The organism is Brevibacterium sp. Marseille-P9724 (assembly GCF_902500275.1).
Taxonomy (GTDB): domain Bacteria; phylum Actinomycetota; class Actinomycetes; order Actinomycetales; family Brevibacteriaceae; genus Brevibacterium.
Window position 1 is genome coordinate 115,344 of the sequence record NZ_LR722991.1, and the last position, 57,375, is coordinate 172,718.

Consider the following 57,375-nt stretch of genomic DNA (forward strand, 5'->3'; position numbering starts at 1 on the left):
GCTTCAGCGTCTGCAGAATGCGCAGTCGCCCAGTCGAGCACTCAGCCACATCCTTCATGGGTGGAACCTGCCGCCCTTGGGCACGGTGAGGTTCAGGAATGGAGGGCAAACGCGGGTCGTTTCCGACTGAGCAAATGGAGCGTCCCGTCAGGAAAGACGGGACGCTCCGCATCGTCAGCTTCTAGGGCCAGCCCAGCCTCGTCCACAACAGACTCACGTCCACTCGCTTCGGCAGCAACGAATAGAAGACGCGATACATTGGCTCGAAGCACCTATTGACGTCCTCGAATTCTGACATCGGGCGCTCTTCCCCTACCGAACAGTTTCGGCTCAGCTGCCACTCATTACCGTCTCAGCGTCTCGAGCAGGCCATCTGCTCCGCTTGCTGCTGCAAAACCGGTGAAGTAGGTGCTGTGCGTTGCCTTCACTGTTTCAAGGGAATCTGACCCGACCAAAACAATGTCAGTAGACACCGAGTTGCGGTATTCCGTCTCGAGCTTTGCGTATTCCTCCATTGCCCGCTCCGCATCGGTTCCGAACGACTCCTGCATGATGAGCTTGTCCTGGGCATGGTCAAACACAAGCAGGAAATGATTGATGTTGTTCATGACGCGCCCTCCTGCTTTTCAATGCTCGCGGTGAGCAGCTTGTTCACTTCAGCGATCTGGTCGTTTGCGATGGTGATCAAGTCTAGCGGAACGTGCTTCTGCTCTTCTTCGAGGCGGTATATTTCGGCCAAGTTTCGCGCCAGAATCTGAACAGGGTGGTCACCGGTGTCCGCGACCTGGACTCCCCAGGCGTCGAGGATCGCGGCTTCTACAGTCCGCACCTCCGCGATGTCGCTGACCAGGATTCTGCATCCTCCGATGTCCTGCATGCGGGACAGGTCCAGCCCCTTCTCACGATCGCCTAGCTTTTCTACGATCGTCTGCTCCCGCTTAAGCCGCTGCGTCACCTGGGCATCAATTCCAGATCCCGATGCAATGCCACTCACACTGTTGGTGACCCTCAGAAGCGGGCCGGCAAACTGAGAGCGAAAGACTCGCACAGTTTCGAGAGCTTCCTCAAATTCCGCTTGACTAGCCTCACCGCTGCGGAACTTCCGGATCTTCGACCCTGCTTTCCGGACGCTGGTCTTAGACGGTCTTTCATGCGATGCCACGTTGCCAGCTTATTCGACAGCCTTCGCTCTGCTCGAGCTTTCAAGCACTGCCGTAACAGGAGCGTTTTACGTGCAAAAGCTCCACGAGACGCCCGCCATGTCTGCGCACCCGAGAGCTCTCGGGAAGACGCGACCAGTGATTCAAAAGATTAGGTAAACGCGGGACAAGCGACCCGGCAACCGAGCATCAAAAGGCCCTGACCTGCATTTCTACTGGTCAGGGCCGTGTTTTCGTACACCCCCCGGGACTCGAACCCGGAACCCACTGATTAAGAGTCAGTTGCTCTACCAATTGAGCTAGAGGTGCGCAACGAGAGTTAACTATACACACATCTTCTGGCGGTGGGAAATTGAGATTCGCCCGCATACGGGCTTTGTGACTAACCGCACAGAACTTGGCCGACGGGCGCATCGTGCGCTGTGCGTGGGAGGCAAGCAGGCAGCTGCCCCAAGCTACCGCTTGACCGGCTGGCAACTTGGGCAGTTGGCCAGCCAAGCCCGCGGTCACAGGTACAGGCCGGTGCTGTCCTCACCCACGGTCTGCGAGATCGCGTGAATATCGCGTTCGCGCAGAAGTGTGTACAGCAAACCGTCGAGTTCGACCTCAGCACGATCTTCTGGATCGAACAGAATTGTGTCGTGCAGGCTGACTTGCCGCACATTCGGGCCCGTAGCCACAACCGTTCCCCACGCCAACCGCTTGCCCATCGCCGCTGTGGCGGGAATGACAATACCGGCGGAGGATTTGCGCTCCCCCGCCTCTTTGTCAGGTTCCACCAGCAGGCGGTCGTGGAGCATGCGGATGGGAAGCTCGCCAGCGGTTTCTGCCGCCGGCCGAGCTTGCGACGTATCAGACATACAGTTTGTGCTTGCCGATCAGTACTTGCGCTGGCTGCGGACGATGCCCAGAGCAATGATCGACGCAGCACTCAACACCAACCCGCCGACAAGTGCCGCGGTGTCAGCGCGGACCGAACCATCCGAGTTGACGGCAGCGCCCTTGACTCGGTTGCTGGCACGAGCCGCAATGGCTTTGGGGTGGACTTCGCCCACCAGGGTGTCGATATTGGCGGCCAAGCGCTGTTCGCGCAGCCGGATGGATTCTTCGAGCTGTGCCTTCGAAGCGTTGTCGACAGTGATGTCCGAGGTGTAGACGTTGCTCACGCGCATTCCTTTTCTTCGGAAGTCTGCTTACCCACCCGAGCTTACCGTGACCGACTGACACTGAGCGGCAGGTGGCAGAATGAGACGCAGAACTTACGCCCCGTAACGAAGGGAAGGCCATGACCCGACTGGAGATCGGCGACACCGCACCGGATTTCACCCTGACCGACCACACGGGTAAGGACGTAACCCTCTCGGATCTGCGCGGCACGCCCGTCATCGTCTACTTCTACCCGCGAGCGATGACTCCCGGCTGCACCACGCAGGCGTGTGACTTCCGCGACAGCCTGTCATCACTGAAATCAGCCGGCTACACAGTGCTTGGGGTTTCGCCGGACAAACCGGAAAAACTCGCCCAGTTCGTGGAAAAGGAAGGCCTGAACTTCCAGCTGCTGTCCGACCCGGACAAGCAGGTCATGACCGAATGGGGTGCGTTCGGCGAAAAGAAGAACTACGGCAAGATCGTCCAGGGTGTTATCCGCTCCACGATCGTGCTGGATGAAGAAGGCACCGTGAAAGTCGCGCAGTACAACGTGCGCGCCAAGGGACACGTGGAACGTCTGCGCCGCGAGCTCGGCATCGACTGACCGGCGGCAACACCCGAGCCGCTTCCCCACCTCAGTGGCTCGCCTAAGACGCCAGCTCGTCACGGCGAACACACCTCGAGCCCGTCGATGCTGGATCGCGGTCTTGTATGCTGGGCTCGCCCGCGCGAGTGGCGGAATTGGCAGACGCGCTGGATTTAGGTTCCAGTGTCTTCGGACGTAGGGGTTCAAGTCCCCTCTCGCGCACCAAGTCCCGGGACATCGTTCACTCGATGTCCCGGGACTTTTTGTTGGGGTTTAGTTGGTTGACTAGACGCCGCCCGCCTCCTAGTGCCGCTCAGTTCGCACGGCTCACCTCGTGCGCACTGCCCGAGCCAGATCGGCACCTCCACCGGCCCAGACCCTACGGTCGGATTCCGCGAATGAAGGCTTCAACCAGCCACTCGTGCAGATCCGGGATCTGCTCCTCAACGAACGACGGAAGGGGGCGGGTAGCCGTAGCGATTCCAGCAACAAGACGCATTGCATCGATATCGCCGATCAAGCCCGCTTCTCGGGCCCGCACGAGAATCGGGTCAAATTGCGCCAGTCGTTCAGCGCGAACCGCCGCTACCCGCTCCGATTCGGCGAACTCCTGATCAGCTTCGGCTACGGACACCAGCTGGGCGCTCACCTGGGTGCGAGCCACGTCGGTAATGAAGCCGCGCCAGGCCGCTTCCGGGTCAGCATCCCAACGCTCCAGCGCACGGTCCATCGCGGCGAGCGCTTCGGCGCTCATCTCCAGACCAAGGGCGAGGAGGAGGTCACCTCGCGCAGGAAAGTGCCGGTACAGGGTTGCGATCCCAACGCCCGCCTGGACCGCGATGGAGCGCAAGGACACGTTTGCACCCTGTTCTGCGAAAAGTGTGCGCGCAACACCCAGAATCACTTCGCGATTCTGCTGAGCATCTGACCTCCTAAGTTTGCAATCATTATAACCGGAGCAGTATGATCCGATTATATACGGATCGCTCCGCTCCGCTTAGTTATGAGAAGTCATGCCAGACACCGCACAGAACAAGGAGGGCCGTCGTAAGCTCGGCCCCACCGCCATCACCGGACTGGTGAGCACCGTCATCGCACTCATGCTGTTGGCGCTCCTCACCCCGGCCATCAATTCGGGCGCCCACGACATTCCCCTAGCCGTGTCTGCGCCAGAACCCGTCAAGGCCGCCATGACGCAGAAGATCGAGAAGTCCGGCGCGTTCACAGTTGTCGACGCTTCGAGCCCAGAAGATGCCGAAGACAGAGTGAAGAACCGTGAGACCGTCGGCGCAGTCGCCGCCAGCCCAACCGGCACGACCATCACGATTGCCAGCGGTGCTGGAGCTCCCTATGCCGCAGCACTGAATGGCATGGCTACCCAGCTGAAGGCAGAAGGCCAAGAGGTCACCGTTAACGATGTTGCGCCCATGACATCGGAGGACCCGCAGGGCGTGGGACTGTCTTCAGCACTGCTTCCGCTCATCTTCGGCGGTATGGCTTCGGCAGTTCTGTTGGCCACTCAGCTGAAGTCGGCCGGTAAGCGCACCTTGGGTGCAGTCGGCGTGGCTGTCCTCGGCGGGCTTGTTGCCGCCGCGATTCTGCAGCCGTGGTTCCACGCGGTCGACGGCAGCTTCTGGCTGCTGTGGTCGGGCCTGACGCTCGGCATCCTCGCGATATCCAGCACTGTGCTCGGCCTGTTCTCTGTCCTGGGCTTTGCGGGACTGGGAATCGGTGCTGTACTCATGCTGTTCGTGTCGAACCCGCTGTCCGGTTTCGCTGCCGGGCCGCAGTGGTTGCCGGCCGGCTGGGGCACTTTCGGACAGCTCATGCCTGTGGGGGCTGCAGGCACATTCCTCCGCTCAGCCGCGTATTTCGACGGCAGCGGCCTGGGAATGTCCCCGTGGGTGCTCATGGCGTGGATTGTCGCAGGGCTTGCCCTGACTGCAATTGGCGCACGCCGCCAGAAGGCCTAAGCAGACTCCCCCGCCGTGGCCACGAAGGTCGATACGAGGTATCGGTTGATGTCGCTGCGGTTGACCGTGATGACCGACGTGGTCGCAATCGAGGAAACGGGCCGGTCGAGCGCCTCGGCGACGTCGGCTGATGACGTCAAAGGCAACACCATCTTGAACAAATACCTCGGCTGACCTCGTACTGCCGCACTTCCTACCCAACTTCCCGCAATCTTCCCACTTAACTTCCCACGGTGTTATGCTGAGTGGGAAGTTAAGTGGGAAGTTAGCGAGCACTCGATGGACACCGAACGCTTAGAGTCAATCGTCCACGCACTGCGGCTGGTAGGAACGGACAACCAGCCCACCGAAGTCAAGAGCAATGCAGGCAAGTCGATTCGCGAAACTCTCAGCGCGTTCGCGAATGCCAACGGCGGCCTCATCATCTTGGGGCTCGATGAGTCAAACGGCTTCTTGCCCCTGGAGGGCTTCGATGCAGCGAAAGCTCAGGACGCACTGGAAACTCGATGTGCCCAAACCACACCCCCAGTACGGCCACTCATCAACATAGTCCCCTTTGAGGACTCCTTAGTTGTTGTAGCGGAAGTCAATGAAATGACGTCCGAAGACAAACCCTGCTACGTGACTGACCAGGGGAAATATGGCGGCAGCTATATTCGAGTTGGCGACGGTGACGTCCGACTTACGCAATACGAAGTCGACCGCCTCATCGAGGAGCGGACCCAACCCAAATGGGACGAACAGTCAGTGACAGAAGCACGGCTTGAAGATCTGCACTCAGACACCGTGAATGCCTACATGACCGTTCAGCACGAACGCCGCCCCAAAACCTTTAACGACGGCACCGAAACCGCGATGAAACGTCTGCGCATCCTTAAGGACGGACACCCGACCCTAGCGTCGCTGCTTGTCATGGGTGAGTATCCGCAGGAATTCTATCCGCGCCTCACAGTGACATTTGCCAACTTCCCGGGGACAACCAAGGGTTCCGTTACCGAAGGGGTTCGACTCCTAGACAGTAAAACCCTCACCGGAACCATCCCGGAGCTCGTTGACGAAGGAATCGAAACCGTCAAGAACAACATGCGCACTGCCGCGCTTATCGGCGAAAAGTACCGCTCAGACCTGCCGGACTATCCCCCTATCGCAGTACGCGAAGCGCTTGTGAATGCCCTCATGCACCGCGATTACTCACCGCACGCGCAAGGCAGCCAGGTGCAGATCAACATGTTCGCTGATCGTCTTGAAATCACGAGCCCGGGAGGACTGTATGGAGGTGTCACCGTACGGAACCTCGGGAAGCCAGGCGTGAGCTCAACCCGAAACCAACGCCTCTCTTCGTTTCTTGAGGACGTGAAGTTTCACGATGATGGAGGCGGAGCAGGCGTCGTCGCTGAAAACAGGGGCACAGGCATCGCTGTCATCCAACGCTCGCTCGCCGACGCCCTCATGCCACCACCTGAATACATCAACCGGCTGGACAGCTTCACCATTGTCTTTCACCGGCGAAGGGTGGCAGAAAAAGAACGTTACGCAAGCGCCTTTGACCAAGTACTCACCGCGCTGAAAGGCCAGGCCTCTGCTTCCACATCAGAACTTGTGCAAGAAACACGACTAAGCCGTACAGCAGTGCAAAAAGCAGTAAACGAACTCATCGCCGAAGGCGTCGCCGAGCGCACTGAACCACTGAGAAGCCCTCGGCAGCGCTACCGCATCAAGACATAGCCGCTCTGCGGAAGAAGCCCTGGCCTACCGGACCACCACAAGCTTCCCACTTAACTTCCCACTCGGCTTCCCACAGTGTTATGTTGAGCGGGAAGTTAAGTGGGAAGCTGCTGGGGACGCTTCAAGGCAGGCTTCAGACCTGCGCCTTGGGTGGAAAGCCTGGTGAGGGAACACGTACTGCCCGACGGCTGGCAGAAGCTCCAAGCAACCAAGAACGGCGCAGGGCCTCAGACTTCCGATACCTGTGCTGTCAGTCGCCTAAATATTTGATGAACACCTGACAGGGGTTCCATTCATCCCACAGAGTGGGGAACACTTCGAGTTCTTTATAGCCCACCGATTTATAGAACTTGTTCGTCACGTCATACTCGTCATAGTGGCCCGACTGAACAGTCTTGACCTGCGAGTATGAGTAGCCCAAACCTTTCGCCAGCTTTTCGTACTCGTCGTTCAGCTGTGTGGCCACACCACTGCGATGGAACTTCTTCTTAACTCCCATCACAAATATGTCTGCGCAGTCCGGACTGGTTGCATTGAGAACCAGGAACCCAGCCACTTCGTCCTGATGGAAGGACGCCAAGAGCGGCTTATCCTGCGAATCAGTTATGTATTCCTCAGTGCTTTCAGGCATACCGAACCACTCAGGAAGGTCGTTCAGCACTTCCCTGGCAATTTCAGCCTTCTGTTCTTTGTCCTTTATTTCTTTGACAAGAAACTCCATACCGATCCCCAGCTGTCAAGCCTTCTAGGCCACTGGGCAGACGCCGGCGTCCACCGTGACCAGTTACGTTTTCGCAATCATGACATAAGGCAGGCAGGTTGTGCCCCTCAACGAATCCACAGGCGCGATGACGCACCACCCCGCCTCTTCGGGCACCACAAGCAGTCCGTAACCGTCGTGGACTACACCTCGGCTAGAAAAGTGGAGCGCGGTTCTGCGATGTTCGTTCACAGCTACGCGAATAACCGCCACACCCCTATGTCCGGAACCTGCACCCGCCCTCTAGCCCAATAGAAGCACACCTCTGTAGGGTGGCATCATGATTCGCCACGCAATGTTTGATTCCGCCTATCCCCCATCGGATTCGCTGTCTGTTATGGAAACGGTCGAAAGCGACATCTCGATGATGCTATGCCGCGGCCAAACCTACGAAAAGATCCTCTGGTACTACAACGAGTTCCTCGACCCTGACGAGTGGCAGGAACAGGCCTCGAATATCAACCCTCGCCCGGAGAGGATCGAGGACTACATCAAGCTGGTCAGCGACGAATACCGGCGCCTGGTCCCAAAATCCTCTGCGCATGCAAAATCGATCTATGACGTTGGCTGGTTTCTCGAGGAGGCCGGTATCGCGTGGTCCTTCGATGAGGGCTTCGACCAGAGCGAAGCCGCCTACTATGCACAACGGAAGGCCCGCGCCTACGACTCCAATGACTACGCTTGCTGCACCATACAAGACGTGGACCGCCTGATCAGCACCGGTGTGCTCTACGTGGGCTTCTCATCCATGATCGCAAGCAAGGAAGAACACGAGAAAACTGGGCGGTGGGTATACAACGAGCTCACCGAACGTGGCCTCAACCCCGAATGGGACGGAGACGCATCCGCCCGCATCAAATGCAGCAACCTGCTCTACGAAGTAAAACTCGCACCAGACTTCCCGTAAACGGGAGGTTCTCCCGTCCGGTTCCGACATCTCCACAAGGGTGCGGACCACCGAGCGCGGCGCTGATCCGCACTGTCACTGGTGCAGTTGTGTGGCTTCTGCAGTTATTCGGCCGAAAGTGAGCCGCAAAGAAACACAGCCCACCCCTCACGCCCATGACAAATGTCATGGGCATGTGGTGACAGAAGATATGCCTGCCTTTCGCGCTGACTTTCTAGCGTGAAAGACATGACTACGGCACACATATCTGCTCAGCAGAAACCTCCAGCCATAGAGCTCAGCGGAATAAGCAAAACGTTCAACGCCCGCTCCACCAATCCCGTGCACGCGGTGAAGGGCACCAACCTCACCGTGCATCCGGGCGAAATCATCGCGCTTCTCGGCACCAACGGGGCGGGCAAGACCACGCTGATCGACCTGATCCTGGGGCTGACCACACCGAGCTCCGGCAGCGTCAGCGTTATGGGCCAGTCCCCCAAGCAGGCTGTCTACAGCCAAAACATCAGCGCACTCATGCAGACCGGCGGCCTGCTCAATGAACTCACGGTCAAGGACACGGTGGAAATGATCGCCGCGACCTTCCCAAAGCATTTGCCGCTCAAGGACGTCATCGCACAAGCCGACCTGGGCACCGTCTACAAGCGCCGCGTGGGCAAATGCTCCGGCGGCGAACAACAGCGCATCCGCTTTGCCCTGGCCATCCTCGGCAATCCCGACATCCTCATCCTCGACGAACCAACCGCCGGAATGGACGCCGGTGCACGCCGCCGCTTCTGGGAGTCCATGGAGCACCAGGCCCAGCAGGGGCGGACTATCATCTTCGCCACCCACTACTTGGAAGAAGCAGATCAGTTCGCCCAGCGCATCGTCCTGATGAACAAGGGCGAGATCGTCGCAGACGGCACCGCCGAGGAACTGCGCAACATGAACGCGAGCTGCGTGGTCAGCGCCGAATTCCCAAACGAATTCCCCAAGCTCACAGAACTGCCCGAGGTGAAAAGCACCGAAACCACCGGCAGCCGCCTGCACATCACCACCGAGGACTCCGACGCACTCGCCCGGTACCTGCTGACCGAAACGGACGCCCGCAATCTGACCATCACCAGCCACAGCCTGGAGGACACTTTCCTCGCGCTGACACAGAGCAACCAGGAGGCCTGAGCAATGAGCACCACCCTGAAATTCGCCGGTCACGAGCTCCTTCGCCTGCGCCGGGACATGCCCACCCTGTTCTTCAGCGTCGGACTGCCGATCTTCTTCTACCTGCTCTTCGGTTCACTCCAAGATTACGGTGAGCACGAAGTCAACGGCGGCAACTACGCGGCGTTCGTCATGCTGGGCATGGCCTTCTACGCCGGTGTTGTCGGTGCAGTCGGCGCAGCTGGATCCCACGTCACCAACAGCCGAAGCGGTTGGGGCCGCCAATTGGCGCTGACTCCCCTGCACCCGTGGCAGCTGGCTTTCGCGAACAGCGTCAGCATTGCCGTGCGCGCCGTGCTGCCGATCGTGGCTGTGTTCATCGTCGGAGCCCTCACCAGAGCCAAGATGCAGCCGGACCAGTGGGCTTTGAGCTTGCTGGTATGCGTACTGTGCTCGATCCCCTTCGGCTTCTACGGTCTGGCCTGGGCGCTGCTGGTTCCCAAGGAGAACACAGTATCCGTGGCCACCGCGTCGATCGTGATCCTCGCCTTCGCCGGCAATGTGTTTATGCCCCTGAGCGGAACACTGCTTGACGTGGGGCGCCTCACCCCGATGTTCGGCGCCATGACGCTGGTGCGTTGGCCGTTGGCCGAAGGCGGACACATAGCCGGCACCGAATTGGTGTACGAGCCGATGTGGCACGCCTGGGTTAGCATCGCGGTATGGACGGCGATCTTCGTGGGCTTCTGCCTGTTCATGGGCAAGCGCGACAAGAACCGAAGCTGATGCGCCTCTTCGACAGCTTCCAGCTGCGCAACGCGGTCTTCGCCTCGATATGGCTGGTGCTCCTGGGGCCGATGCTGGTGCAGGTCTACACCGGCGACGTGTTGGGCGCCGGAGCCAAAGCGTGGATAACTGTGTGCGTGCTCGCCTTCGGCCTGTTCTACTTCTGGGCGTTCGGTTCATTGAACACCTGCCCGCACCGCTGGGCGCTTTTTCCGCGGGTGCTGCTCAGGTGGGCCGTTCTGTTGGCGATTGCCCTGGCCAGCGTGCCGGTGATTAACACGGGTGCGGTGGTCTTCGCACCCTATCTGGCCGCGATGCTGGGCTTCACGGTGACCTTGAAGAAAGCCCTGCCCATCGTGTTGGCTACGGGGGCTGCCGGAGCCGTCGCGGTATGGCTCAGCACTCCCGAAGACCTCGGCTGGGCAGCCTTCGTCCTGTTTTTCATTCCCCTGCTGCTGGTTGGGGTGGGCGTTTTCAGCCAGTACGACGAATCCCGCCACCAGCTGCTGCACGAACTGGAACTCGCGCAGCAGCGAGAAGACATCGCCGCAGATGTTCACGACCTTCTGGGCCATTCGCTCACGGTGATCAACCTGAAGTCCGAAGTTGCACGCCGTGCCGCAGAGAACCACCCGGAGCAGGCCAAGCAGGAGCTCAAGGAGATCAGCGATCTGTCCCGCCTGGCCCTGGCAGAGGTCCGTTCGACAGTCACCCGCATGCGCACGCCCACTTTCGCCGGAGAGCTGCAGGGGGCACGCCGAGCGTTGGAGACTAGGGGGATCACCGCTCATCTTCCCGAACCTCTCACCGCGCAGGGCAAGCACGACACCGTGTTCTCCTGGGGTCTGCGTGAGCTGACAACGAATGTAATCCGGCACTCCGGGGCGGACAACTGCTGGGTGCGCGTAACCGCGGACAAGCTGCAGGTCACGGACGACGGCTGCGGGTTCAATGGTGATTCTGCAGAGCACGAGGTGGGTGGACTGGCTGGTCTGCGCGATCGGGTTGAGGCCGCCGGCGGGCAGCTCATCATGCGCCGCGAGAAGGACTTGAGCACAGTTCTGATCACGATGACCGGCGACACCGCCCTGATCGACGATGGCACCGCCGCCGAGGAGGCCGTTCAGTGAACACGATTCGCGTGCTCGTCGCTGAGGATCAGTCGCTGGTGCGTGGTGCTCTGATCGCGCTGCTGGGTTCAGAACCGGACATCGAGGTGGCTGCCGATTGCGCTACCGGGACCGAAGCCCTGCGGCTAGTGCAGGAACAGCCCATCGACGTGGCACTGCTGGACATCGAAATGCCTGGACTCAACGGCCTCAACGTGGCCAAAGAACTGGCCGGGCACCCGTGCCGCTGCCTGATTGTCACGACCTTCGGCAAAGCCGGTTACGTCAAGGACGCGATGGAGGCAGGTGTGGACGGCTTCCTAGTGAAGGACACGCCTCCCGAACAGCTCGCCGAAGCAATTCGCAGAGTCCACGCCGGGCTGCGCGTAATCGACCCAACACTTGCCCGGGACAGTTTGCTGGCACCCGACAACCCTCTTAGCCAACGGGAAGCGGAAGTGTGCCGGCACCTGTTTCAGGGCAAGAGCTCCCCCGCCATCGCCAAAGCGCTGCACCTAACACCGGGCACGGTGCGCAACCACATATCCAGCATCATGTCGAAGACTGGCGCGGACAACCGCTTCGAGGCTGCCCATCTGGCAAAGGCGAACGGCTGGATTTAGTTCGCGCAGATCTGTTTGACCCTCACGCGGCGTCAGACAGCAGAATTGTGTGCATGAACAGCGAAGAAGAACACTTCTCAGTCGGGGAGGTTGCCCGTCAGTTCGGGATAACGGTGCGCACTCTGCACCATTGGGAAGAGCTCGGCCTTGTCAGCCCTTCGGCGCGCAGCCGGTCGAACTACAGAATCTACACGCGTGCTGATCTTGAGACGATCCAGCAGATCATGATCTACAGAGCCACCGGCATGAGGCTTACAGCAGTCAAGGACGTCTTGAACTCAGGCACAGACCACATTGCCCACCTGCGCAGGCAGCGCGAAATACTGACGTCCCAAATGCAGCAGACCGAAGAAATGCTCAGGGCAATCGACAGACTGATAGCAAAGGAGACAAGCACAGTGAAGCCGAGCTTGAACGAAATAGGCGAAATCCTCGGAGAAGCCCGCTTTGCCGAACACCACGCTCAGGCCGAAGAGGCATACGGCGACACCGACGACTGGAGCATCAGCCAACAGCGCACAGCAGCCTGGAGCCATGACGATTGGGCAGCAAACAAAAGCAGGTTCGACGCGGTCGAAGCGAAGCTGGCCGAAGCGGTTCGCAGAAACGTGTCGGTCTGCAGCGCGGAGGCAGCCGACCTCGTAGCGCAGCACCGCAAAGTGCTCAGCGAATTCTTTCCCGTCACCCCAGCCAAGCACTACCTGATCTCGCGCAGCTACATCGCTGATGAAGATTTCGCCAAGCACTACGAGGACCGACAGCCTGGCCTTGCACGCTGGCTTGCCGATGCGGTTGAAGCCGCTGCGAAAACACACGGTGTGAATCTCGACAGCCCACAGTGGGAGTAGTCTCCATCAGGCAAACAATTTCCTCAGCCCGCAGCTGAATAACTCATACCGCAGGACGATGAAAGCCCATTCCGGGCTTCTTAGACTTGTGGTTATGGAAAGTCCGTGGCATCTGAGAGCACTGCGGTTCATTTCGGCCCGCAAGTGGATTTATGACTCTCTTGTCTTCGCTGCTCCGCTGACGCTTTTGGCGCTGGTCGATCCAGCCGCCCCCGACCCGCTCAGCACTCTTAGATCTGTGCCGCTTGTTCTCATGTGCGCCTCACTTGTTTTTCGGCGGACTTTTCCTCTGTTCACCGGCTGGATTGTGGCAGCAACAGGGCTTCTATACCTTGTGGGGATAGAGGTCCCTCACCCTTCGCTCATCGCAGTTCCGCTTACCGTGCACTCTGTCACCGCCTATGCGCCCAAGCGGTGGGGCAAGATCTTCTTAGCACTGGGGGCTGTTGCCTCCCTGCTGCTGACGCTGCGTGTAGCGGCGGAATTCTATCGGCAGGACATTTACCCGAAACACGTCTCGCCGGGCGAGCTCCTGCCGTTTGTTGCCGTCTTCTTCGTGTTTCCTTTCATGACAGTCGCCTTTGCGTGGATGACAGGAACGTATCGTCGCAGCAGAAGCGATGACATTCGGCGGATCGCCGAACGCAATGCGCTTCTTGAAAGGGAACGCGAAAACGAGATCCGGCTTGCCTCTGATGCCGAGCGCATGCGCATTGCCCGTGAAATGCACGACATCATCGCCCACTCCATGTCGGTGATCATCACCCAGGCAGACGGCGGCCGCTATGCTGCCGCACGCTCACCCGAAGCCGCGGTGTCTGCATTGGAAACCATCGCAGACACCGGGCGGGAAGCCCTGGGGAATCTGCGCGGCATCCTTGGCGTCCTGCGCGAAAGCGAGTCCGGCAGAAAGACTGCCCCCATGCCGGCCATCAACGACCTCGGCGCCCTCGCTGACAACGTGCGCTCAGCCGGGCTGGACGTCACACTGAATGTTTTGCCTGACCTGCCCAAACTGTCTCCAGCGGCTGAGCTTGCGGTGTACCGAGTGGTACAGGAAGCTCTCACCAACACCCTGAAGCACGGCGGCCAGGATTCCCACGCAGACGTCACCGTGCAGGCTGGCGACAAAGCGCTTGTCGCCCAGATTGTCTCCACCGGACACGGCGAAGAATCGGCGGTGCCCGGTTCAGGATCAGGGATTCAGGGCATGCGGGAGCGTGCGCGGGTGCACAACGGCACACTCACCGCGGAGCCGACAGACACTGGGTTCTTTGTTCAGCTGACTATTCCAGAGGATATTTCATGACTATTCGCGTACTTCTCGTTGACGACCAAGCTCTTGTGCGGGCTGGTTTTGCCATGGTGATCGACTCCCAGGACGATATGCAGGTCGTTGCGCAGGCAGAAAACGGCCGCGAAGCGATCGACGTGGTCATGGCGCACCCGGTCGATGTTGTCCTCATGGACATTCGCATGCCCGTTCTCGACGGCCTATCCGCCACCGCTGAGATCCTCGCCATGGGCGATGCCGGGCGACTTCCCCGACTGCCCACTATCATCGTGCTCACTACGTTCGACACAGATGAATACGCACTGTCAGCGCTGCGTTCGGGTGCCAGCGGGTTCCTCCTCAAAGATGCTCGCCCCGAGGTTCTGCTGGATTCCATCCGCCAGGCACACAGCGGCGGCGCTGTCATTGCGCCTTCAACCACCCGCCGGCTTTTGGAGACCGTCATTGCAGAGCCTGCACCGCCGGTTGAACAGACGCGCAGACTGGATCGGCTCACGTCGCGTGAACGCGAAGTCTTCGAGCTGATCGCCCACGGCAAAACCAATGCCGAAATTGCAGACGAGCTGTTCATGGCCGCTCCCACGGTGAAAACGCACGTGCGCAACATCCTCGCAAAGCTTCAGGTGCGCGATCGCATTCACGCGGTCATCCTGGCGTACGAGACCGGGATTGTGTGAGCCTCATCCCCAAGGATGAGAACCTGCGGACAGAAGCATCCTCCGGGCGGATGTTCTCAGCAGGTGAATCCGCGATAGTGGGAACATGACAATTTCCACTGAATACAGCACCGCGATCAGCGCCCGCGGAATCTGCAAATCCTTCGGCACCGGCGAAGCCCGCCTGACCGTGTTCAACAACTTCAACATCGACATCGCGGACGGCCAGTTCACCGCGATCATGGGTCCTTCGGGTTCAGGAAAATCCACGCTCATGCACATTCTGGCCGGCCTGGACAGCCCGGACAGCGGCTTTGTGACACTGGCCGGACGGACGATCACGGACATCAGCGACGCCGCACTGACCAAGATCAGACGCAACCACATGGGATTCGTCTTCCAGGCGTTCAACCTGATTCCCGCGATGACAGCCGACGAAAACATCATGCTCCCGTCGAAGCTCGCCCGCACCAACGTCGATCCGCAGTTCAAGCACGCGATCGTAGACAACCTCGGTCTCAGCGACCGTCTGACCCATCGCCCGCACGAACTTTCCGGCGGCCAGCAGCAGCGCGTTGCGGTTGCTCGCGCTCTGGTGAATCAGCCGGATGTCATCTTTGCCGACGAACCCACCGGTGCTCTCGACACACGCTCCGGAACTGAGGTTCTGCAGACTCTGCGCACCTGCGTTTCCGAACTGGGCCAAACCGTCGTCATGGTCACCCACGACCCAGCGGCAGCCGCCTACGCTGACCGCGTTGTGATGCTGGCTGACGGATACATTGTGGGCGAGCTCTACTCTCCGACGGTCGAGGCGATCTCCCAGGCTCTTTTGGAGGTCACCAAATGATTGTCAAGGCGAATCTTCGCTCCGGCGGTTCGCGCCTGATCGCCGCCGCTATCACCATCATCGTTTCGGTGGCATTCGTTGTCGCCGTCATGGGTGTTCTGGCGTCCTTCCAAAGCAGCATGCGAGCTGAGCTCGCCGCTCAGTATTCGGGCGCGGACCTGGTGGTGAAACATGTCCACGGGGGGCCTGTAGAAGCCAAAAAGCAGAAAGCGATTGAGAACACCGCAGGAGTCAAAGAAACACAGCGGATCGACCGGTCTTTCACCACTTTCCCCTCCGGAGGTTTCGCCGAGGTCACCGTATGGCCCAAGAACAGCGAAATCGAAGTGGAGTCGGGAAGGGCTCCGTCCAAACCGAATGAAATCCTCTTTGACACACAAGTCGCCAAAGAGGAAAACAAAAAAATCGGTGACCAGGTCGAACTGACAGTCCCCCTCGGCCCAGACCCGGAGCAATCAAAGGTCACGTTCACCATCACCGGGATCGGCCATATGCCGGAATCAGCGCTCCAGGTGACCAATGCCGGTGCTGCCAAGCTGGCCCCGGAGTTCGACCATCTTCGCATTCTCACGGACAAGTCTGCAGACGTATCCACAATCCAATCCGCCGTTGCGAAGACCCTGGCCGGCTCTGCCGATGTGAAAACGAACGACTTCGGCGCAAAGGTCGGCGGAGACTACACGGTTTCCACTGAAGATCAGCTGGTGCAAGAAGGCCTCAAGGATCTCACAGGAGATTCGAATACCATCGTGGCGTTCATCGCAGCGTTCATCGTGGTAGCTCTCTTTGTTGCAGTTCTCGTCATCTCCAACACCTTCCAGGTGCTTGTCGCTTCGCGCCTCCGGTCGCTCGCTCTTCTGCGTGCGGTGGGAGCCACACGCTCACAGCTGCGCAACGCCACTCTTGCCGAAGGTGCACTCCTGGGTTTGATCAGCTCGATCATCGGTGTGCTCGTAGGCTGGGGAGCTTCGCTCCTGTTGTCAATTGCACTGAGAGCATTCGTGCAACAGACCTTCCAGACCGCGCCGCTGCCGATTCTTGCTGTCGTGACCGGGGTTGCCGTGGGCGTCTGCGTCACTGTAGCAGCATCGTTCATACCCGCCCTCAAAGCCACGCGTGTATCCCCCATCGATGCGCTGGCCCCCGCAGACATTCCAGCACCGGCATCGCGCTTCCCGTGGGTCCGTTTAGTGATCGGCTCGCTGCTGACCGCACTCGGGCTATTGGGCATTGCTGTCGGGACCGCGTCCTCCGATATGATGTTCACCCTTCCGGGCGCTTTCGCAGCCTTCTGCGGTGTGCTGGTTCTCAGCCGTGTCTTTGTTCCCCCACTGGTTGAGCTGACAGGCCGCATCGGCGAAAAGGTCTTTCGCTCACCCACGCTGGGCCTCGTTGCCCGCAACGTCAAACTGGCTCCGCGCCGGACGGCTTCGACAACCGCGGCCCTGCTGGTCGGCGTCACTTTGGTGGCGACCATCTTCATGGGAGCGCAGACCACGCGCACGACCATCGACGCGGAACTCAGCGAATTCGCCCCCATCGACTTTGTTGCGTATTCGAGTTCCGACAAGACTGTCAAGACCCTGGAGAACTCAAAGATCGTCAAAGACGTCAACACGCTGCCCGGCACCCGGGCGAAGACCTCTGTGCCGCTGGGCCACAACCCGGACGACCCAGACAGCAAAGAGACCCTGGTGATCGGTGTCGAAAACAAGAAATACAGTGTGCCGCGCAGCACTGATCTTTTTCCACCACCCGGCGTGATGTACGTCGGCATTGACACCGATGTTGACGAATACAAGGGCAAGGAAATCACCCTTCATGCTGGAAAGAAAAAGGTGCAGCTGACGCTGAAAGTCCACGAAGCTGTTCCCTCCGGCACCACTCTGGCAAACGCAGACGACGTCGCCGCCCTAGGCTTGAAGGAATCCGAGGGCCAGACGTGGGTGCGCTTGGCCGACGATGTCAGCGTTTCGCAGGTCATGACGCTGCGCAGCGACCTCGAAAAGGCCGATGTCGCCGCCGATGGCGAAGGCGCAATCTCGCGGGCCGGGTTTGCAGAGGTGATCACCATCATGATGGGCATTGTGCTGGGCCTGCTGGGCGCATCGATCATCATTTCGATTGTGGGTGTGGGCAACACACTCTCGCTGGCAACAATCGAACGCAAACGGGAAACTGCTCTTCTTCGTACCCTGGGCCTGCCGAGGTGGGCTGCCGCCGGGATGGTTGCCGCCGAAGCGACGCTCATGGCAATCGTGTCCATCGTCGTCGGCACCGCGCTCGGCATCCTGTTCGGCTGGGCCTCGGTGAAGTCGCTTCTAAGCGCTGAAAAAATCACCGTCGTGGCAGATATCCCATGGCTGATGTTCGGACTGGTAGCTGTTGTGACCGTGCTTGCTGCGCTTATCGCATCACTCCTGCCAGCCCTGGCAGCCTCGCGCACCCAGCCAGCACAGGGGGTTGCTCAACGATAGAACCTCAGCAACCCCACAAGTGAGGCCCGGTTCCCAGCTGCTGACCAGCTGGGAACCGGGCCTTTCGGCTGCGGTGCTAAGCCGTGTGCTTGCAGTTTCAGCAAGCTCAACTTTTCACTGCCGCGAGCACCGTAAAGCGCCGGTCCCTGGCCCACTGCTCAACATTGTCCTTGCCGAACAGCTTTTCGAGCACAGACCTATACCGCAGCGCTGAATTGAATACGACCACCGCACGCCCACCCGGGCGCAGCACCGCGAGCGCGCTGCACATCATTTGTCTGGCAGTCTCGTTTTCGATTTCGTGCCCCGAATGGAACGGCGGATTGAGAACCACAACATCGAAAGCCTGCTGCGGCAGCCCCTCCCCCGCATCTGAATACTCAATGCTCCACTCAACCCCGTCGGGCATACCCGCTTCGGCCGTCAGCCGAGCAGACGCAAGAGCCGCCGCGGACGCATCGACACCCACAGCCTCCCGCGGACCCAGAACATGAGCGGCAGCCGTCAGCAGCCACCCGTTGCCGCACCCCAAGTCAAGGATCCGCGGGCGGTCCGCAGGCGCCTCGTCAGCGGTTTCGGCAGAACCCTCAGCGGCAGGGCCAGCGTGACGCTCAGCAAGCGAGCGCAGCAGCAGACCAGAACCGCCGTCGATCTCGGCCCCGCCAAAACACGCCCCGTAAGCCGACACCTCGAAATCGGGAACGCCCGGAATGTCCGCATGCAGTATGCGTCGATTCGGCTCGATCTGGGCACAGCTGAGCCCCATCCCAGCCTCGGGCGTCGAGCCGATGATCATTCGCGACTTATACCGGCCCGGCGTTACATCTACCCGCTCGAATGTGCGCGCAAGCTCCGTGTTGATGCCGCGGAACAGGTGCTTATCGCGGCCGACCACCATGAACTCATCAACGACCGGTCGCAGGGCAGCAGCATAGTCCGCCACCGCGCCCTGAGCCTTCGGAGACACCAGAAGTGCTTTGGCCGGCCTGCCGCCGCGAACATCGAGACCGGCCGAGATATGCGGCGGAAAACCGGGCAGCGGCCGAACGCTCACCCGCGAATCCCCGAACATTGCGCGCAGACGCTGCGTGTGGGGAAGAAAATCCGCGTACACCGTGACAGCTCCGCTAGTCAGCGACAGAACCGCAGCAGTCACCGAACCGTCAGCATCATCAAGCACCGCAAAGGAGGCATCATCTTCAAGCGGCACCGGATGCCGAGGTGGAGCTTCCGGGCGGCCCGAAATGTTCAGCTGGCCCTCGATTCGCCCCAGCAGGTACCGCGACACAAAAGCTGAAAGCGGAAAACCATCCGGCCAAGCAGGAAAGTGCTCGCGCATACGCTGCACGTGGGACGCCCACGCGGGGCTTTCAACATCCGTTGTCACAGTTCTCACTCTAATCAGATCTGCTCTGGCAGGCCGAGCACCTGCGGGCTGCGCGGCATCGCATGCGCTGCACCTGCCCGATTGCCCACCCTAATTCTGCTTAGGCACAGATACAGTTGGGGACATGACGATTCTTGTTGGCTACACCCCCAGCACCAAAGGCCAGGCAGCTCTGACCGCAGCAGTTGAGCTCGCCAAAAAGACCGGCGACAAACTCTACGTTGTCAACGCCGGAGTAGGCGAAGCAGTAGACGAACGCGCAGTCGCAACAGAAGACCAGATGAACCGAGCCCGCGAATATATGAAAGCCGAAGGCGTTGCGGGCAAAGTCAAGCAGTACCTGCGCGGCAATGACCCTGCCGAAGAGCTGCTTGCACTGACCGAAGCGCGCAGCGATGTGACGATGCTCGTCATCGGGCTTCGGCGCCGCTCCCCCGTGGGCAAACTGTTCATGGGCTCGGTTTCGCAGAAGATCATCCTCAACGCCAAAGTTCCGGTGCTCTCGGTCCGCGAAGCCGAAGAGTACGAACTCTGAGCGGTAGGCCCCTCCCGGACCGGCGCCTCGACCGGCCTGACCTAAACAGGCAGCTCTGCTGTCTAGGTGGAATATAGAGGCAAAAACGCACGGATCACCTCGATATTCCACCTAATTAGCAGAATCAGGACTGCCAGGCTATGGGTTAAGCACTCAGTCGCCACTGCTCAGCCTGCCGAAGCATTTTTGGGCCAACACCGCAGCACCTCGCCCCACAAAAACACCCGTTAGCCGGAATCTGCGCTTTAGCCGCACACAAACACCGCTTCGCCGGAATCTTCGCCTTAGCAACCACTGCTAACGGGAGTTTCTGTTGCTAACCGGTGTGCCCCAGGTAAAGAACGCACCCACACCAACGCAACCCAACAAAAACGGCTGTGGCCGAGTGGTCAACCACTCGGCCACAGCCATCAGGTCACTACCGCATCAGAGCGACTTCATGATCTCCTGCATGTATTCGGCGGTCTGGGTCGGGGTCTTGCCGACCTTCACACCAGCAGCTTCGAGAGCCTCTGCCTTGGCGGCAGCCGTACCGGAAGAACCGGAGACGATGGCGCCGGCGTGGCCCATGGTCTTGCCTTCTGGCGCGGTGAAGCCCGCGATGTAGCCGACAACCGGCTTGGTGACGTGCTCCTTAATGTACTCAGCAGCGCGTTCTTCTGCGTCCCCGCCGATTTCGCCGATCATGACGATCGCCTTGGTGTCGGGGTCGTTTTCGAAAGCTTCGAGAGCATCGATGTGGGTGGTGCCGATGATCGGGTCACCGCCGATGCCGATGCAGGTGGTGAAACCGAAGTCACGCAGTTCGTACATCATCTGGTACGTCAGTGTGCCCGACTTCGACACCAGGCCGATGGGGCCTGCGCCGGTGATGTTTGCCGGGATGATGCCGGCAAGTGCCTGTTCGGGCGAAATGATGCCGGGGCAGTTGGGGCCGATGATGCGGGTCTTGTTGCCCTTTTCGGTTGCGTAGGCCCAGATTTCGGCTGCGTCCTGTGCGGGAATGCCTTCGGTGATGATCACCAGCAGGCCGATGCCTGCGTCAATGGCCTCGATTGCGGCATCCTTGGAGAATGCCGGCGGGACGAAGGCAACCGAAACATCAGCGCCGGAGGCTTCCATGGCTTCGCCCACGGAGCCCCAGACGGGCAGTTCGACGTCGTTGCCGTCAGCGCCCTTGTGGCTGACGGTCTGTCCGGCCTTGCGGGCGTTGACACCGCCGACCACGTTCGAACCTGCGGCGAGCATCCGGGCGGTGTGCTTGGTGCCTTCGCCGCCGGTGATGCCCTGGACGATGATCTTGGAGTCCTTGTTCAGGAAAATCGACATGGAGAAAGTCCTTTCGGGCGGATCAGGCGTTGTGGGCGAGTTCGGCGGCCTTGTCAGCGCCGCCGTCCATCGTGTCGACGACAGTGACCAGCGGGTTGTTGGCCTGTTCGAGGATCCGGCGGCCCTCTTCGACGTTGTTGCCGTCCAGGCGGACCACCAGCGGCTTGGATGCGGAATCGCCGAGGATCTCGAGTGCCTTCACAATGCCGTTTGCCACTGCGTCACAGGCCGTGATGCCGCCGAAGACATTGACGAACACCGATTTGACCTGGTCGTCTCCGAGGATGACGTCAAGGCCGTTGGCCATGACTTCTGCCGAGGCGCCGCCGCCGATGTCCAGGAAGTTCGCCGGCTTCACATTGCCGTGGTTTTCGCCCGCATAGGCGACAACGTCCAGTGTCGACATGACCAGGCCCGCACCGTTTCCGATGATGCCCACTTCGCCGTCGAGCTTGACGTAGTTGAGTCCCATGCCCTTGGCCTTGCGTTCCAGGGGGTCCTCAGCGTCTTCGTCTTCGAGCTTGGCGAGGTTGTTGTTGCGGAACTCGGCGTTGCCGTCGAGCGTCATCTTGCCGTCGAGGGCGACGATCTTGCCGTCACCGGTCTTGACCAGCGGGTTGACCTCGACGAGGCTGGCGTCTTCGTCCTTGTAGACCTTCCACAGGCTCTTCAGGACGGGCACGATCTTCGCACCGGTTTCGGGGTCGAACCCTGCTTCGTCGACGATCTTCTGCGCAGTGGCGTCGTCAATGCCCTTCAGCGGGCTGACTTCGACTTTGGCGAGCGCTTCGGGGCGTTCTTCGGCCAGCTGCTCGATGTCCATACCGCCTTCCTTGCTGCACATTGCAAGGTAGGTGCGGTTGGCGCGGTCGAGCAGAATGGAGAAGTAGTACTCCTCTGCGATGTCTGCGCCTTCGGCGATCATGACGCGCTTGGTGATGTGGCCCTTGATGTCGAGTCCGAGGATTTCTTCGGCGCGGGCAGCGGCTTCGTCAGGGTTTTTGGCGAGCTTCACACCGCCGGCCTTGCCGCGGCCGCCGACTTTGACCTGTGATTTGACGACGACCGTTCCGCCGCCGAGTTTTTCGGCTGCGGCTCGAGCTTCTTCTGGAGTCTGCGCAACTTCAGCGCGCAGCACGGGAACTCCGTACTCCTCGAAGAGGTCACGGGCCTGATACTCGAAAAGATCCACGTGTAGTCCTTCTGTTGATTCTGCCGAGCCTCATGACCCGGCACGGGTTTCAGACAATCTTGCAGCTTGTCAACGCTCTCCACCTTAAAACACCGATGCGCTTCTGGACATCCAGGATGTGAACAACGTCCGAAACTTTGGGTTTTCCCAGGGAAGCAGGGGCCAGAAGCGGACCCACACCATTTAGCTCGTTGTTGAGAATCTCGAGATCGAACTACTATGGGGGCATGGACGAAGTCGACCGGATTGTCAGCGAATGGCAGCGTGAACGGCCTGACCTCGATGTGGCCCCCATGGAGGTTGTGTCCCGTGTCAGCCGTCTGGCCAAGCTGCTTGACCGGGCGCGCAAAGACATCTTCGCCTCTCACGGTCTCGACGTGTGGTCGTTCGACGTTCTGTCCTCCCTGCGCCGCGCCGGCAGTCCCTACCAGCTGTCGCCGTCAAAGCTGACAGAGCAGATGATGGTCACCTCCGGCACTATGACCAACCGGATTGACCGGCTGGTGTCAGCCGGTCTTGTCACGCGCAGCCCCGATCCCGGGGACCGCCGAGGTGTCAGAGTGCAGCTGACCGAGGACGGGCTGGCCAGGGTCGACGGGGCCATGTTGGACTTCTTGGAGCGCGAACACGAACTCATGAGCAGCATGTCCGGCACTCAGACCCGCCGCCTGGCTGATCTTCTGCGCACCATGTCGGCGTCCTTTGACCTGCAGATCATGCGCGACTGCGAAGACTGAACCGGCAGCCTGCACTCGTGTACCCCGCATAGAATCTAAAGAAACCGCCGTCTTCCTGGGAGGCCATCGTGAAGCGCCTGCTCGCACTTGGTTCCGTTGCCGCATTCAGCCTTGTCGGATGCTCCGTCGTCGACAGTGAACGCCCTGCCGAGGGCACCTCGAACAGCCCAGCTGCCGCGGAGTCAACCGCGTCGGCGACTGCAGATGACAACGCTGGTGACAGTCAGTTCGTCGATGTCAGCCCCGGGGGGCCGAAAAAAGAAGACCCCCTGTGGCAGAGCCTTGCGGGATCAGCTGACTCCGGAGACCCTATCTACCTGTGGGCCTGGATGCAGACCGAAGACGAACCCGGCGACGGCGATTCCGTAACTCTGAGCCCCAGCACACAGGGCAGCGTCAAGGTCACAGCGCCGAAGTCGACCGTTGACGCCAATGGCACATTTGCGCTGATCACCGGAACATTCACCGTCGAAGAGAAAAGCGATGGTGATTACGCCCTGACCGCGAAGTCCTCGGAGGCCAAGGACGACCTCATCCCCGACGGCCCCACGAGCGAAGAACGCTGCACCGCCGAAAACGCACAGGACACCATCGGCGGCGCGGCCGACAAACTGGCGCAGGACTCCGGAGCGAGGGAAGGTCTGCGCAAAGAATGGCTGTCCTCACCGGAAGTCTGGTGGGCAATCCAAGATGCCAGCCGCAACCTGCGCGACAGCGGAGGGGACTTCGAAGGCGATTCTCTCGCCACCGCCTGCGGCGACTACGTCGAAGCCGGCTGACGCTTCGCCGCTGTTGGTCTGCGCTGGCAGCCTACGCAGGCTGAGCCGCGGGCCACCAACGCTCAACCGCCGCGGGCCACCAGCTCTCAGCCGCACAGCTCATTCAGCGGCGCGCTGTGCGGCTTCATCCTGTCTGCGCAGGCCTTCGTCATAGGCCCGCAGGGTCGGCGGGAGAAAAACCAGCACCAGCGTCACCAGGCCGCACACCAGCGGCCCCCAGAACATGTAGTCCCCGCCTGCGCTGATGACACCGGGCCGAACAGACCAGGCGAAGAATAGCAGCAGAACGTTCCACGCGACAGCAGCCGGGCGAGCCCAGCGGCGGTATTTCCACAGACCGCGGGACACTCCGAACATAGATGCCGCCATGAGCAGGAACATGAGCGCCAGCCCAACAAGCGAACCCAGGCTGCTGCCGGCTCCGGTGAGACCGGCGTACACGTAGATGGCCGCAGCCACGAGAAGTGCGCCGCCCTGCAGAGCCATGGCAGCCACCGCCGCTTTCAGGCTCGCCGGACGCGGCGGAAGATCGACTTCCGGTCGCGGTGTCGAATGAATCGCCGAAGGTTCACCGCGTTTGCGCCGCTGGCGTTCTTCACGACGCCAGTCACCGGGGCGGGCCGATGAGCCACTGGAACGATTCACAGGTCGATCCGCTCAAAGCCGGGCACCACGATTTCCTCCAGCAGGCGATCACGCACGTCCAATGGAATGAACGCGGCACGCAGAGCCGCGGTGGTCGCGATTTCGAGGTCGATGATGTCCCAGCCCGCGTGTTCGACAAGCAGCCGCATTTCGCGCGTCACCGACGTCTGGGACATGAGCCTGTTGTCCGGATTGACGGTGACGTTGAAGCCCAAGTCCTTCAAACCCGTAATGGGGTGGGATTCGATTGACCGAGCCGCACCGGTCTGAATGTTTGACGAAGGGCACACTTCAAGCGGGATCTGCCTGTCGAGCACCCACGCGGCAAGCCTGCCGATTTCGCCGGCGCCGTCTGTGATCTGCATGTCCTGCACAATGTCGACCCCGTGGCCGATTCGCACCGCACCGCAGACTGCGACAGCATCCATCATGCTCTGCAGGCCGCCGTCTTCTCCGGCATGCAGGGTGGTGGGAAACAGTTCGCCCCGCAGCAGGTCGAGAGCCGCTTTGTGCGCTGATGCCGGGAAGCCGTCTTCCGGCCCCGCGAGGTCGAAGCCGACAACCCCGCTGTCGCGGTTGCGCAGCGCAAGCTCAGCCACCGCCAGCGAATTGTCGTTCTGCCGCATGGCGGTGAGGATCTGGGCGGTGATGATGGTGCGGCCCTCCTGCGCTGCCAGCGCCACGCCCTCTTCCATGCCCTTTTCGACCGCGTGCACGGCATCGTCCATGGTGAGGTCACCGGCAACGTGCTGTTCGGGTGCCCACCGACATTCGGCGTAGAACACGCCATCGGCCACCTGGTCGAGCGTCCATTCACGGGCCGCACGTGTGAGGGCTTCGGCAGACTGCAGGACTCCCACGGTCACACCAAAGGTTTTGAGGTATTCCGGCAGGCTTCCCGAATCCGCCTGGGTGCGGAACCACTCCCCCAGCTTTTCAGGATTGTCGGCGGGCAGTTCGACATCGGCCCCGGCGGCGAGTTCGATGATCGTCGCTGGCCTCAGACCGCCGTCCAAGTGGTCGTGCAGACTGACTTTGGGCAGCTGCAGAATCGGGTCATCCGGGTGCACTCCGGCCGGTACCGGGAACAGGTTCTCTTCCACGCGGACAGTCTAACGACTGCCGCAAACCGCATGTCAGGGCTCGCCGTGGAAGCCCAGGCGCTCCAGTGCAAGCGCTGTGAAAACGCGGACGGCAACCGGCAGTGCATCCTCGTCGATGAGCAGGTCGCCCTGGTGAATGTCATAGGTTCGTCCACCCGGCGTGCGCGTACCCAGGCGAATGAGCGCTCCGGGGACGTGGGTGAGGTACCACGCGAAGTCCTCTCCGCCCATGGACTGCGGAGTCAGCTGGACCGAGGTGGGGCCCAGTTCGCGGCGGATGGCGGCTTCTGCTGACGAGACCTCGTCTTCGGTGTTGACCACCGGCGGGACGCCGCGGCGGTGTTCGAGCTCAACCTCGACCCCGTATGGTCCGGCAATGCGGTCAACGAGTTCCGGCAGGACTTCGGCCACCTGGTTCCAACCGTCGACGTCCAGACAGCGCAGGGTTCCCATCAGCTGCCCTTCGCCTGGCACCACATTCGGTGCGTGCCCGGCTTCGATACCACCCCACACCAGAGAAATCGCGTGGCGAGGGTCAATCAGTCGGTGAAGGGTCGCCGGCAGGTCGACGGCCAGCTTGCCCAGTGCGTAGACGAGGTCTTCCGTCAGGTGGGGCCGGGACGTGTGGCCGCCGTGCCCGCGCAGACGGATGATGACGGTATCGCCGGCGGCGGTGATCGCGCCGATGCGCGAACCGACCTTGCCGACGTCGACAGCCGGGTCGCAGTGCAGCGCATAGCAGACGGGCACATCTTCCAAAACGCCCTGGTTGATGACTTTGAGCGCACCGCCGGGGGTGACTTCTTCGGCCGGCTGGAAAATGCAGCGGATCGTTCCGCCCAGGCCCTGACGGCGGTCGATCTCGTTGAGGACGAGGGCCGCACCCAGCAGCGAGGTCAGGTGAACGTCGTGCCCGCAGGCGTGGGCGACACCGGGAACGGTCGAGGCGAAGGGAGTGTTCGTCAGGTCATCCAGCGGCAGGGCGTCGATGTCAGCGCGCAGACCGCACTTGAGCGGGCCGGATCCCACATCGACCGTGAGTCCCGTCTCCTCCAGAAGCCGTGGCCTAAGACCCGCGGCCCGCAGTCGCTCAGCGATCTTCTCGGTAGTGCGGAACTCCTGGTACGACAGTTCGGGGTGGGCGTGGATATCACGCCGAAAGTCCCGCAGCTCGTCGGCAAACGCCGCAACTTCCGCCTGGATCACTGTGCCTCCGTTCAAATCAGCATTCGGGCGATTGTACGCCCCAGCCCGGACAGCTTGGCTCCGCTGCGACTTCTGGCGTCACAGAATGTCCTCAAAGCCCAGTTCGCGAGCCCGCTTCACGGCTTCTTTCACTCTCTGCGCCGACGCACGCCGGGTGACCAGCAGCGCATCGTCAGTGTCTACGACCACGATGTTCTCCACTCCCACGAGCGCAATCGCCCGCTGGGTGGTCGAATACACCAGACCGGAAGAGTCAACATCGACAAGGCGCACATCGTCACCGGCGGCGAAAACACTGGACGGTTCGCCGGGAATCGGCTGGCGCAGCTGGGCAACGGAAGCAAAATCACCCACGTCATCCCAGCCGAAGTCGCCGGGAACCACAACAACCCGCCCCTGTTCGGCAGCGGGTTCGGCCACCGCGTAGTCGATCGCAATGGGCTCCAAGCTCGGCCACACTTCGGCAAGCACAGCATCGTGCTCCGAAGTTGCCCACGCGTCGGCAACAGCCGACAGCCCCGCATACAGGTCCGGCGAAAAGGCTTCGAACTGGGCCAGCAGAGCGTCCGCGCGGGCAATGAACATCCCCGCGTTCCAGCGGTACTTGCCCGAATACGTGTACCTGCGGGCGGTGTTGGCCGCGGGCTTTTCCACGAACTTCTCGGCGCGCATGGCCGTGGGCGCTTCTGACAGCCCCAGGCGCTTGCCAGCCTTGATATAGCCGTAGGCGGTTGACGGGAAGGTCGGGGTGATTCCGATCGTCACAATGTCCCCGCCTGCCGCAGCGCTGTGAGCTTCCGCGACAACCCGGCGGAACTCGCACGGATTGGTGATTGAGTGGTCAGCAGAGAACGAACCGATGACCGCCTCCGGGTCCCGCCTGTGAATGAGCATGGCAGCCAAGCCGATAGCGGCAGCGGAGTCTTTCGGCGACGGTTCGGCAATCACATTCTGCGCATCGAGCGCGGGCAGCTGTTCCCGCACCGCCTTCGCGTGGGCCTGACCCGTGACCACCCACCTGTTCTCAACGGCCGTGAGGTCCTCAATCCGCGCCCACGTCTCTTCCAGCAGCGAACGGCCAGAGCCCAAAACGTCGAGCAGGAACTTCGGCCTGTCCTGCCGCGACAGCGGCCACAGGCGAGTGCCGGAACCGCCGGCCGGGATCACAGCGTGGAAACGAGAAAGCATCGCCCGATTATCCCCCAGCCGCCCCAGCTCCGGCCGCACCGACACGCTCGGGCGTGCTCTGCAGGCCCACTCAGCACCCCGCCCTGGTAGTGGCGCCGTTTCGGCACCGCCTCCCACCCGCACCCGCGCACGAGGCGGAGGTCGGCACGGAACTGCGGCTCCACCTCGTGCTGGGCACCGCACCGGGAAGGCCCGATAGAACACGAGAACGTACCCTAATTTGCCGAGAGCCGCCGGAAGCAGACGCAAACCGACATGAGACAATAGAGCGGTCCTCAGCCGACCGACCGAACGGCCAGCTGACAAGAAGCTGCTCGCAGAGCACAGAAAACCGATCACCCGAACTTCGGAAGATTGGAAAATACTGTGAAACGCGCGTAGATTCAAAACGCTATACACGTAATCGCAAAATGGAGGATGACCCGTGGCCAAAGCGTCAACGGGCACTCTGTACCGCGGACACGAAGGAATGTGGTCCTGGGTCGCTCACCGCGTCACCGGAGTCGGCATCTTCTTCTTCCTGCTGGTGCACGTGCTCGACACTGCTCTCGTTCGCGTCTCGCCCGAGGCCTACAACGCAGTTATCGGAACGTATAAGACGCCGCTGATGGCGTTTGCCGAAATCGGACTGGTAGCAGGAATCGCCTACCACGCTTTCAACGGCCTGCGCGTAGTCCTCGTTGACTTCTGGAAGGGCGGGCCCAAGAACCAGCGCAAACTGTTCTGGGCAGTCATGGTCCTCTGGCTGATCGTGATGATTGCGTTCATCCCCCGCCAGCTGATGCACACGTTCGGAGGCTGAGCACAATGACAACACCCGTTATCCCCAAGCCCCGCGCCGAATACCAGCGCCACAAGACCACCAAGTCGAACTTCGAGCTGTTCGCATGGCTGTTCATGCGCATCTCAGGCGTCTTCCTCGTCATCCTCATCTTCGGTCACCTGATTGTGAACCTGTGGATGGGCGAAGGCGTTCAGGGCCTCGACTTCGGCTTCGTCGGCGGCAAGTGGGCCAACCCGTTCTGGCAGATCTGGGATCTGGCCATGCTGTGGCTGGCCATGATCCACGGCACCAACGGCATGCGCACCATCATCAACGACTACGCCGAAAAGCCGCGCACCAATGTCACGCTGCAGATCATCCTCTACGTGGCATCCGCAATCATCATTGTGCTCGGCACCCTGGTGATCTTCACCTTCAGCCCCTGCCCGACCGGCGCAGACCCGTCGCTGCTGCCGAGCTTCTGCCAGGCCTGACCGCCGCTTAGGAGAATAGAGACCTTATGCAGGTACATGACTATGACGTTGTGATCGTCGGAGCTGGCGGCGCCGGCATGCGCGCGGCCATCGAATCCGGCCAGCGCGCACGCACCGCAGTGCTCACGAAGATCTACCCCACCCGCTCGCACACCGGCGCGGCACAGGGCGGCATGTGCGCCGCACTGGCCAACGTCGAAGAGGACAACTGGGAATGGCACACCTTCGACACCATTAAGGGCGGGGACTACCTCGTCGACCAGGACGCAGCCGAAGTCATGGCAAAAGAAGCCATCGACGCCGTGCTCGACCTCGAAAAGATGGGCCTTCCTTTCAACCGCACGCCGGAAGGCAAAATCGACCAGCGCCGCTTCGGCGGCCACACCCGCGATCACGGCAAGGCACCGGTCCGCCGCGCATGCTACGCAGCAGACCGCACCGGCCACATGATCCTTCAGACCCTCTACCAGAACTGCGTCAAGCATGGCGTTGAGTTCTACAACGAGTTCTACGTCCTCGACGTCATCATCAATGAAGTCGACGGCAAGAAGGTCGTCGCCGGTGTCGTGTCCTATGAACTGGCAACCGGCGAAATCCACGTCTTCCGCTCCAAGGCCGTTGTGTTCGCAACCGGCGGTTTCGGCAAGATGTTCAAGACCACCTCGAACGCCCACACGCTCACCGGTGACGGCCTGGCTGTCACCTACAAGCGGGGAATCCCGCTGGAAGACATGGAGTTCTTCCAGTTCCACCCCACGGGCCTTGCCGGACTCGGCATCCTCCTGTCCGAGGCAGCCCGCGGTGAAGGCGGCATCCTCCGCAACGCCGACGGTGAGCGCTTCATGGAGCGCTACGCACCCACAATCAAGGACCTCGCTCCTCGTGACATCGTGGCCCGCTCCATGGCCAACGAAGTGCGCGAAGGCCGCGGCGCAGGCCCCAACAAGGACTACGTCCTGCTGGACCTCACCCACCTCGAACCCGCGCACATCGACGCCAAGCTGCCGGACATCACCGAATTCGCCCGCACCTACCTGGGTGTTGAGCCCTACACCGAACCGGTCCCCGTCTTCCCGACGGCCCACTACGGCATGGGCGGCATCCCGACCACCGTCGCAGGCGAAGTGCTCGCCGACAACGACACGATCGTTCCCGGCCTCTACGCCGCCGGTGAGTGCGCGTGTGTGTCGGTGCACGGCTCCAACCGTCTGGGCACCAACTCGCTGCTGGACATCAACGTTTTCGGCAAGCGCGCCGGCATCAACGCCGCCGAATTCGCCAAGACCGCGCAGCAGCAGGAAGTCGCTGACGATGCAGCCGACATGGTGATTGACATGGTTGAGACCATGCGCAACTCCAAGGGCACCGAGCTCGTCGGAGACATCCGCGCTGAACTGCAGGAGATCATGGACGCCAACGTCCAGGTGTTCCGCACCGACGAAACCCTGCGCGAAGCCATCGACGTCATTGAAAAGCTGCGTGAGCGCTACAAGAACATCGGCATTCACGACCGCGGCAAGCGCTACAACCTCGACCTGCTCGAAGCCATTGAACTGGGCTTCCTCCTGCAGCTGGCCGAAGCCGTTGCCGTTGCCGCACTGCACCGCAAAGAATCGCGCGGCGGACACTTCCGCGAGGACTTCCCCGACCGCGACGACGCAAACTTCATGCACCACACGATGACCTACCTGGACCCCAACAGCACCGCCGAGGGAATCACCGGCATGCGTCTGGAAACCAAACCGGTCATCGTCACCCGCTACGAGCCCATGGAGCGTAAGTACTGATGGCAGAGAACAACGAAACCCCGGAACCGGCATCGAAGATCGACCTCCCGTCGAGCGTGTCCGGAGAAGGCGGCGAAGTCCCCACTTTCGAGTGCACGTTCCGCATCGCCCGCTTCATCCCGGAAACGGACTCGGAACCGCACTGGGAGGACTACCAGGTCACGATGCACGGCACCGACCGTGTGCTTGACGCCCTGCACAAGATCAAGTGGGAACAGGACGGCTCGCTGTCCTTCCGCCGCTCCTGTGCACACGGTGTCTGCGGTTCGGACGCCATGCGCATCAACGGGCGCAACCGCCTGGCCTGCAAGACGCTGCTGAAGGACCTCGACACCAAAAAGCCGATCACGGTCGAGGCCATCAAGGGCCTGCCCCTTGAAAAGGACCTGATCGTCGACATGGAGCCGTTCTTCCAGTCGTACCGCGAGATCATGCCGTTCCTCGTGACCTCGGGCCACGAACCGACGCACGAACGCCTGCAGTCGCAGGAAGACCGTGCGCGCTTCGACGACACCACCAAGTGCATCCTGTGTGCTTCGTGCACCACGTCGTGCCCGGTGTTCTGGACCGACGGCCAGTACTTCGGCCCGGCGGCAATCGTCAACGCGCACCGCTTCATCTTCGATTCGCGTGACGAAGGCTCCGAAATGCGCCTCGAAGTGCTCAACGACAAGGAAGGCGTGTGGCGCTGCCGCACCACCTTCAACTGCACCGAAGCATGCCCCCGCGGCATCGAGGTGACCAAGGCAATCGCCGAAGTCAAGCAGGCACTGCTCACCCGCGCATTCTGATCACTTGAGTGCTGCGTGAGGCTTCGGGTTGGCGTTTCGCGCGTTCGAATGAGGCCCACGAGGCCCTGCGTTAAAGCGTCGACTTAGGCAAAGAGGAGGGGCGAGTCCGAAAGGGCTCGCCCCTCGCTTTGTGTTGTTTCGCCGACCGGTGGTGCCGTCCCAAGCCGCCGGGCTCAGCTGCCCGGTGGCAAACACCCCCGATCCGGAATCTGCGCTTCAGCGACAAGAAAACTCCCGTCAGCCACAAAAACTCCCGAAAACCACCACTGCTAACGGGAGTTTTTGTTGCTAACGGGAGTGCGGAGGTGGGGCGAGGTGGAGGGCCAGCGCCAGCCGCACCGGACGGCACCTGGACAGGGTCAGGTCTGCTAGTTCGGCAGGGCGGAGAAGCCGTTGGCTTCGAGCTGTTCAGCCAGTTCGGCGCCGTTTGCCCCGTAGAACCAGGGAATGTTCTTCCCGCGGCCCGTCCCCCGTGAACGGCCACCGGCCCACACGGCTTCACCCGCTGTCAGCTGGCGAATCGCAACAGCCGCGACGTTCTCAGGGTGATTCTCTACGAACTCGCCGTAGATCTCTTCGTCGTGCTGTCCGTCATCACCGACCAACAGCCACTTGATGTGGGGAAACTCCCGAGCCAAGCGCTCCAGAGCCGTGCGCTTGTGGTCTTGGCCCGAGCGGAAGACTCGCGTGGGCGTCGGCCCCCAATCGGTCAGCAGCAGAGGCCCCGACGGGTACATGTTTCGGTGCAGGAACCTGGTCAGCGCAGGCTGTGTGTTCCAGGCACCGGTGGACAGGTACAGGATCGGAGAGTTCGGTCGCAGGTACGACAGCCGGTCATACAGCACAGCCATACCGGATACCGGCGAGCGCGCGTGCTCGTTGAGAACAAAGGAATTCCACGCGGCCAAGAACGGTCGAGGCAGCGCTGTGACCACCACGGTGTCGTCAATGTCCGAAATGATTCCAAAGCGCTGTTCGTCATCGATGATGTGCGCGGTAGCTGTATCCAGTCCCGACCCGCTGGTCCACATTTCCAGTTTTGCTTTGCCGCGGCTGTACTTGCCGGGAATCACCGCGTCGATGATTCCGCCGCGATCAGCGGTGACCATGTGCTCCTGTCCCCCAACGCGCACCCACGCGATCTCGTTGGACAAGGGCACCGCGGCGAAGTTGCGCCAGCCGCGCACGTTCCGGTCCTTCTTCGGCGATTCAGCGTCTTCTGGGCTGAGCACAATGCGGGCCAGCACCCGGATGAAAGTCTCGGACCCATAGGAGTCATAGGCGACGACCGACGGCTTCCACCCGCGCTTTTCTGCGCGAGAACGCCGCCATTCGTGGTAGCGGTCTTCCATGCGCGCCGCGGTGTGCAGCGCTTCGGGAGTCAGATTGACGGGGCCGGAGCGCGCATTGGAGCGCGACGGTCCCCAAACACCCCCGCGCCCGCCAGCGCCATGACCGCCAACACCTCGGCCACCAACACCGCGAGCGCTGCCTCGGACACCCCCGGCTTCCGGTCCAGGCAGCGGCATCAGAGGAACCCGATTCGGTCGTAGACAGCCCGCAGCGTCTTTTCTGCTTCGGCTGCCGCCTTCTGGCGTCCCTGCTCAAGAATCTCCATGAGTTGGGCACGGTCGTCCAGCAGTTCATTTGTGCGGTTGCGCACGGGTGTGAAGACTTCGACGGCGAGCTCAGCCAGATCCACTTTGAGGTGGCCGTACATTTTGCCTTCGTAGTCGGCAACGATCTTCTCGACCGGTTTGTCGGACAGTACAGAGTAGATGGTCAGCAGGTTCGACACACCGGGCTTGTTTTCGGGGTCGTAGGCGATTTCCGTTCCGGCGTCGGTGACAGCGGATTTGAACTTCTTGGCCAGCGCCTTCGGTTCGTCCAGCAGGTTCACAAGTCCGGCGGGCGATTTCGCCGACTTCGACATCTTCGCACCGGGGTCCTGCAGATCGTAGATTTTGGCCGACTGCTTCATAATCGCAGCTTCGGGCACTGTGAATGTCTGTCCGTAGCGGGTGTTGAAGCGCTGGGCGAGATTGCGGGTCAGTTCGAGGTGCTGACGCTGGTCTTCACCGACCGGCACGACATCCGCCTGGTACAGCAGAATGTCCGCGGCCATGAGTGACGGGTACGTCAGCAGCCCCACCGACACGTGTTCGTTTTTCTGCGATTTGTCTTTGAACTGGGTCATGCGCTGTGCTTCGCCAAGCCCGGTCTGACATTCGAGCACCCAGCCCAGCTGCGAGTTCGCGGGAATCTGCGACTGCACGTAGAGAGTTGTGCGATCCGGGTCGACACCTGCGGCAATGAACTGTGCGGCGGTGCGCAGGGTGCGTTCGCGCAGCTCATCCGGGTTCTGCTCCACCGTGATGGCGTGCTGGTTGGCTATGAACAGGAAAGAGTCGTATTCCTCCTGGAGCGCCACGACCGGGGCGAGTGCCCCAATGTAGTTCCCGAGGTGGAGCGAATCTGAGGTCGCCTGAATCCCGGTGAGGGAGCGCTGGGGTTGGGAGGGAGCAGAAGAAGTCATAACAGCATTCTGCCACCTGGAGCTTGTGCCTCGGGAGCGGCATGTGAAGCACCGGACAACAGCTGCGCGCTCAGCACATCAGAGCGCCCGGTGAGCACAGTGACCGGCCGCGATCGTTACCAAACATGCGTCCCACATAGTAAGAATCTTGAGAACTACGTGACAGAGGGCACACTGCGGGCGTACCCTTGATCCGTTCGATACAGAAACTGTTCAAGTCTCTTTAAGCATTTGCTCATCTGCGTGGTGTGAAGAAGCACCCATAACATCGAAGGAGTGCGCATGTCGGTTGAATATGTGAAAACCGACGAGGCCATGCCGCCCGTCGCGGTCGTCGAGAAGCCCAAGTGGACTCCCGGCCGCATTATTCTCTGGTCTGCGATAGCGCTCATCGGCGCAATCGGCTGGGTCATGATCGCCATTGTCCGCGGCGAAGAGCTCAGCGCCAGCTGGTTTGTCGCCGCAGCGGTCGGAACCTACCTCATAGGCTTCCGGTTCTACGCGAAGTTCATCGAGTGGAAGATCTGCCGCCCGGACCATCGCCGTGCCACTCCAGCTGAAATCAAGGACAACGGGGTGGACTTCCAGCCCACGGACCGTCGCGTGCTGTTCGGTCACCACTTCGCTGCGATTTCCGGTGCCGGCCCGCTCGTCGGACCCGTTCTGGCCGCCCAGATGGGCTACCTGCCGGGCACCCTGTGGATCATCCTCGGTGTTGTGCTCGCAGGCGCCGTACAGGACTACATGACCCTGTACTTCTCCACTCGCCGCGGCGGACGTTCGCTCGGCCAGATGGCACGGGATGAACTCGGTGCGGTCGGCGGCATCATCGCCTCCATCGGCATCATCTTGATTATGACGATCCTCATTGCCGTTCTCGGCATCGTCATCATCAATGCTCTGGCTGAATCCCCCTGGGGTGTGTTCTCGATTGCGTGCACCATTCCGATCGCCATCCTCATGGGCGTCTACATGCGGTTCATCCGCCCCGGCGCTGTCATGGAGGTTTCGATCATCGGGCTGGTACTGCTCATCCTGTCGATCGTTGCCGGCGGTTGGGTCCACTCGTCTGAAACCTGGTCGGCCGTGTTCACCCTCAGCAAGGTTGAACTTGCCTGGGGTCTGATCATCTACGGCTTCATCGCCGCAATTCTTCCGGTGTGGCTGCTGCTTGCACCGCGTGACTATCTGTCGACCTTCATGAAGGTCGGCACCATCGCACTGTTCGCCGTGGGCATCCTGCTGGTCAACCCGGACGTCCAGATGCCGGCGTTCACCGAATTCGCCTTCAACGACAAGGGCCCGGCTTTCGCGGGCTCCCTGTTCCCGTTCCTGTTCATCACAATTGCCTGTGGCGCCCTGTCCGGCTTCCACGCGCTCATCTCGTCAGGCACCACGCCGAAGCTGGTGGAAAAGGAAAGCCAGATCCGCATGATCGGCTACGGTTCGATGCTCATCGAATCGTTCGTCGCCATCATGGCGCTCGTGGCAGCCGTGTCACTGGACAAGGGCCTCTACTTCGCGATGAACGCCGCCGAACCGCTGACCGGCGGCACACCAGCCGGTGCAGCTGACTTCATCAACAACCACCTCGGCATGTCCGGTGTTCAGACGTCAGAAGCGGAACTGGCCGAAGCCGCCCGTGAAATCGGCGAAGCTTCGATTGTGTCCCGCACCGGCGGTGCGCCGACCCTGGCCATGGGTATGACGCACATTCTGTCCGGCATCTTCGGCGGCAAGGCGCTCATGCCGTTCTGGTACCACTTCGCGGTCATGTTCGAAGCTCTGTTCATCCTGACCACGATCGATGCTGGCACCCGCGTTGCCCGCTTCATGCTGTCGGACCTGCTGGGCAACTTCTACAAGCGCTTCAAGGACCCGTCTTGGACCCTGGGCGGCTGGCTGACCACCATCGTCATGGTCGCCGGCTGGGGCTCCATCCTGCTGATGGGTGTGACCGACCCCCTGGGCGGTATCAACACCCTGTACCCGCTGTTCGGCATTTCGAACCAGCTGCTGGCCGCCATCGCACTGACGGTCATCGCCGCAATCGTCGTGAAGTCCGGCTACGGCAAGTACGTGTGGATCCCCGTGATCCCGCTGGCTTGGGACCTCCTGGTGACGATGTGGGCGTCCGCGCTGAAGATCTTCTCCCCCAACCCCACCGTGGGTTACTGGGCACAGCACATGGCCTACAAGAACGCCTTGGCCAACGGCGAAACCTCGCTGGGCCCCACCCAAGGCGAAGAGGCAATGCGCGCGGTCATCCGCAACACCTTCGTGCAGGGAACCCTGTCGATTGTGTTCGCCGCCATCGTCCTCCTCGTGGTGGTGATGGCCATCTACCGTTCCTTCCAGGCACTGTCGACGAAGAACTTCACCACGGCAGAAGACCCCTTCGTGGCGTCCAAGCTGTTCGCGCCGGCCGGGTTCATTCCGACCAAGGCCGAACGCGAAGTCATGGCAGACTGGAAGGCCTGGAATGAAAAGCACGGGGTCGGCAAGGATCCCGCCGCTGCTTCGGATGGAAAGTGATATGAGCACAACGGCTTCTGACATTCTGCGCATGACCGCGAAACCGTTCACCGCGGCCTACTGGTACATGCGCGAAATCAGCGGGGCGAACGCGTTCATCAACTACCAGAAGTCCTACCTGCGCCGTCACGGCACACTGAAAGGATCGAAGGGCGAACGGGAGTTCTGGCGGTACCTGACCGACGAACAGGATCGCAACCCCACAAGCCGCTGCTGCTGACAGACGCCAGCTGACTGGCTGCTTAAACCTCAGGCCGCCAGTCACACGAAAAGCGCCGGTGATGCGATTGTTCGCATCACCGGCGCTTTTCTGTGCTCATCCGGCTCTGTGCGCACCGACGGGGTTCGTCTCCCCACCTGGTCCAAGAAGTCGAGCCCTCCTCAGATCACGCCTTCAGTGCGGGAAGGTCGTAGTCGATGACGAGCGGGGCGTGGTCAGACCAGCGCTGGTCATAAGCCGGCGCTTTGTCTACCTGGGCTTTAACTGCCTTCTTCGCAAGCTCCGGGGTGGCCATCTGGTAGTCAATCCGCCAGCCGGTGTCATTGTCGAACGCTTTGCCGCGCATAGACCACCACGTGTAGGGGCCGTCCATTTCACCAGACAGCTGCCGGTGCACGTCCACCCAGCCCAGGCTGCCGAAGAATTCATCGAAGTAGGCCCGCTCTTCCGGCAGGAATCCGGCCTTTTTGACGTTGCCCTTCCAGTTCTTGATGTCGAGTTCCGTGTGGCCCACATTGAGATCGCCGGTGATGACGGCGTAGTCAGCGTGCTGCTTCAGCTGGTCCATGCGGATCTTCATCTGGTCCATGAAACGGTATTTGTCGTCCTGTTTGGGTGTGCCCACCTCACCAGAGTGCACATAGGCCGACACGACCGTCAGCAGGCTGCCGTCCTCTAGTTCATAGTCAGCTTCCAGCCAGCGGCCTGCCAGATCGAAATAGCCGTCGCCGTTGCCGATCCTGGTTTCAACAGCCGGTACGTGGCTCACAACAGCAACACCGGCGCGGCCCTTGGCTTCCGCATCGGCAGAGTAGGCGTGCTCCCCCAGTGGGGCCATGACTTCGTAGGCGATGTCGTTCTGCGCGCGAACCTCCTGCAGCGTGAGGATGTCGCAGCCGCGACCGTCGGCCCACTCCTGCATGTTCTTGCGCATGGCCGCGCGGATTCCGTTGACGTTCACATTGACGATTCTCAGCATTGCCCCATCGTCCCACATCGGCAGTCTGATTCTGGCCCGCGCCGTTCGCCCACCGCCCCCGCGCCGTTCGCCAACCGCCCCCGCGCCTTTCGCCGACCGTCTTCAGCCGGCCAAGAAGATCTATGACAAAATCGCGCCCCGGCACGGTGCGGGGTGAGTACACTGAAAGCACAAGGCGCACGTGTTTGAGGAGGAACCATGTCAGATGAATTTGACGTTGAACGGCTCGAAATCAGCCCCCTGGACGAAATCGATGCTCTTGAGCTGCGGGAATTCCTCGTAGATTCGCTTGATGATTTCTGGGGTGACACCAACCTCACCCGCGACCACGCCCCGCACTGGTTCCGCCAGTTTGCAGCTTCGGGTCTGGTTGCCCGCTATAAGAACAAGTTCGTCGGCTACCTGCTGGGTGCCATCCCGGTCGACGGTCCGGCGCTCATTCACTTAGTCGCCGTCCACGACAACTACCGCAACAACGGCATCGGGCGGATCCTCTACGAAGCGTTCATCAAGCACACACGTGAGCGCGGCGCCGACATCGTTCAGGCGACAGCCCTGCCGGAAAACACCGGCGCGATTTCGTTCCACTCCTCGCTCGGCTTCGAGAGCGAACTCGTCGATGACTACGGTGGCCCGGAGAACGCTCGCGTTCTCTTCACCTACCGCCTGGCAGCACACTGATCCACCAGGGTGCGCTCACCTGAGCTCCCCGCATAAAGTACGAGGCGCCGGTACAGAATTCTGTACCGGCGCCTCGTACTGTGTGGTTCAGGATGTCGCGGTCAGCTGCGATCCGCGGCCCGTTCGGCCATGTCGATGACATTGGCCAGCAGCATGGCGCGGGTCATGGGGCCCACTCCCCCGGGGTTCGGTGAGTACCACGAGGACTTGGCCCGGGCTTGCGGCGAGATATCCCCGACTACCTTCGACTTTCCGGTTTCCGGGTCTTCTTCGCGGGACACCCCGACGTCTACCAGAACAGCTCCGTCTTTCACGCAGTCACCGGCGACGATGTCCTTCACTCCGGCTGCCGCAACGATGACATCCGCCTGCTCCAGCAGCTGCGGGAGGTTCTTCGTGCCTGTGTGGGTGAGTGTGACGGTGGCGTTGACATCGCGGCGCGTCAGCAGAAGCCCAATGGGGCGTCCGACCGTCACACCGCGACCAAGCACAACCACGTGTTTGCCGTCGAGGTTCACCCCGTGGCGTTCCAGAAGCTCGACGATGCCGCGCGGAGTGCACGGCAGCGGTGAGGTGACGTCTTCGCGCACCCGCAGAACCAGGCGCCCCAGGTTGGTGGGGTGCAGGCCGTCAGCGTCCTTGTCGGGGTCGACAAGTTCGAGCACCCGGTTGGTGTCGATGCCATCCGGCAGCGGCAGCTGAACAATGAAGCCCGTGCATTCGGGGTTGTTGTTGAGCCTGTTGACGGCGTCTTCGATTTCCTGCTGGGTGGCACTTGCCGGGAGGTCTTCGCGGATCGACGCGATGCCCACCTCAGCACAGTCCCGGTGCTTCCCGGCGACGTACCACTGCGATCCGGGGTCTTCACCCACGAGCAGCGTGCCCAGTCCCGGGGTGATTCCGCGGTCTTTCAGGGCCTGTGCCCGAACAGCAAGTTCCTGTTTGATGGCGGCGGCTGTCGCTTTGCCGTCAAGCTTCTGTGGCATCAGTATTGTTCCAGTCCTTCGTAGAGCGGGAAGTCCTTGGCGACCTTGGCAACGCGCTCACGCAGCGCTGCAAGATCAGCACCGGGCTTGAGTGTTTCGGCGATGATGTCAGCAACCTCGGTGAAGGCGGCTGCGTCGAGACCCCGGGTGGCAAGTGCAGGGGTGCCGATGCGCAGACCGGAGGTGACCATGGGCGGGCGCGGGTCAAACGGTACGGCGTTGCGGTTGACGGTGATGCCCACTTGGTGGAGCAGGTCCTCACCCTGTTTGCCGTCGATTTCGCTGTTGCGGAGGTCTACGAGCACCAGGTGAACGTCGGTGCCGCCGGAGAGGACGGAGACACCGGCTTCGGCAACGTCGTCGCGGAGCAGGCGTTCGGCAAGGATCTGTGCGCCTTCGACGGTGCGCTTCTGGCGGTCTTTGAATTCATCAGCGGCAGCGAGCTTGAAGGCGACCGCCTTGCCAGCGATCACGTGCATGAGCGGGCCGCCCTGCTGGCCGGGGAACACAGCCGAATTGATCTTCTTGTTCAGCTCTTCCGAGTTCGTCAGGATGAATCCCGAACGGGGTCCGCCGAGGGTCTTGTGGACCGTTGAGGACACAACATCGGCGTACTCAACCGGGTTGGGATGCAGGCCAGCGGCAACAAGCCCGGCGAAGTGCGCCATGTCGACCCACAGGTACGCGCCGACTTCGTCGGCGATTTCGCGGAAGGCCTTGAAGTCCAGTTGACGGGGGTAGGCCGACCATCCGGCGACGATCACCTTCGGCTTGTGCTCCTGGGCGCGCTGGCGCACCTGATCCATGTCGACGCGATTGGTTTCAGGATCAACCTCATAGGACGACACGCTGTACAGGCGGCCCGAGAAGTTGATCTTCATGCCGTGTGTCAGGTGTCCGCCGTGGGCCAGATCAAGGCCCAGCAGACCGTCACCGGCACGCGCCAGTGCGTGCATAACGGCGGCATTGGCAGAAGCGCCCGAGTGCGGCTGAACGTTTGCGTACTTGGCACCGAAGAGCGACTTTGCTCGTTCAATGGCAAGTTCCTCTGCAACGTCAACATATTCACAGCCGCCGTAGTAGCGGCGGCCGGGGTAGCCTTCGGCGTACTTGTTTGTCAGCACTGAACCCTGAGCCTGCAGCACAGCGCGGGGAACGAAGTTCTCCGACGCAATCATTTCGAGGTAGTCCTGCTGGCGGCCGAGCTCCTGGTCGAGCACCTTGGCGATCTCGGGATCGATTTCCGCAATGCTCTGCGACAGAGGCGTGTTCGACATCCACGTTCCTTTCCTTCAGACGGCAGTTGTGCGGTCTGAGCGGGCACAACGGCCTCATTGTCTCACGTGTCACACAACGCCTTCCCACGCGCAGGCACCCGTTAGCCGGAATCTGCGCTTAAGCACACAACTGAGGCGTGCTTCAGCTGCTAAAGGGAGTGCCTGTGCGGCTAAAGGATGGATTCCGGCTAACGGGCGTGCCGGGACTGCGTACGTGCCAAGGCAAACGCGCGGAAGTATGCAGAAACGCGAAGGGCGCCGCAGAACCAGGTTCTGCGGCGCCCTTCGTTCAGGCTTCAGCAAAGCTCAGATCAGGCTTCGTCCTTTTCAGCGGCTGCGTCAGCTGCGGCTTCCTGGGCTTCGTCTTCCTGCGGGCCAGATTCGACATCCGGGGCAGCTTCGACTTCTTCAGCCGGAGCGTCGGCCTTGTCGTCAGCCGATGCGGCAGCTGCGCCTTCTGCTTCCTTCACAACGGCCTGCTTGGGCGAGTACGCCTCAAGCACCAGTTCGATGACTGCCATGGGGGCGTTGTCGCCGGGGCGGGGACCGATCTTGGTGATGCGGGTGTAGCCGCCGGGGCGTTCGGCAACGGCAGGTGCAATCGAGGTGAACAGCTCGTGCACGATGCCCTTGTCGCTGATGGAACGCAGAACGCGGCGACGCGAAGCGAGGTCACCCTTCTTGGCGAAGGTGATGAGGCGCTCAGCGTGCGGGCGCAGGCGCTTTGCCTTGGTTTCGGTGGTCTTCACCGACTTGTTTTCGAAGAGCTGGGCTGCAAGGTTGTTCAGCATTGCCCGCTCGTGCGCCGGGGAACCGCCGAGGCGGTTGCCCTTGGTAGGCGTAGGCATGGGTTTTCTCCTTGGAAATTCTTAGAACTGTTCGTCCTCGACGAACGAAGCATCGTCAGCGGGCTCGGAAAGGGAGGCGGCGCTGTCCTTGAGGCTCAGGCCGAGCTCGTCGAGCTTCTGCTTGACTTCTTCGATCGACTTCGAACCGAAGTTGCGGATATCCATCAGGTCGGCTTCGCTGCGGCTGACGAGCTCGCCGACGGTGTGGATGCCTTCGCGCTTCAGGCAGTTGTAGGAGCGAACCGTGAGGTCGAGGCTCTCAATGGCCAGCGCGAGGTCGGCAGCCATAGCTGCATCAACCGGCGAAGGACCGATCTCGATGCCTTCTGATTCCACGTTGAGTTCACGGGCCAGGCCGAAGAGCTCGACGAGCGTCGTACCGGCCGAGGCCAGTGCGTCGCGCGGCGAAATCGAAGGCTTGGTTTCAACGTCGACCACCAGGCGGTCGAAGTCCGTGCGCTGTTCGACACGGGTTGCTTCGACCTTGTAGGTCACACGCAGAACGGGCGAGTAGATGGAGTCGACCGGGATACGGCCGATTTCAGCATCTGCGTTTTTGTTCTGAGCTGCCGAAACGTAGCCGCGACCGCGTTCGATCGTCAGCTCCATGTCCAGCGAGCCTTCGTCGTTGAGCGTGGCGATGAAGAGGTCCGGGTTGTGGATCTCAACACCGGCCGGTGCGCTGATGTCAGCGGCAGTGACATCGCCCGGACCCTGCTTGCGCAGGTATGCGACGACGGGTTCGTCGAATTCCGAGGAGACGACAAGCGACTTCAGGTTGAGGATGAACTCGGTGACGTCTTCCTTGACTCCGGGAACCGTGGTGAACTCGTGCAGCACACCGTCAATGCGGATGCTGGTGACGGCGGCACCGGGAATGGAGGACAGAAGGGTACGACGCAGCGAGTTGCCGAGGGTGTAGCCGAAGCCGGGCTCCAGGGGTTCGATGACGAACCGGGAGCGCAGATCGGAGACAACCTCTTCTGTGAGCGTGGGACGCTGTGCAATGAGCACGTGGGCTTCCTTTCAGCGAACATCCGCTATATGACGTTCGCGCTTAAAGAGTTCTGGACTCGTTACGCTGTGCAGACTCAGCCGCGGCGGCGTTTGGGCGGACGGCAGCCGTTGTGCGGGTGTGGTGTGACGTCCTGAATGGTGCCCAGCTCCAGACCGGTGGCCTGCAGCGAGCGGATAGCGGTTTCGCGACCGGAGCCGGGGCCCTTGACGAAGACGTCGACCTTCTTCAGGCCGTGTTCCTGTGCGCGGCGGGCTGCAGACTCAGCAGCCATCTGAGCTGCGTACGGGGTCGACTTGCGCGAACCCTTGAATCCGACTTCACCAGAAGAAGCCCAGGAGATCACGGCGCCGGTGGGGTCCGTGATGGAAACGATGGTGTTGTTGAACGTCGACTTGATGTGAGCCTGGCCGTTGACCAGGTTCTTCCTATCGCGGCGACGGGGCTTGCGAGCAGCAGCTCGTGACTTGGGTGGCATCTGTATCTCCTACTCGAACGCTTACTTCTTCTTGCCTGCAACGGTGCGCTTGGGACCCTTGCGCGTACGCGCGTTGGTCTTGGTGCGCTGACCGCGGACGGGCAGGCCGCGGCGGTGACGGACACCCTGGTAGCTTCCGATCTCAACCTTGCGGCGGATGTCGGCTGCAACCTCGCGGCGCAGATCGCCTTCAACCTTGAAGGTGCCTTCGATGTAGTCGCGCAGCTGCACGAGCTGGTCATCGGTGAGGTCTTTGACGCGGATGTCCGGGTTGATGCCGGTTTCCGTGAGGGTCTGGCTCGCACGAGTGCGGCCCACACCAAAAATGTATGTCAGGGCGACTTCCACGCGCTTTTCGCGCGGGAGGTCAACTCCGGCTAAACGTGCCATGTGTTTTCTCCATGTAGATATTCGAAGGTGCTTGCTCAGGCATGTCCGGTTGTCTTCTCCAGACCCGGTCCCCGGCCCTCGAACCGGGGGTGTCGTCCTCGCTGTGCAGGGTGTCCTGCTGCGAGGGGGCGATGCCTGCTTGGGTGTGGACTCGCCTGCCCATAGGGGAAGCGAACCCATCGATCTGCGTTAGCTGATCAGCCCTGGCGCTGCTTGTGACGCGGGTTCGAGCAGATCACCATGACCACCGAGTTGCGGCGGATGACCTTGCAGCTGTCGCAGATCTTTTTGACGCTTGGCTTAACTTTCATCGCTATTCCTTCTTGTCACCACAAAGCCCCTCGGGTCCAGCCCAAGGGGTGGTTGCGGTGAGTGTCAAAAGATCCTTACTTGTAGCGGTAGACAATCCGTCCACGAGAAAGGTCGTAGGGAGACAGCTCCACTACAACACGGTCTTCGGGAAGGATGCGGATGTAGTGCTGACGCATCTTTCCGGAGATGTGCGCAAGCACAAGGTGGCCGTTGGTCAGCTCAACGCGAAACATCGCGTTGGGCAGAGCCTCGACGACCGTACCTTCGATCTCAATGACCCCTTCTTTTTTGGCCATATCGTTCGTTTACCCCTGCTCCCCGCGGAATCCCGCGGATTGAGTGTCTTATCCGTACGGCCCGTAGATGCGACGTTTCGGTTTCTCGCGCTCAATGCCGAACAGACTCCGGACTGGGTCCGGCGTTATTCTGAACTGCAGTAAGCGCGTTATGGGAGACGAAATGCCGACAGCCCACAAGCCAGTTGTCTATCCTACAGTGAATATGCTTGACTTTCCAGCCAGTGTGACGCAGTGCGCAGATGTTCGGCAGGGTCCCCTGGGCACGTGCTGGCTCATGGCACCGCTCATCGCCGGCGAGGTCACAGTTTCCGGATTCTGCGACCGCCTGATCCTGCACAGCACCGGCACTCTCGCGATCGTTGATGTCGGGTCAGCTCCCGTCACCACAAACATTCCCGCGCACGCACATGATCGCAGCGGGTCTCGTGATGGCACGGTCAACAGCGCGACCCTCATAGAAGCCGCGGCGCAGACTGTACTCGGCTCGCGGCTCGAAGGTCATCTGCCGTTCAAGGGCTTTCAGTTTCTTTTCGGCTCACCCGGGGCGGCCATCCCGGCGCTGCCCGGCTTTGCCCGCGCAGCGCTTCGCGCAGCTGCGCACGCTCTTGACAGCGGACGGCCCGTTGTCGCGGCGACCCTGCCGCGGCGCCGCAGCTTCACCCTGGCTGATGAGCACAACGGCAGGCAAGTGCGGATCACGCCCAATCACGTATACGCCGTGGTTGGACACACGCAGAGCAAGCCTGGCAGCGACTGCAGCGGCGGTCTGCTCATGCGCAATCCCGTGCTCACAGGCCGCACCGACATCGACGTTGACGCGCTGCACCTGAGCGCGGACCAGCTGACCGAAGCTACCATGACGCTCTTCATCGGCCCGAAACCAGCACCGTCCAGGAAAGGGGCGAGTACTGGACAACAGGCGGAGCATCAGTGAGCTTCACGAGGTGAATCAGAAGCACAAAGCGCTCGCAGATCCCTGACAGCAGGACCCACGAGCGCTTTGTGCTCAATTCAGTTTGGATAAGTCACTGTCGTTCAGCTTCGAGCTTTGCGACGGCTGTAGACTGCCGCCGCCGAACCGGCACCCAACAGCACAACAGCAATCACAAGAATCCCCGCAACGCTCGCACCCGTACGCGGCAGCGGACTATCACCACTCTTGGCCTCATCAGAAGAAGCCGAGCCGTCCGCACCCGCACCGTCCGCGCTGGCACCAGTGGAATCACCACCAGATGCGGTTTGTTCAGCCGCACCACCGGCTGCTGGTGGGTTCTTGTCCGATGAGCCCTGAGCCACGATCTTCAGCCCAGCACTCTTCACAGTCGAACCCTGCGCATTGACAACCGCAACCTCAACGGTTGAACCAACTTTCAGACCCTTCGGCACAGTAAACACACCAGAATGATTACCACTGCCATCAGTCCTANCGTCCGCGCTGGCACCAGTGGAATCACCACCAGATGCGGTTTGTTCAGCCGCACCACCGGCTGCTGGTGGGTTCTTGTCCGATGAGCCCTGAGCCACGATCTTCAGCCCAGCACTCTTCACAGTCGAACCCTGCGCATTGACAACCGCAACCTCAACGGTTGAACCAACTTTCAGACCCTTCGGCACAGTAAACACACCAGAATGATTACCACTGCCATCAGTCCTAAACTTCTGACGCTTCTTACCGATCTTCAGAACATACTCAGCCTTCGGATCAAGACGCGAAACACTAAACCGCACATCCTGACCCACATGAGCCTTCGAAGCCGACAACGCAAAACCATCCGCACGGAACGTCTGCATCTTGCACCGCTTCGACAACGTCACAGTCTTACCACGATGATCCTTCGCAGAATCCGGCTTCTTCAACTTCTCACCAAACTCACCATCACGCGGCACACGACCCTTATTGAAAAACGCATGAACAGTCGTATCCACACACTCCCGACCCGGAGCGTAGCTTCCATAGGATCCGTGGTTAGCACCGGACACGCTCAACAGTGAACCGTCAATCATCTCCGCCATCTTCACACCATTGGCATACGGTGTAGCAGGATCATGCGTCGTTGAAATCACCAGAATATTCGGCACCTTCGACAGCTTCTGCGGCTTCGGCAACGTGCCCTTGAACTTCCAGAAATCACACACGTCATAGCTGCCTGCCGAAACACTCGCCCGCTGGAACGGCGCAACAGCATCATACGCCTCAACAAACTTACGCGCCCGAGCGAGCTTCGCCTCATCCACCGGCTCATCAGCCCTATTAGAATCCGTACACCGAATGTTCGTGAACGCCGCAGCCATGCCGCTGTAGTGCTGGTCCTCGTCATAGCCTTCGTATTGATCAGCGAGAGCCATCAACACGCCGGCGGACTTGCCTTCTTTAAGCTCATTCAGCGCATAGTTCAGGTCCGGCCAGTTTTCGCTGGAGTACAGCGCCTGGACCACACCGGTACGTCCGTCCATGAACGTCACACGACGCTTGTCATCTTCCCATCCAGTAGGCAGTCCCTTGCCCCCATCGGCTGTTTCAAGCTTCTGCAGAAGCTTGGCATTGTTCTCACTGAGCACCTTGACATCATCACTGTCACCCAAAGCACAGGTGAAAGGCTCTTTGCTGAAAGGGGTGCCTCGAAATGCCGACGGCCACAGGTCGCCATAGGTTTTGCCTTTGCGCCCATTTTCAACACAGTCCTTGGCAAACTCCTCAAAGGTGTCTTGGAACCCCGCACCCTGATTGACATTGTCCTGTTGGTCGGGGGTCAGTCCATCGAGGTCAGCTTTTTCACTGGCCTTGCCCTTAGAATTTTTGGTTCTGTCAGCCTTGCCCGCGCCAGCTTTATCTGATCGAGCGGGCGCCGATTTGAGGTTTTCCAGGTTGGCAAAACGGTCTGAGCGCTCATTGACTTCTTTCAAAGCCTTGATTGCCTCAGCATCGCCGGGGTCGACAACACCATCGAAGACCAGTTTGCCGACATTGTCGCCGAACTTCTGGGCATAGCGGTACCCCAGAGATGTTCCGTAGGACCAGCCGACGTAGTTCAGCTTCTTATCACCGACAACAGAACGCAGCATGTCCATATCGCCAACAGCATCCCAGGTACCCAGGTGCTTAATCAGGTCTTTCCTGCCCTCAGCATCAAGACCGAACAGCTTCCCGGTGTTGTCAAAACACGCTTGAGCAGTCTTTTTGGTATCAGCGTTGTAGACTTCCTCAGCTTTGTCCCTGCCGTCTTTCCAGGGGTTCAAAGCACGCGAAGCATCCCGCTCCTTATCCGACTGACACTCCGAATACGGCATAGACGCACCCACACCACGGGGATCAAAACCCACCATGTCGAAGTTCTCGGCCAGGTCTGGCTGGGCGTCGGCCTGGGCAATGGCCAGCGGCATGCCTGCCCCACCGGGGCCGCCAGGGTTCAACAGGATAGACCCCTGCGGCTTTTTGTTCGGCGTGAACTTCGTGCCGTACTTATTGCTCACTGCTTTGCCGGCCTTGACGCGCATAACTCCGATTGCGATGTTGCCCTTGTCTGGGTTCTTCGCATCAATCGGCGCAATCATGTAGCCGCACTCAGGCGCACGCCCGAGCATGTCGGACAGGTCCTCATAGCCAAGGTCCTGACAGTTTTTGGCAGACCACTCGATCTTCTGACTGTAATACGCCTCTAAGCCAGCCGGAACCTTACCAGCAGACTTACCGCCAGGCTTCGGAGCAGGGACCTCATAACGGCCCTCCCCCTTTTTGAACAGCTTCTTGGCAAGCTTCGGGTAGTACTGATCTGCAGGCTTGTTGTCGTCAGCCTTATCGCTCTGATCAGGTTCATCAGGGCTATCGATGTCTGACGAGTTCGGTTCCTCCTCGGGTGCGGAGTCCTCCGGCTGATCGGTTGGTTCATCAGCTTCATCCGTGGGTTCATGGCTTGGACCAGCACTCGGTGATTCCGGTGCCGGTTCTGCCGGAGCATCACCAACCGGGCTCGCACCAACCGGCACACCCAAACCGGCAGTAAGAGAAGTAACGGCAACCGCAGCGAACACAGAATGTGCGCAGCGCCTGAGCAAAGAATTAAACGGGGTCATAACAGGCAACAGTAGCCCCGCCCAACACCACACAAAGCCAAAATCAGACCCAAAACCAGGCCCAAAAAAAGACCCCACACACAACCAACAAGGGCGGGTGCTCAGTCACCTGAACACCCGCCCCACAGGCCTACGGAATACCGATCAGCTCAGCTGCATGCTGATCAGCCCAGCCTGCGACGACTGCGCACCACAGCCCACGCACCAGCACCCAACAGCACAACAGCAATCACAAGAATCCCCGCAACGCTCGCACCCGTACGCGGCAGCGGACTATCACCACTCTTGGCCTCATCAGAAGAAGCCGAACCATCCGCGCTGCCACTGTCCGCGCTGGCACCAGTGGAATCACCACCAGATGCGGTTTGTTCAGCCGCACCACCGGCTGCTGGTGGGTTCTTGTCCGATGAGCCCTGAGCCACGATCTTCAGCCCAGCACTCTTCACAGTCGAACCCTGCCCGTTCACAACCGCAACCTCAACCGTCGAACCAGCCTTCAGACCCTTCGGCACAGTAAACACACCAGAATGATTACCACTGCCATCAGTCCTAAACTTCTGACGCTTCTTACCGATCGTCAGAACATACTCAGCCTTCGGATCAAGACGCGAAACACTAAACCGCACATCCTGACCCACATGAGCCTTCGAAGCCGACAACACAAAACCATCCGCACGGAACGTCTGCATCTTGCACCGCTTCGACAACGTCACAGTCTTACCACGATGATCCTTCGCAGAATCCGGCTTCTTCAACTTCTCACCAAACTCACCATCACGCGGCACACGACCCTTATTAAAAAACGCATGAACAGTCGTATCCACACACTCCGGCCCCGGAGCGGTCGACGTGAGGCCACCGAAGGCGCCATGGTCAACCCCGGACACACTCAGCAGTGAACCGTCAATCATCTCCGCCATCTTCACACCATTGGCATACGGCGTAGCAGGATCATGCGTCGTCGAAATCACCAGAATATTCGGAACCTTCGACAACTTCTGCGGCTTCGGCAACGTGCCCTTGAACTTCCAGAAGTCACACACGTCATAGCTGCCTGCCGAAACACTCGCCCGCTGGAACGGCGCAACAGCATCATACGCCTCAACAAACTTACGCGCCCGAGCAAGCTTCGCCTCATCCACCGGCTCATCCGCACCATTAGAATCCGTACACCGAATATTGATTCCCGCTGCCCGTGTCGGATCGTAGTGGCCGTCGTAGCGACTGTTATCCCAGTCAGCAAGTTGCAACAGCATAGGCGCGGACTTGCCCTCTTTGAGCTCATTCAGCGCGAGATTCAAGTTTCCCCAATAGTCGGTGCCCTCGAGCCCCTGGAGCATCCCCATACGGCCTTCCATAAACGTCACACGACGCTTGTCACCTTTTCGCCCAGTAGGCAAGCCCTTGCCACCATCAGCCGTTTCAAGCTTCTGCAGAAGCTTCGTGTTGTTCTCAGTAAGCACCTTGACATCGTTAGTGTCACCCAAAGCGCACCGGAAGATTCTATTCTCGTCCGGCGTATACTGAAAGTCGTGAGGCCACAGTTCGCCGTAGGTTTTGCCTTCCCGGCCCACGGCAACACAGTTTTTGGCAAACTCTTCAAAGGCATTCTGGAGACCCGCACCCTCTTCAACAGCCTTCTTCTGATTGGCGTTCAGGCCATCGAGGTCAGGTTTGCCACTGGCTTTGCCCCCGCCAGATGCGGACGTTTCAGTTTTGTCTGCGCCAGTTGGTGCCGCCTCGGGGTCTTCAAGATCAGCAAAACGGTCTGAGCGTTCATTGACCTCTTTGAGCGCCTTGGCGTCCTCAGCATCACCTGGGTCGACAACACCGTCAAACACCAGTTTGCCCACATTGTCGCCGAACTTCTGGGCATAGCGGTACCCCAACGAGGTTCCATAGGACTGACCGACGTAGTTCAGCTTCTTATCACCGACCACAGAACGCAGCATGTCCATATCGCCAACAGCATCCCAGGTACCCAGGTGCTTAATCAGGTTCTTCCTGCCCTCAGCATCAAGACCAAACAGCTTCCCGGTGTTGTCAAAACACGCCTGAGCAGTCTTCTTGGTATCGGCATTGTAGACCTCTTCAGCTTTGTCCCTGCCGTCCTTCCACGGATTCAAAGCACGCGAAGCATCCCGCTCTTTATCTGATTCGCACTCCGAATACGGCATAGAATCGCCAACACCACGGGGATCGAAACCCACCATGTCGAAGTTTTCGGCAATCTCGAAATTGGTGTACGCCTGTCCTTCGGCGTGGCTCAGGCCGGACTGGCCAGGGCGTCCGGCATTAAACAGGATGGAGCCCTGCGGCTTTTTATTCGGTGTGAACTTCACACTGTCTTTAAGGTGCTCCAGTTTTCCGGCTTTCATGCGCTTAACCGCAATTGCGATGTTGCCCTTGCCCGGGTTCTTCGCATCAATCGGCGCAATCATGTAACCGCACTCAGGAGCACGCCCGAGCATGTCAACCATGTCAGCTGGCTCGTCGTAGCCAAGGTCCTGACAGTTTTTGGCAGACCAGTCAATCTTCTGACTGTAATACGCCTCCAAACCAGCCGGAACCTTACCAGCAGACTTACCACCAGGCTTCGGGGCAGGAATCTCATAGCGCCCTTCCCCCTTCTTAAACAGCTTCTTGGCAAGCTCCGGATAATGCTCATCCGCCTTCGCTTCCTTAGCAGCATCCTTCTGACCAGACTTCTCAGAAGGCTTGCCCTTCGGCGACTCAGCCTCTGACGCATCCTCCTTCGGCTGACCAGACGGCTGATCCGAGGCAGACTCACCAGCCTCATCCGTAGGTTCATGGCTTGGACCAGCACTTGGTGATTCCGGTGCCGGCTCCGAAGAGTCGTCGCCAACCGGGCTCGCACCAACCGGCACACCTACACCAACAGCAAGAGACGTAACAGCAACCGCAGCAAACACAGAATGTGCGCAGCGCCTGAGCAAAGAATTAAACGGGGTCATAACAGGCAACAGTAGCCCCGCCCAACACCACACAAAGCCAAAATCAGACCCAATAACAGGCCTAAAAAAGGACCCCACACACAACCAACAAGGGCGGGTGCTCAGTCACCTGAACACCCGTCCCACAGGCCTACGGAATGCCGATCAACCCAGCGGCAAACCGATCAACTCAGCTGCATGCTGATCAGCCCAGCCTGCGACGACTGCGCACCACTGCCCAAGCACCAGCACCCAACAGCACAACAGCAATCACCAGGATGCCCGCAAGCTCAGCACCCGTCCGCGGCAGCAGACCATTGCCGTCTTGCCCACCGTCAGCCGAAATCGGGCTCTCCGCGTCGTCGTCCTTGGGGTCGTTATCCTTGGCTTCACCGTCATCAGCTGCACCATCGGCAGAAGCTGATGATGTCGCTTCGTCAGTTGATGCATCCGATGTCGATGCCTCGTCCTTCGGTTTGTCTTCACCGAGGATCTTCAGACCCAAGGTGTTCACAGTCTTGCCCTTGGAATCCGTCACCTTGACGTCAGCTGTTTCTTCAGCCTTGAGACCGTTCGGCACTGTGAATTCGCCAGAGTAGTTGCCGTCCTTGTCTGTGGTGAAGGCTTTCTCTTCTTCGCCCACCTGAAGGCTGTAATCAGATTCTGGATCCAATTGGGAAGAGGTGTAGCCGACCGAGTCGCCCACCTGCGCTTCACTGTCCGACAAGCGGACCCCCGAGTGGAAACTCTTCATATTGCACTGGTTTGGCAGCGCAGTGGTCTTGCCGCGGTGGTCTGTCGCCCGGTCCGGCCTGTCGAGTTTCTTGCCGAAACTGCCTGAACGAGGGAGATTGCCGCTGGCAAGATAGTCGTTGACAGTCTTGTCAACACAGGTATCGCGCCCCAAGTAGGCAGAGTGCTCGCTGCCCGAAACGCTGAGAAGCGAACCTTCAATGGCCTCTGCCATCTTCACACCTGCTGCGTAAGGGGTTGACGGGTCGTGCGAAGTGGAGACGACCAGGATGTTGGGCACATCTGAAAGCTTCTCCGAGTTCGGCAGCATGCTGGTGAATTGCCAGAAATCGCAAGGATCGTATCGCCCGGCAGAAACAGTGGCTCGCTGGAATGGGGCAGCCTCGTCATAGGCTTCTGAGAACTTCCTGACCTGCTCACGCTTGGCTTCGCCCTTGACTTCATCCGCGCTATTGGAGTTAGTGCATCGGATATTGTCAAACGCCGCGGAAGAAGCGTCGTAGCGGCCAGAATCGTCTCGGCCCTCATACATGTCAGCCAGACTCATCAGCTCGCCAGCAGACTCACCCTCTTTGAGTTCATTGAGCCCATGGTTCAGCTGAGGCCACAGACCGGTGGAATACAGCGCCTGATACACGCCCAGTCGACCTGCTCCGAAAGTGACACGACGCTTGTCTTCTGCGCTTCCCGTAGGCAGACCCTTACCGCCGCCAGCAGTCTCGAGCGTCTGCAGCAGCTTGGCGTTGTTCTCACTCAGCTGTCTGGCGTCATAGTTGTCGCCCAGAGCACAGCTAAACGCTTCGTCTGCGATCTCACTTCCGCCGAAGACATCCGGCCACAGTTCACCGTAGGTTTTGCCCTGACGACCCTTGGTCACACAGTCACGCGCAAACTGCTCGAAGGTGTCCTGGAACCCGGCCGCACGCTTGACTTCGTACTTCTGATCGTGCGTCAGGCCTTCGACATCAGCCGTCCCACCTGCTCTAGTTGAGTTGTTCGCACTGGCCACACTGGTGTGGTTGCCACCGCGTGAAGCAGATTTGCCGGCCATCTGCTTTCCAGCTGACGTGTCGCCGATGTCGACGGCACCATCGAGAACGAGCCGACCGACACTATCCCCGTGCTTCTGTGCGTAGCGGTAGCCCATTGCCGTTCCGTATGACCAGCCGACGTAGTGGAGCTTTTCATCGCCGACGACAGATCGGAGGATATCCATGTCGTCGACAGCGTCCCAGGTTCCCAGGTGCTTAATAAGGTTTTTGCGACCTTCGGCATCCAACCCAAACAGTTTGCCCGTGTTCTTGAAGCATGCCTCGGTCTGCTTTTTAGTATCGGAGTAGAAGATTTCGTCAGCCCTGCGCTGTCCGTCCGTCCACGGGTTGAGCTGCCGCGATGCGTCCTGCTCTTTGTCAGTCGCACACTCAGAAAACGGCATCGAAACGCCAACCCCGCGCGGGTCGAAGCCGATCATGTCGAAGTCTTCTGCCAGCTTCGGCTGTTCCTCAGCCTGCTTAGCTGCAAGCTCCAGGCCCAACTGGCCTGGCCCGCCCGGGTTATGCAAGACAGAGCCCTTCGGATTGGGGTTGGGCTTGAACCCCGTCGCAACGGTTTGGCCCTTATCGTCTTTGCCGAATGTCACCTTGCCGGCCTTAACGCGCTGCACCGCAATTGCAATATTGCCTTTGTCAGGGTTCTTCGTATCGATGGGAGCGATCATGTAGCCGCACTCAGCAGAACGTCCGATGCGCTTGGAAGCGTCCTCAGCACCCAGGTCAGCACAGTTTTCTGCCGACCAATCAATCTTCTGGCTGTAGTAGGCCTCAAGACCTGCCGGAACCTTGCCAGCGGACTTCCCGCCGGACTTCGGTTCTGTGATCCGGTATTCACCCTCACCCTTTTTGAACAGCGTTTTCGCCAGTTCTGGGTAGTGCTTGTCGCCAGAAGCCCGCTCCGGGGCAGGCTCACTTCCCGTATCCGCATAAGAGGGCGCACCCATTCCGACTGCCAGGGACATTACTGCTGCTACAAAAAACGATGTTGCGCGGCGCCTTCGCAAAGAACCCATTTGTTTCATGCGTATAACGATATGTGCATCTAAATATCGATCAAGTAACAATTACCTAAGCGAAGGCCCAAAAGAAGGCCCAGCAGCGGGCCCGGGGTATTAGGGCCGAAGACAACCGCCATACCAGGCCGGCCGACACTCTGCGCTGCAAATTCTGACTGAAGCAGCAGCTGAAGACCGTACAAGCATAAGCGGAGCGGGAAGCCGCTGCTGTCTGCCTTGTCCTGAAGAAGTACAGGTCAATCCAAAGGGACCGGCTCGACGCCGTAGCGCGCCAAACGCTCTCTACCGCCGTCCGGAGCGGTAAGCACCCAGATACCCTTGGAGTGGCGAGCAACAGTGTGCTCCCAATGAGATGCGCGGGAACCGTCAGCAGTTACGACAGTCCATTCGTCATCAAGCGTGCGGCTGTCAGCACCGCCGGTGGTGAGCATCGGCTCAATGCAGATGGCCATACCCGACTTGATCTTCGGGCCGCGCTTCTTGACCGCGTAATTCAGCACTTCTGGTTCCATGTGCATCTGCGAGCCAATGCCGTGGCCCGTGAAGTCCTCGATCAGTCCGCCGTGGAGCTCAGGTGCGTTATCCAGCACCCAAGCCTCAATGGCCGCACCGATTTCGTCGATGTGCTTAGCGCGCGCAAATGCCGCGATACCTGCCCACATGGACTCTTCCGTGGCATCGGACACCCGCAGGTCCTGCTTGCGTGCGGCCTCGCGCCCGCCGACAAACACCGTGATTGCGGAATCGCCGTGCCAGCCGTCGACAATCGCTCCGCCGTCGATCGAGACCATGTCGCCCTCTTTGAGGACAATGCCATCGGACGGAATACCGTGCACAATGACGTCATTGACCGAAACACACAGAGTGGCCGGATAACCCATGTAGCCCAAGAAGTTCGACGTAGCGCCGTGCTCCTCGATCACCCGCGCGCCAGCTGCGTCAACGTCCTCCGTCGTCGCCCCGGGCACACAGGCGGCCGCAGCGGCTTCCAAAGCCGCCCGGGTGACCAGACCCGCACGGCGCATAGTGCGGATCTGGTCGTCCGTCTTCAGTTCGATCTTAGGACCGAACATCAGCCCTCAAGCGCTTTCATAATCCGTTCCGTAATCGCCTCGATCTCCCCCAAGCCGTCAACCTGGCGAAGCAGACCACGACGGCGGTAAATGTCCGTCAGCGGCTGAGTCTGCTCTTCGTAGACATCCATACGGTGACGGATGACGTCCTCGGTGTCGTCCGAACGGCCTTCGGTCTGCGCGCGAGCAAGCAGACGGCCGACAATCTCATCGGTGTCAGCGGTCAGTTCGACAACAGCGTCCAGGCTGTGACCGGAGGCTTCCAGCATGGAGTCAAGTTCATTCACCTGAGCTTCAGTGCGAGGGTAGCCGTCAAGCAGAAAACCGTCCTTTGCGTCATCCTGCTGCAAACGGTCGGCAACCATCGAATTGGTGACCTCGTCCGGCACGTACTCGCCGGCATCCATGTAGCGCTTCGCCTTCTTGCCCAGCTCGGTTTCGCCCTTAACATTCGCGCGGAAGATGTCTCCGGTCGAAATAGCGGGAATCGACAGTGCGGAGCTGAGCCTGGCTGCCTGGGTGCCCTTACCTGCGCCAGGAGGGCCGATGAGGATGATGCGCTTTGTCATGTGCGTCCTTCCGATGTGTTCCTAATCGAATGCTACCTAAGCGCACAGACCCGAACCCCAACAGCTGGGTCGGGATTCGGGTCTGTGCGCTGGATCAAAGGGTTGTGTGAGCTCAGCGGCAGATCAGCGCAGAAGGCCCTCGTAATGGCGCTGCTGCATCTGCGAATCAATCTGTTTGACCGTTTCAAGGCCGACACCCACAACAATGAGGATCGACGTGCCGCCGAACGGGAAGTCCTGATTGGCATCCACGAGCACCAAGGCGATCAGCGGGATCATGGCCACGAACGCCAGATAAAGCGAACCGGGAGTCGTGATGCGGTTGAGGACAAAGCGCAGGTAGTCCTCAGTGGGCTTGCCGGCGCGAATGCCCGGAACAAAACCGCCGTACTTCTTCATGTTGTCGGCGACTTCTTCAGGGTTGAAGGTGATCGCAACGTAGAAGAACGCGAAGAAAATAGTCAGACCGGCGTAGATGGCCATGTAGAGCGGGTGATCACCCCGGGCCAGGTAGGTGTGGATCCACTGCACCCAACCGGATTCAGGGTTGCCGAACTGAGAGATGAGCTGCGGCAGGTACAGAATCGAGCTTGCGAAGATGACCGGGATAACACCGGCCTGGTTGACCTTGATCGGAATGTAGGTCGAAGTGCCCCCAAACATACGGCGGCCCACCATGCGCTTGGCATACTGCACCGGAATGCGACGCTGCGACTGCTCAACAAAGACAACCAGCGCCACAACCAGCAGACCGACCAAGCAGACAATCGCGAAGACGTCCGGGCCCTTCGACTTGAGGATCTCGCCGAATGCGGTCGGGAAGCCAGCAGCAACCGACGTGAAGATCAGCAGCGACATGCCGTTGCCCACGCCGCGCTCCGTAATCTGCTCACCCAGCCACATAATGAGGGCAGTGCCCGCCGTGAGGGTGAGAACGATGATCAGCTGCGCCCACCACTCATCGCGCACAATGATGTTTTCACAGCCTTCGACATTGCCGAACAGAGCACCGGTGCGCACAGTCGTCACCAGAGTCGTAGCGTTGAGAACAGCCAGACCAATAGTCATATAGCGGGTGTACTGCGTCAGCTTGGCCTGCCCGGAAGCACCCTCCTTGTGCAGCGCCTCAAAGCGCGGAATGACCACGCGCAGAAGCTGCGTGATAATCGAAGCGGTGATGTAGGGCATGATGCCCAACGCGAAAATAGACAGCTTCAGCAGCGCACCGCCGGAGAACAGGTTGATCATGCCGAAGGCACCCGAATTCAGCTGCGGATTCGAAACACACTGCTGAACGTTCGCATAGTCAATGCCCGGCGCAGGAATGAAGCTGCCCAAGCGGAAGAGCACAA

At 60.3% G+C, this 57,375-nt stretch carries 56 protein-coding genes and 2 tRNA genes (2 of these 58 running past the window's edge); 26 read left to right on the forward strand and 32 right to left on the reverse strand.

All coding sequences use genetic code 11. The features are described from left to right. Positions 1-130, forward strand: the 3' portion of a protein-coding gene (locus GC119_RS03270; protein ID WP_226829226.1) for a hypothetical protein. Its footprint begins 392 nt before the window's first position; the window shows 130 of its 522 coding nt (coding positions 393-522); its start codon lies beyond the left edge, outside the window; it ends in the stop codon at positions 128-130. Positions 131-344: 214 nt separating this feature from the next. Here GC119_RS03270 and GC119_RS03275 read toward each other — a convergent pair whose 3' ends face one another. From GC119_RS03275 to GC119_RS03295, 5 genes are all read right to left on the reverse strand, one after another. Next, a complete protein-coding gene (locus GC119_RS03275) occupies positions 345-608 on the reverse strand; it encodes a hypothetical protein (RefSeq protein WP_070573730.1) in 264 nt (87 codons plus the stop codon). After that, positions 605-1,162, reverse strand: a complete 558-nt coding sequence (locus GC119_RS03280; protein WP_070777807.1) for a RelA/SpoT domain-containing protein — start codon at positions 1,160-1,162, stop codon at positions 605-607. The genes GC119_RS03275 and GC119_RS03280 overlap by 4 nt, the downstream gene beginning before the upstream one ends. 234 nt (positions 1,163-1,396) lie before the next feature. Next, positions 1,397-1,469 (reverse strand) — tRNA-Lys (locus tag GC119_RS03285). A gap of 197 nt (positions 1,470-1,666) precedes the next feature. Continuing rightward, on the reverse strand, positions 1,667-2,020 hold the full coding sequence (locus GC119_RS03290) for a GroES family chaperonin (RefSeq protein ID WP_070573727.1): 354 nt from the start codon (positions 2,018-2,020) through the stop codon (positions 1,667-1,669). Positions 2,021-2,038: 18 nt separating this feature from the next. Beyond that, positions 2,039-2,326, reverse strand: coding sequence for a DUF3618 domain-containing protein (locus GC119_RS03295; protein ID WP_083304099.1), 288 nt, complete (start codon positions 2,324-2,326; stop codon positions 2,039-2,041). A 119-nt stretch (positions 2,327-2,445) separates the two neighbouring features. Here GC119_RS03295 and bcp point away from each other — a divergent pair, with 119 nt between their 5' ends. After that, positions 2,446-2,913: a thioredoxin-dependent thiol peroxidase gene (bcp, locus tag GC119_RS03300; RefSeq protein ID WP_070573724.1), complete on the forward strand. Its 468-nt coding sequence runs from the start codon at positions 2,446-2,448 to the stop codon at positions 2,911-2,913. Positions 2,914-3,035: 122 nt separating this feature from the next. Continuing rightward, positions 3,036-3,120, forward strand: a tRNA-Leu gene (locus tag GC119_RS03305). A 154-nt stretch (positions 3,121-3,274) separates the two neighbouring features. Here GC119_RS03305 and GC119_RS03310 read toward each other — a convergent pair. Then, a complete protein-coding gene (locus GC119_RS03310) occupies positions 3,275-3,799 on the reverse strand; it encodes a TetR/AcrR family transcriptional regulator (protein WP_193215602.1) in 525 nt (174 codons plus the stop codon). A gap of 109 nt (positions 3,800-3,908) precedes the next feature. Between GC119_RS03310 and GC119_RS03315 the strand changes: the two genes are divergently transcribed. After that, positions 3,909-4,868, forward strand: coding sequence for a hypothetical protein (locus GC119_RS03315; protein WP_070573720.1), 960 nt, complete (start codon positions 3,909-3,911; stop codon positions 4,866-4,868). Here the strand turns inward: GC119_RS03315 and GC119_RS10915 are convergent. Next, complete coding sequence (locus tag GC119_RS10915; RefSeq protein ID WP_176747357.1) at positions 4,865-5,008, reverse strand: hypothetical protein; 144 nt, start codon at positions 5,006-5,008, stop codon at positions 4,865-4,867. The genes GC119_RS03315 and GC119_RS10915 overlap by 4 nt on opposite strands. A gap of 139 nt (positions 5,009-5,147) precedes the next feature. Here GC119_RS10915 and GC119_RS03320 point away from each other — a divergent pair, with 139 nt between their 5' ends. After that, entirely contained in the window at positions 5,148-6,593 is a 1,446-nt protein-coding gene (locus GC119_RS03320) for an ATP-binding protein (RefSeq protein ID WP_070573718.1), read from the forward strand. 250 nt (positions 6,594-6,843) lie between these two features. Here the strand turns inward: GC119_RS03320 and GC119_RS03325 are convergent, their stop codons facing one another. Continuing rightward, complete coding sequence (locus GC119_RS03325) at positions 6,844-7,314, reverse strand: GNAT family N-acetyltransferase (protein WP_070573717.1); 471 nt, start codon at positions 7,312-7,314, stop codon at positions 6,844-6,846. A gap of 319 nt (positions 7,315-7,633) precedes the next feature. Here GC119_RS03325 and GC119_RS03330 point away from each other — a divergent pair, with 319 nt between their 5' ends. The 10 genes from GC119_RS03330 (at position 7,634) to GC119_RS03375 (ending at position 18,043) form a co-directional block, all read left to right on the forward strand. Further along, positions 7,634-8,260 (forward strand): DUF6891 domain-containing protein, encoded by a 627-nt coding sequence (locus tag GC119_RS03330; RefSeq protein ID WP_151952440.1) that lies wholly within the window; start codon positions 7,634-7,636, stop codon positions 8,258-8,260. 228 nt (positions 8,261-8,488) lie between these two features. Further along, positions 8,489-9,421: an ABC transporter ATP-binding protein gene (locus GC119_RS03335; protein ID WP_151952441.1), complete on the forward strand. Its 933-nt coding sequence runs from the start codon at positions 8,489-8,491 to the stop codon at positions 9,419-9,421. Positions 9,422-9,424: 3 nt separating this feature from the next. Further along, entirely contained in the window at positions 9,425-10,186 is a 762-nt protein-coding gene (locus GC119_RS03340) for an ABC transporter permease (protein WP_151952442.1), read from the forward strand. Next, a complete protein-coding gene (locus GC119_RS03345) occupies positions 10,186-11,316 on the forward strand; it encodes a sensor histidine kinase (protein WP_151952443.1) in 1,131 nt (376 codons plus the stop codon). Before GC119_RS03340 ends, GC119_RS03345 begins: the two co-directional genes overlap by 1 nt. Then, positions 11,313-11,918, forward strand: coding sequence for a response regulator transcription factor (locus GC119_RS03350; RefSeq protein WP_151952444.1), 606 nt, complete (start codon positions 11,313-11,315; stop codon positions 11,916-11,918). Before GC119_RS03345 ends, GC119_RS03350 begins: the two co-directional genes overlap by 4 nt. A 53-nt stretch (positions 11,919-11,971) precedes the next feature. Further along, positions 11,972-12,766, forward strand: a complete 795-nt coding sequence (locus GC119_RS03355; protein WP_193215603.1) for a MerR family transcriptional regulator — start codon at positions 11,972-11,974, stop codon at positions 12,764-12,766. Between the two features lie 94 nt (positions 12,767-12,860). Beyond that, a complete protein-coding gene (locus GC119_RS03360) occupies positions 12,861-14,075 on the forward strand; it encodes a sensor histidine kinase (RefSeq protein ID WP_151952445.1) in 1,215 nt (404 codons plus the stop codon). Further along, positions 14,072-14,737, forward strand: a complete 666-nt coding sequence (locus GC119_RS03365) for a response regulator (protein ID WP_070573703.1) — start codon at positions 14,072-14,074, stop codon at positions 14,735-14,737. Before GC119_RS03360 ends, GC119_RS03365 begins: the two co-directional genes overlap by 4 nt. A gap of 85 nt (positions 14,738-14,822) precedes the next feature. Further along, entirely contained in the window at positions 14,823-15,566 is a 744-nt protein-coding gene (locus GC119_RS03370; RefSeq protein WP_151952446.1) for an ABC transporter ATP-binding protein, read from the forward strand. After that, positions 15,563-18,043, forward strand: coding sequence for an FtsX-like permease family protein (locus GC119_RS03375; protein WP_151952447.1), 2,481 nt, complete (start codon positions 15,563-15,565; stop codon positions 18,041-18,043). The genes GC119_RS03370 and GC119_RS03375 overlap by 4 nt, the downstream gene beginning before the upstream one ends. A 106-nt stretch (positions 18,044-18,149) precedes the next feature. Here GC119_RS03375 and GC119_RS03380 read toward each other — a convergent pair whose 3' ends face one another. Further along, positions 18,150-19,430 carry a class I SAM-dependent methyltransferase gene (locus GC119_RS03380; protein ID WP_151952448.1) on the reverse strand — a complete coding sequence of 427 codons (1,281 nt, stop codon included), beginning with the start codon at positions 19,428-19,430 and terminating at the stop codon, positions 18,150-18,152. Positions 19,431-19,554: 124 nt separating this feature from the next. Between GC119_RS03380 and GC119_RS03385 the strand changes: the two genes are divergently transcribed. After that, positions 19,555-19,965: a universal stress protein gene (locus tag GC119_RS03385; protein WP_151952449.1), complete on the forward strand. Its 411-nt coding sequence runs from the start codon at positions 19,555-19,557 to the stop codon at positions 19,963-19,965. Positions 19,966-20,391: 426 nt separating this feature from the next. On the opposite strand, the gene sucD is transcribed toward GC119_RS03385, so the two are convergent. Both sucD and sucC read right to left on the reverse strand, forming a co-directional pair. Next, positions 20,392-21,294 carry a succinate--CoA ligase subunit alpha gene (sucD, locus tag GC119_RS03390; RefSeq protein WP_070777795.1) on the reverse strand — a complete coding sequence of 301 codons (903 nt, stop codon included), beginning with the start codon at positions 21,292-21,294 and terminating at the stop codon, positions 20,392-20,394. Between the two features lie 22 nt (positions 21,295-21,316). Then, complete coding sequence (gene sucC, locus GC119_RS03395; protein ID WP_070573693.1) at positions 21,317-22,486, reverse strand: ADP-forming succinate--CoA ligase subunit beta; 1,170 nt, start codon at positions 22,484-22,486, stop codon at positions 21,317-21,319. Between the two features lie 227 nt (positions 22,487-22,713). On the opposite strand from sucC, the gene GC119_RS03400 reads away from it, so the two are divergent. Together GC119_RS03400 and GC119_RS03405 are read left to right on the forward strand one after the other, a co-directional pair. Then, on the forward strand, positions 22,714-23,223 hold the full coding sequence (locus tag GC119_RS03400; RefSeq protein WP_070573691.1) for a MarR family winged helix-turn-helix transcriptional regulator: 510 nt from the start codon (positions 22,714-22,716) through the stop codon (positions 23,221-23,223). A gap of 68 nt (positions 23,224-23,291) precedes the next feature. Further along, the gene (locus GC119_RS03405) at positions 23,292-24,002 is read left to right on the forward strand and encodes a hypothetical protein (protein ID WP_070573689.1); all 711 of its coding nucleotides are present in this window, start codon (positions 23,292-23,294) and stop codon (positions 24,000-24,002) included. A gap of 99 nt (positions 24,003-24,101) precedes the next feature. On the opposite strand, the gene GC119_RS03410 is transcribed toward GC119_RS03405, so the two are convergent. The 4 genes from GC119_RS03410 to GC119_RS03425 all read right to left on the reverse strand — a co-directional run bounded on the left by GC119_RS03410 (position 24,102) and on the right by GC119_RS03425 (position 28,144). Next, positions 24,102-24,647: a hypothetical protein gene (locus tag GC119_RS03410; protein ID WP_083304093.1), complete on the reverse strand. Its 546-nt coding sequence runs from the start codon at positions 24,645-24,647 to the stop codon at positions 24,102-24,104. Beyond that, on the reverse strand, positions 24,644-25,750 hold the full coding sequence (locus GC119_RS03415; RefSeq protein WP_070573687.1) for an adenosine deaminase: 1,107 nt from the start codon (positions 25,748-25,750) through the stop codon (positions 24,644-24,646). The genes GC119_RS03410 and GC119_RS03415 overlap by 4 nt, the downstream gene beginning before the upstream one ends. 33 nt (positions 25,751-25,783) lie before the next feature. Next, complete coding sequence (locus GC119_RS03420; RefSeq protein WP_070573685.1) at positions 25,784-26,956, reverse strand: amidohydrolase; 1,173 nt, start codon at positions 26,954-26,956, stop codon at positions 25,784-25,786. A gap of 78 nt (positions 26,957-27,034) precedes the next feature. Beyond that, positions 27,035-28,144 (reverse strand): mannose-1-phosphate guanylyltransferase, encoded by a 1,110-nt coding sequence (locus GC119_RS03425; protein WP_070573684.1) that lies wholly within the window; start codon positions 28,142-28,144, stop codon positions 27,035-27,037. A 424-nt stretch (positions 28,145-28,568) separates the two neighbouring features. On the opposite strand from GC119_RS03425, the gene sdhC reads away from it, so the two are divergent. The 4 genes from sdhC to GC119_RS03445 are packed head-to-tail and all read left to right on the forward strand — an operon-like array spanning position 28,569 to position 31,979. Continuing rightward, positions 28,569-28,946: a succinate dehydrogenase, cytochrome b556 subunit gene (gene sdhC / locus GC119_RS03430; protein ID WP_082784656.1), complete on the forward strand. Its 378-nt coding sequence runs from the start codon at positions 28,569-28,571 to the stop codon at positions 28,944-28,946. Positions 28,947-28,951: 5 nt separating this feature from the next. Continuing rightward, positions 28,952-29,401, forward strand: a complete 450-nt coding sequence (locus GC119_RS03435; RefSeq protein WP_070573682.1) for a succinate dehydrogenase hydrophobic membrane anchor subunit — start codon at positions 28,952-28,954, stop codon at positions 29,399-29,401. 26 nt (positions 29,402-29,427) lie between these two features. Then, complete coding sequence (gene sdhA / locus GC119_RS03440) at positions 29,428-31,188, forward strand: succinate dehydrogenase flavoprotein subunit (RefSeq protein WP_070573680.1); 1,761 nt, start codon at positions 29,428-29,430, stop codon at positions 31,186-31,188. Further along, entirely contained in the window at positions 31,188-31,979 is a 792-nt protein-coding gene (locus GC119_RS03445; RefSeq protein WP_070573678.1) for a succinate dehydrogenase iron-sulfur subunit, read from the forward strand. The genes sdhA and GC119_RS03445 overlap by 1 nt, the downstream gene beginning before the upstream one ends. Positions 31,980-32,347: 368 nt before the next feature. Here the strand turns inward: GC119_RS03445 and GC119_RS03450 are convergent, their stop codons facing one another. Then, positions 32,348-33,508: an App1 family protein gene (locus tag GC119_RS03450; protein WP_176745883.1), complete on the reverse strand. Its 1,161-nt coding sequence runs from the start codon at positions 33,506-33,508 to the stop codon at positions 32,348-32,350. After that, a complete protein-coding gene (trpS, locus tag GC119_RS03455) occupies positions 33,508-34,515 on the reverse strand; it encodes a tryptophan--tRNA ligase (RefSeq protein ID WP_070573676.1) in 1,008 nt (335 codons plus the stop codon). The genes GC119_RS03450 and trpS overlap by 1 nt, the downstream gene beginning before the upstream one ends. 282 nt (positions 34,516-34,797) lie before the next feature. On the opposite strand from trpS, the gene GC119_RS03460 reads away from it, so the two are divergent. Together GC119_RS03460 and GC119_RS03465 are read left to right on the forward strand one after the other, a co-directional pair. Then, entirely contained in the window at positions 34,798-37,050 is a 2,253-nt protein-coding gene (locus GC119_RS03460) for a carbon starvation CstA family protein (RefSeq protein ID WP_151952450.1), read from the forward strand. A 1-nt stretch (position 37,051) separates the two neighbouring features. Continuing rightward, positions 37,052-37,270 carry a CstA-like transporter-associated (seleno)protein gene (locus GC119_RS03465; RefSeq protein WP_151952451.1) on the forward strand — a complete coding sequence of 73 codons (219 nt, stop codon included), beginning with the start codon at positions 37,052-37,054 and terminating at the stop codon, positions 37,268-37,270. Between the two features lie 166 nt (positions 37,271-37,436). On the opposite strand, the gene GC119_RS03470 is transcribed toward GC119_RS03465, so the two are convergent. Further along, on the reverse strand, positions 37,437-38,249 hold the full coding sequence (locus GC119_RS03470) for an exodeoxyribonuclease III (protein WP_151952452.1): 813 nt from the start codon (positions 38,247-38,249) through the stop codon (positions 37,437-37,439). A 198-nt stretch (positions 38,250-38,447) separates the two neighbouring features. On the opposite strand from GC119_RS03470, the gene GC119_RS03475 reads away from it, so the two are divergent. After that, positions 38,448-38,930, forward strand: a complete 483-nt coding sequence (locus GC119_RS03475; protein ID WP_151952453.1) for a GNAT family N-acetyltransferase — start codon at positions 38,448-38,450, stop codon at positions 38,928-38,930. 101 nt (positions 38,931-39,031) lie between these two features. Here the strand turns inward: GC119_RS03475 and GC119_RS03480 are convergent, their stop codons facing one another. The 8 genes from GC119_RS03480 to infA form a co-directional block, all read right to left on the reverse strand. Next, a complete protein-coding gene (locus GC119_RS03480) occupies positions 39,032-39,919 on the reverse strand; it encodes a bifunctional methylenetetrahydrofolate dehydrogenase/methenyltetrahydrofolate cyclohydrolase (protein ID WP_141750175.1) in 888 nt (295 codons plus the stop codon). After that, positions 39,916-41,193 carry a serine hydroxymethyltransferase gene (gene glyA / locus GC119_RS03485; RefSeq protein ID WP_070776906.1) on the reverse strand — a complete coding sequence of 426 codons (1,278 nt, stop codon included), beginning with the start codon at positions 41,191-41,193 and terminating at the stop codon, positions 39,916-39,918. The genes GC119_RS03480 and glyA overlap by 4 nt, the downstream gene beginning before the upstream one ends. Positions 41,194-41,504: 311 nt before the next feature. Further along, positions 41,505-42,041: a 50S ribosomal protein L17 gene (rplQ, locus tag GC119_RS03490; RefSeq protein WP_070573661.1), complete on the reverse strand. Its 537-nt coding sequence runs from the start codon at positions 42,039-42,041 to the stop codon at positions 41,505-41,507. Positions 42,042-42,062: 21 nt separating this feature from the next. Then, positions 42,063-43,055, reverse strand: a complete 993-nt coding sequence (locus tag GC119_RS03495) for a DNA-directed RNA polymerase subunit alpha (protein WP_070573659.1) — start codon at positions 43,053-43,055, stop codon at positions 42,063-42,065. Between the two features lie 77 nt (positions 43,056-43,132). Further along, positions 43,133-43,534, reverse strand: a complete 402-nt coding sequence (rpsK, locus tag GC119_RS03500) for a 30S ribosomal protein S11 (protein WP_070424735.1) — start codon at positions 43,532-43,534, stop codon at positions 43,133-43,135. A 21-nt stretch (positions 43,535-43,555) separates the two neighbouring features. Beyond that, positions 43,556-43,924, reverse strand: coding sequence for a 30S ribosomal protein S13 (gene rpsM / locus GC119_RS03505; RefSeq protein ID WP_070573657.1), 369 nt, complete (start codon positions 43,922-43,924; stop codon positions 43,556-43,558). A gap of 197 nt (positions 43,925-44,121) precedes the next feature. Further along, a complete protein-coding gene (gene rpmJ / locus GC119_RS03510; RefSeq protein ID WP_019174661.1) occupies positions 44,122-44,235 on the reverse strand; it encodes a 50S ribosomal protein L36 in 114 nt (37 codons plus the stop codon). Positions 44,236-44,310: 75 nt separating this feature from the next. After that, positions 44,311-44,532 (reverse strand): translation initiation factor IF-1, encoded by a 222-nt coding sequence (gene infA / locus GC119_RS03515; protein ID WP_019174660.1) that lies wholly within the window; start codon positions 44,530-44,532, stop codon positions 44,311-44,313. A gap of 205 nt (positions 44,533-44,737) precedes the next feature. Here infA and GC119_RS03520 point away from each other — a divergent pair, with 205 nt between their 5' ends. Then, entirely contained in the window at positions 44,738-45,469 is a 732-nt protein-coding gene (locus GC119_RS03520) for a hypothetical protein (RefSeq protein WP_151952454.1), read from the forward strand. A 101-nt stretch (positions 45,470-45,570) separates the two neighbouring features. Here the strand turns inward: GC119_RS03520 and GC119_RS03525 are convergent, their stop codons facing one another. The 6 genes from GC119_RS03525 to secY all read right to left on the reverse strand — a co-directional run. Then, complete coding sequence (locus tag GC119_RS03525) at positions 45,571-48,564, reverse strand: alpha/beta fold hydrolase (RefSeq protein WP_193215604.1); 2,994 nt, start codon at positions 48,562-48,564, stop codon at positions 45,571-45,573. 206 nt (positions 48,565-48,770) lie between these two features. Then, positions 48,771-51,539, reverse strand: coding sequence for an alpha/beta hydrolase (locus tag GC119_RS03530; protein WP_226829228.1), 2,769 nt, complete (start codon positions 51,537-51,539; stop codon positions 48,771-48,773). A gap of 226 nt (positions 51,540-51,765) precedes the next feature. Further along, a complete protein-coding gene (locus GC119_RS03535) occupies positions 51,766-54,327 on the reverse strand; it encodes an alpha/beta hydrolase (RefSeq protein ID WP_193215605.1) in 2,562 nt (853 codons plus the stop codon). 290 nt (positions 54,328-54,617) lie between these two features. Continuing rightward, the gene (gene map / locus GC119_RS03540; RefSeq protein ID WP_151952458.1) at positions 54,618-55,454 is read right to left on the reverse strand and encodes a type I methionyl aminopeptidase; all 837 of its coding nucleotides are present in this window, start codon (positions 55,452-55,454) and stop codon (positions 54,618-54,620) included. Beyond that, positions 55,454-56,023 (reverse strand): adenylate kinase, encoded by a 570-nt coding sequence (locus tag GC119_RS03545; RefSeq protein ID WP_070573458.1) that lies wholly within the window; start codon positions 56,021-56,023, stop codon positions 55,454-55,456. Before GC119_RS03545 ends, map begins: the two co-directional genes overlap by 1 nt. 123 nt (positions 56,024-56,146) lie before the next feature. Then, positions 56,147-57,375, reverse strand: the 3' portion of a protein-coding gene (secY, locus tag GC119_RS03550) for a preprotein translocase subunit SecY (RefSeq protein WP_070573456.1). The gene runs 73 nt beyond the window's last position; 1,229 of the gene's 1,302 nt are visible here — the last part of the coding sequence; the start codon falls outside the window, past its right edge — the gene reads right to left on this strand; it ends in the stop codon at positions 56,147-56,149.

Excerpts from the sequence above, each read along its gene's own strand:
- GC119_RS03275 (WP_070573730.1), bottom strand. The coding sequence starts at position 608 with ATGAACAACATCAATCATTTCCTGCTTGTGTTTGACCATGCCCAGGAC.
- GC119_RS03290 (WP_070573727.1), bottom strand. The coding sequence starts at position 2,020 with ATGTCTGATACGTCGCAAGCTCGGCCGGCGGCAGAAACCGCTGGCGAG.
- bcp (WP_070573724.1), top strand. The coding sequence starts at position 2,446 with ATGACCCGACTGGAGATCGGCGACACCGCACCGGATTTCACCCTGACC.
- GC119_RS03315 (WP_070573720.1), top strand. The coding sequence starts at position 3,909 with ATGCCAGACACCGCACAGAACAAGGAGGGCCGTCGTAAGCTCGGCCCC.
- GC119_RS03320 (WP_070573718.1), top strand. The coding sequence starts at position 5,148 with ATGGACACCGAACGCTTAGAGTCAATCGTCCACGCACTGCGGCTGGTA.
- GC119_RS03325 (WP_070573717.1), bottom strand. The coding sequence starts at position 7,314 with ATGGAGTTTCTTGTCAAAGAAATAAAGGACAAAGAACAGAAGGCTGAA.
- GC119_RS03330 (WP_151952440.1), top strand. The coding sequence starts at position 7,634 with ATGATTCGCCACGCAATGTTTGATTCCGCCTATCCCCCATCGGATTCG.
- GC119_RS03335 (WP_151952441.1), top strand. The coding sequence starts at position 8,489 with ATGACTACGGCACACATATCTGCTCAGCAGAAACCTCCAGCCATAGAG.
- GC119_RS03340 (WP_151952442.1), top strand. The coding sequence starts at position 9,425 with ATGAGCACCACCCTGAAATTCGCCGGTCACGAGCTCCTTCGCCTGCGC.
- GC119_RS03345 (WP_151952443.1), top strand. The coding sequence starts at position 10,186 with ATGCGCCTCTTCGACAGCTTCCAGCTGCGCAACGCGGTCTTCGCCTCG.
- GC119_RS03355 (WP_193215603.1), top strand. The coding sequence starts at position 11,972 with ATGAACAGCGAAGAAGAACACTTCTCAGTCGGGGAGGTTGCCCGTCAG.
- GC119_RS03360 (WP_151952445.1), top strand. The coding sequence starts at position 12,861 with ATGGAAAGTCCGTGGCATCTGAGAGCACTGCGGTTCATTTCGGCCCGC.
- GC119_RS03365 (WP_070573703.1), top strand. The coding sequence starts at position 14,072 with ATGACTATTCGCGTACTTCTCGTTGACGACCAAGCTCTTGTGCGGGCT.
- GC119_RS03370 (WP_151952446.1), top strand. The coding sequence starts at position 14,823 with ATGACAATTTCCACTGAATACAGCACCGCGATCAGCGCCCGCGGAATC.
- GC119_RS03375 (WP_151952447.1), top strand. The coding sequence starts at position 15,563 with ATGATTGTCAAGGCGAATCTTCGCTCCGGCGGTTCGCGCCTGATCGCC.
- GC119_RS03385 (WP_151952449.1), top strand. The coding sequence starts at position 19,555 with ATGACGATTCTTGTTGGCTACACCCCCAGCACCAAAGGCCAGGCAGCT.
- sucD (WP_070777795.1), bottom strand. The coding sequence starts at position 21,294 with ATGTCGATTTTCCTGAACAAGGACTCCAAGATCATCGTCCAGGGCATC.
- GC119_RS03400 (WP_070573691.1), top strand. The coding sequence starts at position 22,714 with ATGGACGAAGTCGACCGGATTGTCAGCGAATGGCAGCGTGAACGGCCT.
- GC119_RS03425 (WP_070573684.1), bottom strand. The coding sequence starts at position 28,144 with ATGCTTTCTCGTTTCCACGCTGTGATCCCGGCCGGCGGTTCCGGCACT.
- GC119_RS03435 (WP_070573682.1), top strand. The coding sequence starts at position 28,952 with ATGACAACACCCGTTATCCCCAAGCCCCGCGCCGAATACCAGCGCCAC.
- sdhA (WP_070573680.1), top strand. The coding sequence starts at position 29,428 with ATGCAGGTACATGACTATGACGTTGTGATCGTCGGAGCTGGCGGCGCC.
- GC119_RS03445 (WP_070573678.1), top strand. The coding sequence starts at position 31,188 with ATGGCAGAGAACAACGAAACCCCGGAACCGGCATCGAAGATCGACCTC.
- GC119_RS03450 (WP_176745883.1), bottom strand. The coding sequence starts at position 33,508 with ATGCCGCTGCCTGGACCGGAAGCCGGGGGTGTCCGAGGCAGCGCTCGC.
- trpS (WP_070573676.1), bottom strand. The coding sequence starts at position 34,515 with ATGACTTCTTCTGCTCCCTCCCAACCCCAGCGCTCCCTCACCGGGATT.
- GC119_RS03460 (WP_151952450.1), top strand. The coding sequence starts at position 34,798 with ATGTCGGTTGAATATGTGAAAACCGACGAGGCCATGCCGCCCGTCGCG.
- GC119_RS03465 (WP_151952451.1), top strand. The coding sequence starts at position 37,052 with ATGAGCACAACGGCTTCTGACATTCTGCGCATGACCGCGAAACCGTTC.
- GC119_RS03470 (WP_151952452.1), bottom strand. The coding sequence starts at position 38,249 with ATGCTGAGAATCGTCAATGTGAACGTCAACGGAATCCGCGCGGCCATG.
- GC119_RS03475 (WP_151952453.1), top strand. The coding sequence starts at position 38,448 with ATGTCAGATGAATTTGACGTTGAACGGCTCGAAATCAGCCCCCTGGAC.
- glyA (WP_070776906.1), bottom strand. The coding sequence starts at position 41,193 with ATGTCGAACACGCCTCTGTCGCAGAGCATTGCGGAAATCGATCCCGAG.
- rplQ (WP_070573661.1), bottom strand. The coding sequence starts at position 42,041 with ATGCCTACGCCTACCAAGGGCAACCGCCTCGGCGGTTCCCCGGCGCAC.
- rpsK (WP_070424735.1), bottom strand. The coding sequence starts at position 43,534 with ATGCCACCCAAGTCACGAGCTGCTGCTCGCAAGCCCCGTCGCCGCGAT.
- rpsM (WP_070573657.1), bottom strand. The coding sequence starts at position 43,924 with ATGGCACGTTTAGCCGGAGTTGACCTCCCGCGCGAAAAGCGCGTGGAA.
- rpmJ (WP_019174661.1), bottom strand. The coding sequence starts at position 44,235 with ATGAAAGTTAAGCCAAGCGTCAAAAAGATCTGCGACAGCTGCAAGGTC.
- infA (WP_019174660.1), bottom strand. The coding sequence starts at position 44,532 with ATGGCCAAAAAAGAAGGGGTCATTGAGATCGAAGGTACGGTCGTCGAG.
- GC119_RS03520 (WP_151952454.1), top strand. The coding sequence starts at position 44,738 with ATGCTTGACTTTCCAGCCAGTGTGACGCAGTGCGCAGATGTTCGGCAG.
- GC119_RS03535 (WP_193215605.1), bottom strand. The coding sequence starts at position 54,327 with ATGTCCCTGGCAGTCGGAATGGGTGCGCCCTCTTATGCGGATACGGGA.
- map (WP_151952458.1), bottom strand. The coding sequence starts at position 55,454 with ATGTTCGGTCCTAAGATCGAACTGAAGACGGACGACCAGATCCGCACT.
- GC119_RS03545 (WP_070573458.1), bottom strand. The coding sequence starts at position 56,023 with ATGACAAAGCGCATCATCCTCATCGGCCCTCCTGGCGCAGGTAAGGGC.